Origin of the sequence: Tepidiforma thermophila, from assembly GCF_002563855.1 — a bacterium.
Classification (GTDB): domain Bacteria; phylum Chloroflexota; class Dehalococcoidia; order Tepidiformales; family Tepidiformaceae; genus Tepidiforma; species Tepidiforma thermophila.
This window is the reverse complement of the sequence record NZ_PDJQ01000001.1, coordinates 1,789,577-1,844,586: the sequence shown is the minus strand read 5'-3', so window position 1 is coordinate 1,844,586 and position 55,010 is coordinate 1,789,577. Positions and strand designations below refer to the sequence as shown.

Annotated in this window: 60 protein-coding genes, 1 tRNA gene and 1 pseudogene (2 of these 62 running past the window's edge); 33 read left to right on the top strand and 29 right to left on the bottom strand. The window is 66.9% G+C overall.

Annotated elements, in window-relative coordinates:
- The 3 genes from A9A59_RS08970 to A9A59_RS08960 all read right to left on the bottom strand — a co-directional run.
- A protein-coding gene (locus A9A59_RS08970; RefSeq protein ID WP_165772617.1) for a cytochrome c biogenesis CcdA family protein crosses the window boundary here: on the bottom strand, positions 1-678 show its 5' portion. It extends 336 nt beyond the left edge of the window; the window shows 678 of its 1,014 coding nt (coding positions 1-678); the start codon lies at positions 676-678; the stop codon falls past the left edge of the window.
- Positions 679-742: 64 nt separating this feature from the next.
- Positions 743-997, bottom strand: coding sequence for a hypothetical protein (locus A9A59_RS08965; RefSeq protein ID WP_098503946.1), 255 nt, complete (start codon positions 995-997; stop codon positions 743-745).
- 82 nt (positions 998-1,079) lie between these two features.
- Positions 1,080-1,156 (bottom strand) — tRNA-Glu (locus A9A59_RS08960).
- Positions 1,157-1,207: 51 nt separating this feature from the next.
- Here A9A59_RS08960 and A9A59_RS08955 point away from each other — a divergent pair.
- Together A9A59_RS08955 and A9A59_RS08950 are read left to right on the top strand one after the other, a co-directional pair.
- Positions 1,208-2,458 carry a hypothetical protein gene (locus A9A59_RS08955; protein WP_098503945.1) on the top strand — a complete coding sequence of 417 codons (1,251 nt, stop codon included), beginning with the start codon at positions 1,208-1,210 and terminating at the stop codon, positions 2,456-2,458.
- A gap of 38 nt (positions 2,459-2,496) precedes the next feature.
- Positions 2,497-3,456, top strand: coding sequence for a cyclase family protein (locus tag A9A59_RS08950; protein WP_165772616.1), 960 nt, complete (start codon positions 2,497-2,499; stop codon positions 3,454-3,456).
- A gap of 15 nt (positions 3,457-3,471) precedes the next feature.
- Here the strand turns inward: A9A59_RS08950 and A9A59_RS08945 are convergent, their stop codons facing one another.
- Together A9A59_RS08945 and A9A59_RS08940 are read right to left on the bottom strand one after the other, a co-directional pair.
- On the bottom strand, positions 3,472-4,098 hold the full coding sequence (locus tag A9A59_RS08945; protein ID WP_098503943.1) for a TetR/AcrR family transcriptional regulator: 627 nt from the start codon (positions 4,096-4,098) through the stop codon (positions 3,472-3,474).
- A gap of 101 nt (positions 4,099-4,199) precedes the next feature.
- Complete coding sequence (locus tag A9A59_RS08940) at positions 4,200-5,039, bottom strand: alpha/beta fold hydrolase (protein ID WP_098503942.1); 840 nt, start codon at positions 5,037-5,039, stop codon at positions 4,200-4,202.
- 89 nt (positions 5,040-5,128) lie between these two features.
- Between A9A59_RS08940 and A9A59_RS08935 the strand changes: the two genes are divergently transcribed.
- Entirely contained in the window at positions 5,129-7,888 is a 2,760-nt protein-coding gene (locus A9A59_RS08935; RefSeq protein WP_165772615.1) for a glycoside hydrolase family 38 N-terminal domain-containing protein, read from the top strand.
- A 35-nt stretch (positions 7,889-7,923) separates the two neighbouring features.
- Positions 7,924-9,531 (top strand): murein biosynthesis integral membrane protein MurJ, encoded by a 1,608-nt coding sequence (gene murJ / locus A9A59_RS08930; RefSeq protein WP_098503940.1) that lies wholly within the window; start codon positions 7,924-7,926, stop codon positions 9,529-9,531.
- Here the strand turns inward: murJ and A9A59_RS08925 are convergent.
- A complete protein-coding gene (locus tag A9A59_RS08925; protein ID WP_098503939.1) occupies positions 9,497-10,339 on the bottom strand; it encodes an enoyl-CoA hydratase-related protein in 843 nt (280 codons plus the stop codon). The genes murJ and A9A59_RS08925 overlap by 35 nt on opposite strands.
- A 120-nt stretch (positions 10,340-10,459) precedes the next feature.
- Here A9A59_RS08925 and A9A59_RS08920 point away from each other — a divergent pair, with 120 nt between their 5' ends.
- The 8 genes from A9A59_RS08920 to pheA all read left to right on the top strand — a co-directional run bounded on the left by A9A59_RS08920 (position 10,460) and on the right by pheA (position 15,925).
- Positions 10,460-11,497, top strand: coding sequence for an aspartate-semialdehyde dehydrogenase (locus A9A59_RS08920; protein WP_098503938.1), 1,038 nt, complete (start codon positions 10,460-10,462; stop codon positions 11,495-11,497).
- Between the two features lie 69 nt (positions 11,498-11,566).
- Positions 11,567-12,544 (top strand): SDR family NAD(P)-dependent oxidoreductase, encoded by a 978-nt coding sequence (locus tag A9A59_RS08915; RefSeq protein WP_098503937.1) that lies wholly within the window; start codon positions 11,567-11,569, stop codon positions 12,542-12,544.
- A gap of 517 nt (positions 12,545-13,061) precedes the next feature.
- Positions 13,062-13,277, top strand: coding sequence for an acyl-CoA carboxylase biotin carboxyl carrier protein subunit (locus A9A59_RS08910; protein WP_278286852.1), 216 nt, complete (start codon positions 13,062-13,064; stop codon positions 13,275-13,277).
- Positions 13,278-13,342: 65 nt separating this feature from the next.
- A complete protein-coding gene (locus tag A9A59_RS14115; RefSeq protein WP_165772614.1) occupies positions 13,343-13,510 on the top strand; it encodes a hypothetical protein in 168 nt (55 codons plus the stop codon).
- Between the two features lie 19 nt (positions 13,511-13,529).
- Positions 13,530-14,003 (top strand): universal stress protein, encoded by a 474-nt coding sequence (locus A9A59_RS08905; protein ID WP_341454957.1) that lies wholly within the window; start codon positions 13,530-13,532, stop codon positions 14,001-14,003.
- Complete coding sequence (locus A9A59_RS08900; RefSeq protein ID WP_098503935.1) at positions 14,000-14,413, top strand: potassium channel family protein; 414 nt, start codon at positions 14,000-14,002, stop codon at positions 14,411-14,413. The genes A9A59_RS08905 and A9A59_RS08900 overlap by 4 nt, the downstream gene beginning before the upstream one ends.
- Positions 14,414-14,416: 3 nt before the next feature.
- Positions 14,417-15,091, top strand: a complete 675-nt coding sequence (locus A9A59_RS08895) for a potassium channel family protein (protein WP_098503934.1) — start codon at positions 14,417-14,419, stop codon at positions 15,089-15,091.
- 12 nt (positions 15,092-15,103) lie between these two features.
- Positions 15,104-15,925: a prephenate dehydratase gene (gene pheA / locus A9A59_RS08890; RefSeq protein WP_098503933.1), complete on the top strand. Its 822-nt coding sequence runs from the start codon at positions 15,104-15,106 to the stop codon at positions 15,923-15,925.
- Between the two features lie 9 nt (positions 15,926-15,934).
- Here the strand turns inward: pheA and A9A59_RS13765 are convergent, their stop codons facing one another.
- The 4 genes from A9A59_RS13765 to A9A59_RS08875 form a co-directional block, all read right to left on the bottom strand.
- The gene (locus A9A59_RS13765; protein ID WP_133117578.1) at positions 15,935-16,381 is read right to left on the bottom strand and encodes a calcium-binding protein; all 447 of its coding nucleotides are present in this window, start codon (positions 16,379-16,381) and stop codon (positions 15,935-15,937) included.
- Positions 16,378-17,964, bottom strand: a complete 1,587-nt coding sequence (locus tag A9A59_RS08885) for a signal peptidase I (RefSeq protein ID WP_165772612.1) — start codon at positions 17,962-17,964, stop codon at positions 16,378-16,380. Before A9A59_RS08885 ends, A9A59_RS13765 begins: the two co-directional genes overlap by 4 nt.
- Positions 17,965-17,998: 34 nt before the next feature.
- Entirely contained in the window at positions 17,999-18,370 is a 372-nt protein-coding gene (locus A9A59_RS08880) for a hypothetical protein (RefSeq protein ID WP_098503931.1), read from the bottom strand.
- 92 nt (positions 18,371-18,462) lie between these two features.
- Positions 18,463-18,843: a hypothetical protein gene (locus A9A59_RS08875; protein ID WP_133117577.1), complete on the bottom strand. Its 381-nt coding sequence runs from the start codon at positions 18,841-18,843 to the stop codon at positions 18,463-18,465.
- Between the two features lie 268 nt (positions 18,844-19,111).
- Between A9A59_RS08875 and A9A59_RS08870 the strand changes: the two genes are divergently transcribed.
- Positions 19,112-19,423 (top strand): XdhC family protein, encoded by a 312-nt coding sequence (locus tag A9A59_RS08870; protein WP_278286850.1) that lies wholly within the window; start codon positions 19,112-19,114, stop codon positions 19,421-19,423.
- An 85-nt stretch (positions 19,424-19,508) separates the two neighbouring features.
- Positions 19,509-19,652 (top strand): annotated as a pseudogene (tatA, locus tag A9A59_RS14505) (twin-arginine translocase TatA/TatE family subunit); the annotation flags it as partial.
- Positions 19,653-19,852: 200 nt separating this feature from the next.
- Here tatA and A9A59_RS08860 read toward each other — a convergent pair.
- Positions 19,853-20,521, bottom strand: a complete 669-nt coding sequence (locus tag A9A59_RS08860) for an endonuclease III domain-containing protein (RefSeq protein WP_098503928.1) — start codon at positions 20,519-20,521, stop codon at positions 19,853-19,855.
- 2 nt (positions 20,522-20,523) lie between these two features.
- Positions 20,524-21,459, bottom strand: a complete 936-nt coding sequence (locus A9A59_RS08855) for a DMT family transporter (protein ID WP_098503927.1) — start codon at positions 21,457-21,459, stop codon at positions 20,524-20,526.
- A 140-nt stretch (positions 21,460-21,599) separates the two neighbouring features.
- Between A9A59_RS08855 and erpA the strand changes: the two genes are divergently transcribed.
- Positions 21,600-21,986: an iron-sulfur cluster insertion protein ErpA gene (gene erpA, locus A9A59_RS08850; protein ID WP_098503926.1), complete on the top strand. Its 387-nt coding sequence runs from the start codon at positions 21,600-21,602 to the stop codon at positions 21,984-21,986.
- Between the two features lie 97 nt (positions 21,987-22,083).
- On the opposite strand, the gene A9A59_RS08845 is transcribed toward erpA, so the two are convergent.
- On the bottom strand, positions 22,084-22,737 hold the full coding sequence (locus tag A9A59_RS08845; RefSeq protein WP_098503925.1) for a hypothetical protein: 654 nt from the start codon (positions 22,735-22,737) through the stop codon (positions 22,084-22,086).
- A 95-nt stretch (positions 22,738-22,832) separates the two neighbouring features.
- Between A9A59_RS08845 and A9A59_RS08840 the strand changes: the two genes are divergently transcribed.
- On the top strand, positions 22,833-23,141 hold the full coding sequence (locus tag A9A59_RS08840; protein WP_098503924.1) for a hypothetical protein: 309 nt from the start codon (positions 22,833-22,835) through the stop codon (positions 23,139-23,141).
- Positions 23,138-23,740, top strand: a complete 603-nt coding sequence (locus A9A59_RS08835) for a P-loop NTPase family protein (RefSeq protein ID WP_098503923.1) — start codon at positions 23,138-23,140, stop codon at positions 23,738-23,740. The genes A9A59_RS08840 and A9A59_RS08835 overlap by 4 nt, the downstream gene beginning before the upstream one ends.
- Here A9A59_RS08835 and A9A59_RS08830 read toward each other — a convergent pair.
- The 5 genes from A9A59_RS08830 to A9A59_RS08810 form a co-directional block, all read right to left on the bottom strand.
- Positions 23,727-24,536: an enoyl-CoA hydratase/isomerase family protein gene (locus A9A59_RS08830; RefSeq protein WP_098503922.1), complete on the bottom strand. Its 810-nt coding sequence runs from the start codon at positions 24,534-24,536 to the stop codon at positions 23,727-23,729. The two genes, A9A59_RS08835 and A9A59_RS08830, sit on opposite strands and share 14 nt — an antisense overlap.
- 78 nt (positions 24,537-24,614) lie before the next feature.
- On the bottom strand, positions 24,615-25,451 hold the full coding sequence (locus tag A9A59_RS08825; protein ID WP_165772611.1) for a M15 family metallopeptidase: 837 nt from the start codon (positions 25,449-25,451) through the stop codon (positions 24,615-24,617).
- An 89-nt stretch (positions 25,452-25,540) separates the two neighbouring features.
- Entirely contained in the window at positions 25,541-26,317 is a 777-nt protein-coding gene (locus A9A59_RS08820) for an alpha/beta fold hydrolase (protein WP_098503920.1), read from the bottom strand.
- Between the two features lie 3 nt (positions 26,318-26,320).
- The gene (locus A9A59_RS08815; protein ID WP_133117575.1) at positions 26,321-27,727 is read right to left on the bottom strand and encodes an alpha/beta fold hydrolase; all 1,407 of its coding nucleotides are present in this window, start codon (positions 27,725-27,727) and stop codon (positions 26,321-26,323) included.
- Between the two features lie 81 nt (positions 27,728-27,808).
- Complete coding sequence (locus A9A59_RS08810) at positions 27,809-28,447, bottom strand: transglycosylase SLT domain-containing protein (protein WP_106427072.1); 639 nt, start codon at positions 28,445-28,447, stop codon at positions 27,809-27,811.
- A gap of 91 nt (positions 28,448-28,538) precedes the next feature.
- On the opposite strand from A9A59_RS08810, the gene A9A59_RS08805 reads away from it, so the two are divergent.
- A complete protein-coding gene (locus A9A59_RS08805) occupies positions 28,539-29,048 on the top strand; it encodes a DinB family protein (protein ID WP_098503917.1) in 510 nt (169 codons plus the stop codon).
- Here the strand turns inward: A9A59_RS08805 and A9A59_RS08800 are convergent.
- The 6 genes from A9A59_RS08800 to A9A59_RS08775 form a co-directional block, all read right to left on the bottom strand.
- Positions 29,045-29,632: a CehA/McbA family metallohydrolase gene (locus tag A9A59_RS08800; protein ID WP_098503916.1), complete on the bottom strand. Its 588-nt coding sequence runs from the start codon at positions 29,630-29,632 to the stop codon at positions 29,045-29,047. The two genes, A9A59_RS08805 and A9A59_RS08800, sit on opposite strands and share 4 nt — an antisense overlap.
- A gap of 2 nt (positions 29,633-29,634) precedes the next feature.
- Complete coding sequence (locus A9A59_RS08795) at positions 29,635-30,534, bottom strand: LysR family transcriptional regulator (RefSeq protein WP_098503915.1); 900 nt, start codon at positions 30,532-30,534, stop codon at positions 29,635-29,637.
- A gap of 105 nt (positions 30,535-30,639) precedes the next feature.
- A complete protein-coding gene (locus A9A59_RS08790) occupies positions 30,640-31,173 on the bottom strand; it encodes a CBS domain-containing protein (RefSeq protein WP_098503914.1) in 534 nt (177 codons plus the stop codon).
- 92 nt (positions 31,174-31,265) lie between these two features.
- Positions 31,266-32,306 carry a 2-oxoacid:ferredoxin oxidoreductase subunit beta gene (locus tag A9A59_RS08785; protein ID WP_098504849.1) on the bottom strand — a complete coding sequence of 347 codons (1,041 nt, stop codon included), beginning with the start codon at positions 32,304-32,306 and terminating at the stop codon, positions 31,266-31,268.
- A 1-nt stretch (position 32,307) separates the two neighbouring features.
- A complete protein-coding gene (locus A9A59_RS08780) occupies positions 32,308-34,218 on the bottom strand; it encodes a 2-oxoacid:acceptor oxidoreductase subunit alpha (protein WP_098503913.1) in 1,911 nt (636 codons plus the stop codon).
- 12 nt (positions 34,219-34,230) lie between these two features.
- The gene (locus A9A59_RS08775) at positions 34,231-34,704 is read right to left on the bottom strand and encodes a CBS domain-containing protein (RefSeq protein WP_098503912.1); all 474 of its coding nucleotides are present in this window, start codon (positions 34,702-34,704) and stop codon (positions 34,231-34,233) included.
- Positions 34,705-34,968: 264 nt separating this feature from the next.
- Between A9A59_RS08775 and A9A59_RS08770 the strand changes: the two genes are divergently transcribed.
- From A9A59_RS08770 to A9A59_RS08750, 5 genes are all read left to right on the top strand, one after another.
- Positions 34,969-36,315 (top strand): HD-GYP domain-containing protein, encoded by a 1,347-nt coding sequence (locus A9A59_RS08770; RefSeq protein WP_098503911.1) that lies wholly within the window; start codon positions 34,969-34,971, stop codon positions 36,313-36,315.
- 132 nt (positions 36,316-36,447) lie between these two features.
- Positions 36,448-37,098, top strand: coding sequence for a cytidylate kinase-like family protein (locus A9A59_RS08765; protein ID WP_098503910.1), 651 nt, complete (start codon positions 36,448-36,450; stop codon positions 37,096-37,098).
- Positions 37,099-37,220: 122 nt separating this feature from the next.
- Entirely contained in the window at positions 37,221-37,616 is a 396-nt protein-coding gene (locus A9A59_RS08760; RefSeq protein ID WP_098503909.1) for a hypothetical protein, read from the top strand.
- 40 nt (positions 37,617-37,656) lie between these two features.
- Entirely contained in the window at positions 37,657-38,943 is a 1,287-nt protein-coding gene (locus A9A59_RS08755) for an alpha/beta fold hydrolase (protein WP_098503908.1), read from the top strand.
- Between the two features lie 155 nt (positions 38,944-39,098).
- The gene (locus tag A9A59_RS08750) at positions 39,099-40,628 is read left to right on the top strand and encodes a YifB family Mg chelatase-like AAA ATPase (protein WP_098503907.1); all 1,530 of its coding nucleotides are present in this window, start codon (positions 39,099-39,101) and stop codon (positions 40,626-40,628) included.
- Positions 40,629-40,981: 353 nt separating this feature from the next.
- Here the strand turns inward: A9A59_RS08750 and A9A59_RS08745 are convergent, their stop codons facing one another.
- Positions 40,982-43,246, bottom strand: coding sequence for a RelA/SpoT family protein (locus A9A59_RS08745; protein WP_098503906.1), 2,265 nt, complete (start codon positions 43,244-43,246; stop codon positions 40,982-40,984).
- A 76-nt stretch (positions 43,247-43,322) separates the two neighbouring features.
- Between A9A59_RS08745 and hisS the strand changes: the two genes are divergently transcribed.
- Positions 43,323-44,597, top strand: a complete 1,275-nt coding sequence (gene hisS / locus A9A59_RS08740) for a histidine--tRNA ligase (protein WP_165772610.1) — start codon at positions 43,323-43,325, stop codon at positions 44,595-44,597.
- A gap of 46 nt (positions 44,598-44,643) precedes the next feature.
- Positions 44,644-45,384, top strand: coding sequence for a DnaJ domain-containing protein (locus tag A9A59_RS08735; protein WP_098503905.1), 741 nt, complete (start codon positions 44,644-44,646; stop codon positions 45,382-45,384).
- Between the two features lie 293 nt (positions 45,385-45,677).
- Here the strand turns inward: A9A59_RS08735 and A9A59_RS08730 are convergent, their stop codons facing one another.
- Genes A9A59_RS08730 through fliM form a run of 3 tightly spaced genes read right to left on the bottom strand, consistent with a single transcriptional unit; the run spans position 45,678 to position 47,640 of the window.
- The gene (locus tag A9A59_RS08730; protein WP_098503904.1) at positions 45,678-46,199 is read right to left on the bottom strand and encodes a chemotaxis protein CheX; all 522 of its coding nucleotides are present in this window, start codon (positions 46,197-46,199) and stop codon (positions 45,678-45,680) included.
- A gap of 48 nt (positions 46,200-46,247) precedes the next feature.
- On the bottom strand, positions 46,248-46,598 hold the full coding sequence (locus tag A9A59_RS08725) for a hypothetical protein (protein ID WP_098503903.1): 351 nt from the start codon (positions 46,596-46,598) through the stop codon (positions 46,248-46,250).
- Complete coding sequence (fliM, locus tag A9A59_RS08720) at positions 46,591-47,640, bottom strand: flagellar motor switch protein FliM (protein WP_098503902.1); 1,050 nt, start codon at positions 47,638-47,640, stop codon at positions 46,591-46,593. The genes A9A59_RS08725 and fliM overlap by 8 nt, the downstream gene beginning before the upstream one ends.
- Positions 47,641-47,862: 222 nt before the next feature.
- Here fliM and A9A59_RS08715 point away from each other — a divergent pair, with 222 nt between their 5' ends.
- The 7 genes from A9A59_RS08715 (at position 47,863) to A9A59_RS08685 (ending at position 53,937) form a co-directional block, all read left to right on the top strand.
- Positions 47,863-48,363, top strand: a complete 501-nt coding sequence (locus tag A9A59_RS08715; protein WP_098503901.1) for a chemotaxis protein CheW — start codon at positions 47,863-47,865, stop codon at positions 48,361-48,363.
- A gap of 69 nt (positions 48,364-48,432) precedes the next feature.
- Positions 48,433-50,538 (top strand): chemotaxis protein CheA, encoded by a 2,106-nt coding sequence (locus A9A59_RS08710; RefSeq protein WP_098503900.1) that lies wholly within the window; start codon positions 48,433-48,435, stop codon positions 50,536-50,538.
- A gap of 40 nt (positions 50,539-50,578) precedes the next feature.
- Positions 50,579-51,172, top strand: a complete 594-nt coding sequence (locus tag A9A59_RS08705; protein WP_098503899.1) for a chemotaxis protein CheC — start codon at positions 50,579-50,581, stop codon at positions 51,170-51,172.
- Positions 51,169-51,675 (top strand): chemotaxis protein CheD, encoded by a 507-nt coding sequence (locus A9A59_RS08700; RefSeq protein ID WP_098503898.1) that lies wholly within the window; start codon positions 51,169-51,171, stop codon positions 51,673-51,675. The genes A9A59_RS08705 and A9A59_RS08700 overlap by 4 nt, the downstream gene beginning before the upstream one ends.
- Positions 51,676-51,685: 10 nt before the next feature.
- Positions 51,686-52,042, top strand: a complete 357-nt coding sequence (locus tag A9A59_RS08695) for a response regulator (protein WP_098503897.1) — start codon at positions 51,686-51,688, stop codon at positions 52,040-52,042.
- 15 nt (positions 52,043-52,057) lie between these two features.
- Positions 52,058-53,146: a protein-glutamate methylesterase/protein-glutamine glutaminase gene (locus A9A59_RS08690; protein WP_278286848.1), complete on the top strand. Its 1,089-nt coding sequence runs from the start codon at positions 52,058-52,060 to the stop codon at positions 53,144-53,146.
- Positions 53,143-53,937 (top strand): CheR family methyltransferase, encoded by a 795-nt coding sequence (locus A9A59_RS08685; RefSeq protein ID WP_098503896.1) that lies wholly within the window; start codon positions 53,143-53,145, stop codon positions 53,935-53,937. The genes A9A59_RS08690 and A9A59_RS08685 overlap by 4 nt, the downstream gene beginning before the upstream one ends.
- Here the strand turns inward: A9A59_RS08685 and A9A59_RS08680 are convergent.
- Entirely contained in the window at positions 53,897-54,754 is an 858-nt protein-coding gene (locus A9A59_RS08680) for a phosphatase PAP2 family protein (protein ID WP_133117574.1), read from the bottom strand. The genes A9A59_RS08685 and A9A59_RS08680 overlap by 41 nt on opposite strands.
- A gap of 200 nt (positions 54,755-54,954) precedes the next feature.
- On the opposite strand from A9A59_RS08680, the gene A9A59_RS08675 reads away from it, so the two are divergent.
- Positions 54,955-55,010, top strand: partial view of a lysylphosphatidylglycerol synthase transmembrane domain-containing protein gene (locus A9A59_RS08675; protein WP_165772609.1) — the start only. 958 nt of this gene lie beyond the right edge of the window; only the first 56 of its 1,014 coding nucleotides appear in the window; its start codon is at positions 54,955-54,957; its stop codon lies off the right edge, out of view.

The following is a 55,010-nucleotide window of genomic DNA, read 5'->3' as shown; positions in this document are numbered from 1 at the left end:
GCGGAGGTATCCCACGCCATGGTTGCGCGCAATCGGTACTTCGAAGGTCCGCTGGAACACCGAGAGCTGTACGTATCCGGCGAAGCGCAGCCACACTACCAGCAGGACCAGGCCCAGCGCTGCCAACCGCAGCCGGTCATTCTGCAGGTCGCCGAGGTCGGCGAGCAGGACGAATACCCCCGTGCAAAGCAGCAAGAGAAGCGCCGAGAGCAATGGCTCGGCCCTGCCGCGCGGAGGCACGACGAGGACGCCCATGAGGACGAGCATCGCACCGGCAATTTCCCCGAGCCGCTGCTGGTGGTCGACCAGCACGTACGAGCCGAACAGGCCGGCTGCCGCTCCGAGGGCGATGAAGACGATCGAGAGGCCAGTCACGAAGGCGACCGCGTGGGTGAACGTCACCCGGCGGCTGGCCACCACTCTCCCGTGTTCGATGCTCGCACCCGAGATCTGCGCGATGAATATCGGAACCAGCGGCAGCACGCAAGGCGACACGAACGAGAGCACACCGGCGGAGAATGCCAGGAGCGGGCCTCCGGGGCCGCGGAGGCTGAAACTGCCACTCGAGAGCGGACCGGCCGCAAAGAGGACCACCGGAATGGCTGCCAGGAGCGCCAGCAACAGGTAGCCGGTCGTCCGGTTCAGACGGGGGTGTGCGATGCTGCCCTCTCGTGCCATGCCACTACCCATTGTAGGGGCACGCCGCCCGCCGGCACCCGGGCGAAGGTCCCTGTCTTGACCATCACTTGAACGGGTTTCCACCCTCTGCTGGCTTGCCGCCGGGCTCAGCGAGCGGTGAATCCAGGCCGAGCAGTTTCCGGCGGGCCGCCTCCCAGCGCTCTTTCGCCCGCGCCTCGCGGCCAAGGAGTCCTTTCAGCTGGTCCGGACGGATGGGCTCGCCGTCGAGGAAGACGCGGTGGAGGTGGTCGAGCTGCTTCTGCCAGGCCGACCACGCCTCGCGGTAGGCCTCGATCGTCGCATCATCGGCGAAACGCATTGCGGGCCTCCGGGAACAGCTGCACGGGGCGATCGTAAGCGCGCGGGGCCCGGTTTTGACGCCGGGCCCCGCGATACTGTCGTGGTAGCGCATGCGGGATTCGAACCCGCGATCTCCGCCTTGAGAGGGCGGTGTCCTAGGCCACTAGACGAATGCGCCGTTTCATCGAGGATAGCCAACGTGCGACGATTCGGGCAAGGTTGGCCCCGGATGCTGCGCTGGTTTTCGCTTGTGGCCTTCGCTGCCGTCCTCGTTGCTGTTCCCGCCTGCGATCGCGGCAGCGGCGAAGGCGGGCCTGCAGCTGTGCCGCTCCCCCCGGCCTATGCGGAGATGCTGGCGCAGGTTGCGGCGGAACGGGGGCTTGCCCCGCCCTCGACCCTGCGTATCGGTGTTGTCTCGCGCGACCGGCTCGCCGACATCCTCGGCGGCGAGATCACCCGGGATGCGGCACGCATGGACCGGCTGACGACCGTCTACCGGCTGCTCGGCCTGCTGCCCGAGGGCATCGACTACGCCGCGGCCTCCCGTTCCGGGCTCGACGACGCCGTCGGCGCCTTCTACGTGCCCGGCAAACGCGAGGTCTGGCTCGTTCGCAACGGACCCCTGCCCGGTTCGCCGGCGGAGCTCGAGCCGTGGGAGCAGCGCCTCCTTGCGCACGAATTCGCCCACGCGATCCAGGACTACCATTTCGACATCCCGGCCCTGGAGCGAACCGCCCGGACGACCGACGCCTGGCTCGCCCTGCGGGCGCTCCTCGAAGGTGACGCTACCTGGACGGAGTCACGGTGGACGGCCACGGTGCTCCTGCCCCGCCTGGCCTCGGCAGCGGCGCTACAGCCCCCCGCAGCATCCGCAGCTCCGCCGCCCGCCATCGCCCGCGAGGTGAACTTCCAGTACGTGAACGGAACCGAATGGGTCGCACTGCTCCGGGGGAGCGGGCCTGCTGCCGTGGATCGCCTGCTTCGTGATGCGTCACCCCTCGCAACCGCCCTCGTGCTCCACCCGGACCTCCCCCGGACCGGCTGGACTCCGTCAGGCGCGGCGATCCCGCCGGGGGCACCGGCTGAAGGCTGGCAGGCGAACGATTCGGACTCCCTCGGCGAGTTCCTCCTTGCCAGCTACCTCCAGTCGGCGCTGCCCGCCCTGCCATCCTTCCAGGCTGCTGCAGGCTGGGCGGCGGATACCATCCAGTTGTACCGGACGGCTGACGGACGGCCCGCGATGGCGTGGCGCATCCGCTTCCAGGACGCGAAGGAAGCAGGCGAGTTCGCGTCCCGGCACCGCGAGCTCCTCGAACGGCGCGCAGACCGCCTAACCCAACGGCCGGGGATGCTGACGGCCGATCGGCGTGATAGCGTCACCGTGGTCCAGCTCGAACCCCAGGGCAATGAGGTTACCCTCATTTTCGCCGGGCAATCCGATGCGGCCGAGGCGCTTGCCCGCTACCTGCTCAACCGATGAGGTCGCCGCAACGACTGCGGCGCGTACAATCCGCGGCTATGGCAGACGACGATACACTTCCGACATTTGACCAGCTCCCGGCGGTCGAAGGCGCGCCGCCGAAGTCGGCCTGGTGGCTCTTCGGCAAAGATGACCAGGTCGGGCTCTTCAACCTCCAGACGCCGGAACGCATCGCGCGCGCGGCCCGGCTGGTCCAGCGCGGGGTTATGTTCCCGCTGAACTGGAACATGGAACTCCCGAACCCGCCGCTCTTCAACCGTGGAGCGGTCCGCCAGACCATCTTCGGCGGCGCCATCCACCACGACGACGTCCTCGACAACTTCTATCCCCAGGCAAGCAGCCAGTGGGACACGCTGGTTCATGTCGGGAACTCCCAGTACGGGTTCTACAACGGCATCCGCAAGGAGGAGGTCACCGGCCGCCCGGGCTCGAAGGGCGGCATCGACCACTGGGCCCGCCGGGGGATTGCTGGCCGCGCCGTTCTCCTCGACATCGGACGGTTCTTCGCCGCCCGCGGCGACGCGATCGACTTCGCCAGTGACCGGCGCTTCACGGTGGACGACCTGGAAGCGTGCCGGGCTGCCCAGGGCGTCACATTCGAAACCGGCGATGTGCTCCTGCTCCGGACCGGGTGGACCGAATGGTATGAGGGACTCGACGAGCGCGGCCGGGCAGCCCTGGCCAACATGGCCACCTTCCGGGCTCCCGGTATCGCGGCGGGCGAGGCGATGGCCCGGTACCTGTGGAACCTGCACATCTGCGCAATCGCCAGCGACCTTCCCTCGGTCGAAGCGTGGCCGCCGCGGCGGGAACACGGCGGCTTCCTCCACGAGCGGCTCCTCGGGATGTTCGGGATGGCCATCGGGGAGCTGTGGGACCTCTCGCGGCTGGCAGCCGATTGCGCCGCCGATGGGCGTTACGAAGCGTTCCTGGTCTCGGCGCCGCTCAACAAAACGGGCGGCATCGGGTCTCCGCCCAATGCCATCGCTCTGAAGTAGCGGGCAGCCGGACCGTCAGCCGTCGGCTTCCGCGAACTGTGGGAACCGGCGAGTGAGGTGGGAGACCAGGGCGTCCTCTGCGTTCCGCGCGGCAAGGTCGAGGTCGAACCCGTTGGGGTCGAGCAGCCACTGGAAGGCGATGCCGATAACTGTGCCGATGTGGTGAGCTGCCGCGGCCTCGGGGTCGATATCGAGCCGGAACGCGCCGATTCTCTGGCCATCGCGGATGGCGTTGGCAATACCGCGGCGGAAGTCCCGGTAAAGCTCGCGGAGGCGGTCGCCAAGGGCCCGTTCGGTCCGGGCACTGGCGGTGAAGTGCAGAAAAACGTCGTAGGTAAGCGATTCCTTCCGCGCCATCAGGATGGCGGTCCGGGTCACCATCCGCAGGCGATATACCGGGTCGAGCCCGGGTCCGATTGAGACGGCGACCGTATCGACAAACACTTCGCGGCAGCGCTCGAGGACGCCAGCAAGGAGGGCCGCTTTGTCGCCGAAGTGGTAGGAAACCAGCCCGCGGCTGACGCCGGCAGCCTTGCTGATTTCGTCAATCGAGGCCTCCTGCCACCCCTTCTCCCCCATCACCCGAACGGTTGCGTCGATAATCTGGCGGCGCCGCTCGGCTGTGACACTGGAACGTCCCATGGATTGGACTCCGAAAGCAGGTACGCGCTAGGGGCCGGTCGCGTCCTGCGTCACTCTACCATCTCGCTCGCCGCCTCGAAATTCCCGGGATTTCCGGCCGTTCAGCCGGCCGTTCGGCGGGCCGCCACGTCGCGCCCCTCCTCGACATCCTGGAGGAAGCGCAGCAGTTCCCTGGCGTAGGTGTGCGGGGCGACGGCCGGCAGCCCGTGCCCGGCGCCGCGGACCATCACCACGCGCGCGGCAGGCAGCTCATCGGCCATCACCTCTGCGGCGCAGCGAACCGGGTCGTCCTCGCCGTACGCAATCATCACCGGCATGGTCAGCCTGCTCCGCAGCACGGGAAGGAGGTCGGGACGCTCCTTGCGGACGCGGGCGCACCCCAGCCAGCCATCGGCCGAAAGGCGGGCATACCGCTCGCGGAGCCCCCGGGCAAGGAATGGGTCCGACACGTTGAGTGCGGCGCGCCGCCCCAGTTCGGCGGTTCCAAACTTCCGAACAATTTCGGTCGAGTCGTCGATCGCTCGTTCTCGCTGCCAGTACCGCTCGTCGTAGCGTGGATGGGCGTATGCCGCTCCCGCATCGCTCACGGCCAGCGCGGCGAGCCGCCCAGGCCAGGTAACCGCGACCTGGAGGGCGATCATCCCGCCAAAGCTGCAGCCGGCGAGGGCACAAACCTCGAGCTCGAGGTGGTCGAGTAGGGCGAGCACGTCCCCCGCCAGGGCATCCGCCGTGTAGGCCCCCGGGTCCTCGGGAGCGGCGCTCCGCCCGTGGCCGCGAAGGTCCGGCATGACGACGAAGTAGTGCCGCGCAAGCTCTTCGGCGACGGGGTGCCACATCCGCAGGTCGCTTGTGAAGCCATGCAGGAGGACCACCGCCGGCAGCTCCGGGTCGCCGGCGTTCTCGTATGCGAATTCGAGCGCGTCGCAGGTGAAGGTTGGCACTGGCTGATGGAACACTGCCGCACGTGCAGGTGCAAGCAGCAATGCCCTGCCCCGTACAATCGCCGGAACGGGGTCGAGGGAGGCTCGCCATGGAACGCACCGTCTACGTCGTCCCGCATACCCACTGGGACCGGGAGTGGTATCAGCCTCACGAGCTCTTTCGCTGGCGACTGGTCCAGATGGTCGACGAGCTTATCGACCACATGGAGCGGGACCCCGCGTTCCGCTGCTTCAACCTCGACGGCCAAAGCATCGTCATCGCCGACTACCTTGAGCTGCGACCCGAGAACGAGGGGCGGTTGCGCGCACTTATCGAGGCTGGCCGCATCGTCATCGGCCCGTGGTGGGTCCAGCCGGATGAGTTTCTCCCCTCAGCCGAGTCGCATATCCGCAGCTTCCAGCGCGGCATCCGCTTCGCTGAGCGGATGGGCGGCTGTCTCCGCGTCGGCCACTGTGCAGACCAGTTTGGACATATCGCCCAGATGCCGCAGATCATGCGGCAGCTCGGCCTCACCAGCGCCTGCCTCTGGCGGGGGGTGCCCGATAGCGTGCCGGGGTGGAGCTTCTGGTGGGAAGCACCGGATGGAACTCGCATCCCGGTTCTGTACCTCCGTAACAGCTACTCCAGCGGCTGGCGGCTGCCTGAACAGGTCGACGACTTTCTCGAGCGGGTTCGGCGGCAGGAGCGCGACCTCCGCGAGGGGCTGCCAGCCCTCCTGATGAACGGCACCGACCATTCCCGGATGGAGCCGCACGTCCCGGAGGTGCTGGCCGCTGCGGAGGGCCGCGGCTACCGTTTCGTCCTGGCGACCCTCGCCGATTATGAGCGTGCCGTGCTCGACGCCGGGATCGACGCCGTGGTGCTTCGCGGCGAACTTCGCTCGCCCGACCGTTCGAATGTCCTGGTCGGTGTGCTCTCCTCACGAATGTACTTGAAGCAGCGCGATTTCGAGGTGACGCGCGCCCTCGAGCGGTATGCCGAACCGCTCGAGCTGCTCGCCCGGCTCCATGGGGGTCCCGACGGCAGTCCTGCATTGCGGCACGCGTGGCGGCTGGAGCTCGAAAACACGCCCCACGACTCGATTTGCGGCTGCAGTGTGGACCAGGTCCACCGCGAGATGCTGCCCCGGTACGACCGGGCGGAGCAGCTCGCGGTGGAGGTCGCCCGCGAGGCTGCCGGGCACCTCCTGCGCCGAATCGAGGTCCCGCCGCAGGGCGGCCTCGGCGTATGGCGGCCGGTCGCGGGCGCCCCGTGCATCATCGAGGCGGACGTCCCTGCGGCGTGGGCCCAGTTCGATGCCCTGCGCCTCCCCGGCGGCACCGAGGTGCCCTTCGCGCTCGAACCCGCCGGCGGCGGAGACGTCCTTTTGCATGAGCAGGTAAGCCCGCGCGGGGCTCTGCGCCACCTGGACTTCCTCCGCGAGCAGCGGTACGACGTCCACGCGATCGAAGCCATGGCGTGGGAGCTCGATGCCCGCCACCTGCGCGTGACAACGACCGTCGGGCCGGACATCACCGTCGTTGATGAGGCGGAGGTGCGCGAGGCGGTTCGCCGGATTGCGGGCGAAGGGCTGGCCGACACCGCCGAGGTGATCGTTCGCACGAGCCCGCGCGCGCGACTTTCTGCAGTCCTCCCATCCGCTGCGGCGGCAGGGCTGGAGCTGGCGGTTCCCGTCAATTCGGCGATTCCCCGGCCGCGCAGAACGCCCTCGGCCCGGCGGCTCCGGAACGACCGGTTCGACCTCCGCCTGTACGGCGCGCGCCTGGCGGTGCACGACCGCGAAACCGACATGGTGCTCGACCCGGCGTGCATCGTTGTTTCCGAGGGGGACCGGGGAGATGAATACAACGCGGACATCCTCGACGACGCCGTTGAGGAGCCGGCAGCGGTAACGCTCGCGGGAACTATCAGCACCCCTGCCTGGCAGGAGCTCCGCTACACGCTCACGTTCGACCTGCCAGCGCGGCTGGGCCGGGGACGGAAGCGGCGTTCGCGCCGGGAGCGGGTCCTCCAGCCAATTGACGTTGCGGTCCGCCTCTGGCACGGCCTGCCCCTGGTGGAGCTCCGGCTCACGGTCGAGAACCGGGCTCGAGACCACCGCCTGCGTGCGCTGGTCCCTTTGCCGTTCGAGCCGGAGTACGCGGTCACCGACAACCACTTCCACGTCGCCGTTCGCGGCCTCGCGCCGGCGCCTTGGAACGGCGTGAGCGCGGAATTGCCGCCTACCACCTTTCCCCAGAAAACGTTCGCTGCCGCCGAGGGGAGCGGGCTCGGTGTGGCGGTGTTCAACCGCGGCCAGCCGGAGGGAGAATTCGTCAAGTGGAACGGCAGGAAAGCCCTCGCCCTGACCCTCTTGCGGTGCGTGGGTTGGTTGTCGCGGCCGGACCTCCGGACCCGGAGGGGCGGCGCCGGCCCAACGGTTGCTACGTTCGACAGCCAGTGCCCCGGGCGGCACTCCTTTGCGTTCGCAATTGCCCCGTACACAGGCGGATGGCACACCGCGGGTATTGACCGGCTCGCCCGCGCCTGGGCATTTCCCTCCATCGGCTGGGCCACCAACGGCCATGAGGGACCCCTGCCGCCATACCTCCCGCTTGTCGGCATCTCTGGCGATGCAACGCTCAGCGCAGCCCACCGCAGCGAGGAGACCGGCCAGCCCATCGTCCGGGTCTACGGCGGGCCGGCGGCAGGACCCGTGACCCTGGAGGCGCCAGCCCTCGCGGGGTGGCAGGCGGCACGGGTCGACCTGCTCGAACGGAACCCAACAGAGCTGAATGGACGAGACGGCCGCTGGCAGCTCGACCTTCGTCCGTGGGAGATTGCGACCATCGCTTTCCAGGAGGGCTGAACGCCCATTGCGTCCGCCCGCCGTAGCATGCGCCCATGTCTGAAGCACCCGGAGCCACCGGGTCCCCGCGTGCGGCCCTCGGGGGCGGGCTCGCCCTCGCCGCGGCCATTGTGGCGTTCGGCTTCGTGGGGTCGCGGCTGCTGGGCGTCGTTCGGACCATCGTCATCGCCAACGCGTTCGGCGCCTCGCCGGAACTCGATGCCTACAACGTCGCGTTCCGCATTCCGGACCTCATCTTCCAGGTACTGGCCGGGGCGACACTCGGCAGCGCCTTCATCCCCGTGTTCGCCAGGAAGTTCGAGCGGGAAGGCCCGCCGGCAGCCTGGCTGCTGGCCAGCCGCGTGCTCAATCTCGTCGTGCTCGCAACGGCCGCACTGTGCCTGGCGGCGTTCATGCTCGCACCCGTCCTCGTGCCTGCCATCGCCCCGGGGCTGGGCGACGACCTCGGGCGGTCGGAGAAGCTCACCGGACGGGCGGTAGAGCTGACCCGCATCATGCTCGCATCGACCCTGCTCTTCGCTGCGAGCGGGATGCTGACGGGCATGCTGAACGGGCGCGAGCGGTTCTTCCTGCCTGCGCTCGCACCGATGCTGTACAACCTCGGCATCATCTTCGGCGCGGTCGTCCTCGCCGACCGCTGGGGCGTCAATGGCCTTGCATTCGGCGTTGTCCTCGGCGCGGGGATGCACCTCGGGGTGCAGGTCCCGGGGGTCATTCGCGAGGGATTCCGCTACCGGCCGACCCTGGGGTGGGCCGACCCGGCTGTCCGGGAAGTGGGCCGGCTCATGGCGCCAAGAGTGGTGGGGCTGGCCGCCGCCCAGCTCAACTTCGTGGTGACGGGGTTCTTCGCATCGAAAGTCGGCGCCTCCGCCATCTCCAACATGACCTACGCATGGCTTCTTGCAGGATTGCCGCTCGCGCTCTTCGGCATGGCGCTCTCGACGGCGGTGTTCCCGCGGCTTGCCGGCCAGGTAGCCCGTGACGAACTCGATGCGTTGAACGAAACGGTCTCGCGCGTGTTGCGCCTGATTATGTTCCTCACCGTCCCTGCTGCCCTCGGCCTGGCCTTGCTGCGCGAACCGGCAGTGGTCACCCTCCTTGAGCGAGGAGCTTTCACCCGCAGCGACTCGCTGATGACAGCCGCAGCGCTGGGCTGGTACTGCCTGGGTATCGTTCCCCAGGCCGGTATCGAGATTCACAGCCGCGGCTTCTACGCCCTCGGTGATACCCGGACGCCGGTCGCCCTCGCCGTGCTCGCGGTTGCCGTCAACCTTGCGCTCGGCGCGCTGCTGTGGGATCCGTTCGGCGTCCGCGGCCTTGCGTTCGCTGTTGGAGCGGCGTCGTGGGTCGAGTGGCTGGCGCTGTATGCGCTCTTTGTCCGCCGCACTGGTTGGGGCCCGTGGCCGGAGCTGGCGGGCATCGCACGCATCGCCCTGGCCGGAGCCCTGATGGGCGCAGCCCTCGCCGTCGTCTCAACCGTTCTCCGGTACGACACATGGGTAAATGCCGCCGTGAGTTCCGTCGCGGGCACTGTCGTCGGCGCGCTCGCCTATGCAGCGGCGGCGAGAACACTGGGCGTCCCAGAGTTTGAGGAGGTCGTTGGCCGCCTTACGGCGCGGCTTCGCCGCCCGCACGCGGCGTGAGCCCCGGACGTTCGCCCCGCAGCCCTCGAAGGGCGAGTTCGACCCCGCCGAGCCGCCGGCCTCCGCGGGTCCGCGCCTCGCCGCGGTTTGCCATCATCACGAGGTAATCGGAGAGCCCGGCGTCGAGGAAGGCGGAGTAGCCCATCATGTCCTGCGCCCGGTTCGCGGCCGCCTTCGAGAGACGAACTACCACCGGGTTGTTCTCCGCAACACGCAGGGCATACCCGGTTGTTTCGCGTTCAAGGTCATCCGGATCGTAGACGCGGTTGACGAACCCGAGCTGCATCGCCTCCTCAGCCGTCAGGAACCGGCTCTCGAACATCAGCTCCTTCGCTTTGCGGACCCCAACGTCGTAGGGAAGGGAAAAGTACTCGAGCATGGCCGGCAGGAACAGGGCGTTGCGCGCTGCGAAGACAAGGTCGACGCAGGCCGCCATCATCCAGCCGGCGAAGATGCAGTAGCCCTCGACCATAGCGATCGTGGGCTTCGGGGCATTCCGCCACTTCACAAGCAGGTCGAGGTTGTAGTGCCGGAAGTTCTCATAAAACTCGATACCGGCGTCCGCGATGCCGCGCGCGGCACGATCAGCGGCCTGCTCGGGCGTTCCGAGGTCGTGCCCGCTCGAGAAGTTGCCGCCGGCGCCCCGCGTGATGATGACGCGAACTGCGGGGTCGGCCACCGCGAGGTCCATGGCGCGGTCGTACTCGTCGAGCAAGCGCCAGGACTGGGCATTGCGGTACTGGGGGCGATTGAAGGTGATCCAGGCGATCGGCCCATCCACCCGGTAGAGGAGGTCCTCGAACTCCATGGCTGCACTCCGCGGAAGGGTGGGGGAAGTGTACCGGCGCGGAAGCCGGGCGGTCGCGGGTTCACCGGTTCGGTGGGAGCACCTACCATGGCAGGATAGACTCAGCCCCCGGAGCTCTCGATGGAGGCCTATAACATCACCGTCGTCGGCGCGAGCGGCATCGTTGGCCAAGAATTCCTCAAGATTCTCGACGAGCGGCAGTTGCCCGTCGGGCGACTCCGCCTGCTGGCCACGGCCCGCTCGGCCGGTAAGGTTGTCCAGTTCCGCGGGCGCGAGATCGTCGTCGAGGAGACGACCGCCGAAAGCTTCGGCCCTGAGGACCACATCGTCTTCCTCTCGGCATCCGGTGCAGCATCGAAACAGTACGCACCGATCGCCGCTGCCAACGGGAGCTTCGTGATCGATGACTCGAGCGCGTTCCGGATGGACCCAAACGTGCCGCTCGTGATCCCGGAGATCAACCCGGAGGACCTCGAGTGGCACCGCGGGATTGTCAGTCAGCCGAACTGCACCACCACCCCCATGGTCCTCGCGCTGAACCCTATCCACCGGGTTAATCCGCTGAAGCGCGTCATCGTCAGCACCTACCAGGCCGTCGCGGGCGCCGGTGCTGCTGCAATTGAGGGTCTCCGCAGGGAGACCGAAGCCGCCCTCGCGGGGCGGCACGAGCCGAGCGGCACGCAGAAGCGAGAAATCGCCTTCAACGCCGTCCCGCAGATCGACCTGTTCGCCGACGACGGCTACACGAAGGAAGAGCTGAAGATGGCGAACGAGACGCGCAAGATCCTCCATGCCCCGGAGGTGCGGGTGAGCGCCACGTGTGTGCGCATTCCGACGTTCTTCGGGCACGCGATGAGCGTCTGGGCCGAGTTCGAACGGCCGATTTCGGCGGCAGAGGCGCGGGGGCTGATGGCGGCTGCACCTGGTATCGAGCTGATGGATGACCCGGCCGCTGAGCGATACCCCACGCCGATGGATGTCGCCGGGACGGACCGGGTGCTGGTCGGGCGTCTCCGGCCTGATCACTCCACCCCGGGCGGGATCACGTTCTGGACCGTCACGGACAGCATCCGAAAAGGGGCGGCTACCAACGTGGTGCAGATTATCGAGGAGGCCGCACGGCGCGGGCTGATTCGACCTCGCGCCGGGGTTCGGTAATTCCGGCCACGACTGCGCTATAGGCCGGCCCTCTGCCATAATGCGGACCAATACCTTCGGAGTTCGCACATGGCATTCACCGTCAACCCAGACAAGTTTCGTTTTCCCCCTGAGTTCTCGGCCGGGGTGAAGGGCAAGCGCGTCCTCATCTCCGGCGCCGGTAAGGATGGCGGCCTGGGCCAGTCGTTCGCCCTGGCCGCCGGCCTGAACGGAGCCGAGAGCGTCGCCGTCCACTTCCACTCGTCCTATGACGACGGCCTCGACCTGGTTGAATACCTGCGCAGCCAGGGCGTCAATGCGTTCCCGCTGCAGGCCGACGTCACGAACATGGGGGACCTGTGGGCGAGTCGAAGTTATGTCATTGAGAAAATGGGCGGCATCCCCAATCTCGTCATCTGCAACTCGGGGCTCACCGAGAAGGGCTACTCGTTCGGCCGCTCGCTCCGTGAGATCGAGGGGGAATCGATGGCAATGCGGCGCGCCCGGGTTCGCCAGGCGTTCATCAACAACCTCACCGAGACCCGCCTCGTGCTCGACACGAAGATCGATGGCTTCATGGCGATGACCCACCTCTGGTCCGGGGAGGCCGTGTATGCCAACGAGCCGATCGAGTTCGTGTACATCTCCTCGCGACAGGCCATCGACCCGGGCGTCAGCGTCCCCGGCTACGCCATCGCCAACTGGGCCGTGCTCCAGCTCCCGAAGGTGCTGCAGGTGAACCTTGGCCGCAGCGCGGAGCTGGTCTCTGCATTCTCGGTCCTCTATCCCTTCGTGCGCACGGGGATGACGAACGAATACGCGGAGAATCCGAAGGTCTTCGGACGGTGGCAGCCCCGCATGCTCGAGACCCACGAAGCCGCCGAAGGCTTCATGCAGCTGCTTTCGCAGCCGAAGGAGGTCACCAACCAGGGCATGTTCGAGGCGATCGTCGAGCCGCTCCCGGAGAAGGGCGAGAAGGCCGTGAAGTTCACCTGGAAGCAGGTCCGCTTCGACATCAAGGAAGAGCTCACTCCTTTCAGTGCCGAACGACCCCTCGAGTTTGTCTAGTCGACGGTAAATTTAGGCGCCTGCACGGGAAATTCTGTCGAGTTGCCATTCAACGGCCGCAGTCGGAAGTTCCGGATATCAAGAGTTTGTCAAGGGTTGGGTCAGACGTCATAAGTTGCTTGGTCCCCGGCGCTCCCGGCGATACAGTTCCCGCCAGTTGGAGGCGGGGTGGTCGGGAGCCGCCGCGCCAGCGCCCCCGGGGCTGACGCCCCGGACGGCGACGACAGCCCGGCTGTGAGTCACGGCTCCGGTACGGGCGGCCAGCCAGGTCGGGTAGGCGGTGCGCCTCCGGGCTGCACTGCACGAACCGCCCGGCGAATGGGCGCGATCATGCGCGCTGGGGTCCACCCGCAGCCCGCAACGGCCCCGATAGACGTCCTCCAACTTCAGCCAGGGGCCGCTTCCGCCTTCAGGGGCCGGGAGCGGCCCCTGCGCCGTTCCTCCGCCTGCGCCCGGTCGCGCGGTGCCGGCGCGCACAGTAGGATGCCGGCGCAAGCCCCGCGGAGGAATTCACCAGGTGCCGAACGAGCTGCACTCACCGATGACCGGAACGATTAAGGAGGTGCTTACCCGCCCGGGCGACCACATTGAACCCGGACGGGAGCTATTCGTTGTCGAATCCATGAAGATGGAACTGCCGATCGAGGCCGAGGTGGCCGGCACCGTCGCCGAAGTGCTGGTCAGCGCAGGTGAGCGGGTCGAACAGGGGCAGCCGCTGCTCAGGCTTGCGTAGCGGCGACATTCCCCCTTTCCGGGCCCGGGCGTAGCATGGGCGGAGAGGCTGCCCCGTCACGAGCCATGCGCACAGCGAATCTCATTTTCTCGGTCATCTCCATTGTTCTCGGCGTTGTGCTGATCCTCTTCCTCCTCACGCAGGCAGTAGAGTGGAATATCGGGATGGCCATCGGGGTCGTCCTCATTCTCAACGGGGCGGTGCGGTTATGGTTCGCGCAGGACGACCGCTGACGCCCGGGACCGGGCAGGAGTGACTCCGGTGGACAGCTGGCAGCGATTTCTCGTCCCTGTGAGCCTGGATCGTGTGAGCCTCGAAGCGGTCCACGTGGCCGGCGCCGTCGCGAAACCGCGGAGGGGAACGCTCCATCTTCTCCACGTGATCGAGGTTGGAAGGTCGCTGCCGCTCAATATCGAACTCGAGCACGAGAGCCGGCGGGCACAACAGGTGATCGAGCGGGCGCGCCTCGCTGCGGCCGATGCCGGCTGCAGCAACGTCCGCACGGCGGTCGTCCAGGCCCGGGAAGCGGGTCCGGCGATCCTCGAAGAAGCACGTACACACCACATCGACGTCATTGTTCTGGGGCTTCCGCCTTTCCAGGGCGAAGACCGGCCGTTCGCCATCGGGCCGACAGCGGAGTTCTTGCTCCGGCATGCGCCCTGCGAAGTCTGGCTCATCCGGCGGCCAATGCGAGACATCTCCCGAGGGGGTCACGAGGGACCATGAACGTGGTCATCATGGGGTGCGGCCGACTCGGCGCACGCATCGCTTCGATGCTCGAGCGGCAGGGGCACGCCGTCACCATCATCGACATCACCGAGACCGCATTCCGCCGCCTGCCCGAAGGTTTCGGGGGCCGGCGTATCGTGGGGAACGGGATGGACCAGAAAACATTGGAACGCGCCGGTATTGAGAACGCAGACGCCTTTTTCGCAGTGACGCAGGGGGACAATCGAAACTATTTCGCCAGCCAGGTTGCCCGCGAGATTTACGGCGTCAGGCGGGTCCTCTGCAGGGTCTACGACCCGGTGCGCGAGGGGATCTTCCGCGACCTCGGGCTCGAAACCTTCAGCCCGACCAGCTACGGGGCGCAGATTATGGTCGATATGCTTCTCAACGAGCCAACCCGGAGGTAGGCCGTGTACATCATCATCGGCGGCGGCGGCAAAGTCGGTTTTCACCTCGCGCAGGAGCTCATCCAGCAGGGGCACGAGGTCCTCGTGATCGAACGCGACCCGGCGCGGGTCTCCAATATCCGGGAGGAACTCGCCGGCAACATCCTCCTCGGCGACGCTTGCGAGGCCACCACGCTGGATACCGCCGGCATCGCCCGTGCAGACCTCGTTGCGGCGGTCACCGGCGACGACGAGGACAACCTGGTGATGTGCGATATCGCCCGCTACCGGGGCGTCAAGCGGACCATCGCCCGGATCAACAACCCCCGCAATGAGCTGATTTTTCGGAAGCGCGGCATCGAGACGACCATCTCGGCGACCCAGGCCGTGCTCGCTCAGATCGAGCAGGAACTCCCGACCCAGTCGATGATCCCGCTGCTGCAGCTGCACTCCGGGCTCGAGCTCATTGAGGTGAAGCTCCCCGAAACCTCGCCGGTGGTCGGCCGGTCGGTCCGCGAAATCCTGCTGCCGGCCGAGTCGCTCATTTCGCTGGTCGTGGACCCCGGCGGCGTGCCGCGGATGCCCAGCGGCGACACCCGCCTGCACGCCGGCGACGCGCTGGTGGTGGTAGCGCCCAAGGACAGCCTCGATATGCTCCGCGAGCAGCTCGTCGGTTCGACGCATGGCCTGGACACGTAGGGGGCAAAGCGGATGACGCGTATCGCCTACCTGGGTCCGCCGGGCACGTTCGGCGAGCTGGCCGCGATGCAGTACGACCCGACGGCCGAGCTGATGCCCTTCCCTTCACACGCAGCAGTCGCCGCGGCCGTGGAGTCGGGAATGGCCGACCTCGGCGTCGTCGCCATCGAAAACCTGATTAACGGCTCCGTACAGGAGACGCTCGACATCCTCATTCACGAAACCGACCTCCAGATCCAGGCGGAACTGGTCGTCCCGGTGCGCCACTACCTGGTGGCCAAGCCAGGTACACGCCCTGCCGACGTCCGCGTCATATACTCCCACCCCCAGGCGCTGGGCCAGTGCCGACGATTTCTCGAGCGCTGCTTCCCACGCGCCCAGGCCGAAGCAGCGCTGTCCACTACGGAAGCTGTTGAACTCGCCCTCCGGCGCGATGGCGACGCGGCGGCAATCGCGACCGAGCGCGCTGCCCAGCTCTTCAGCGCTGAAGTGCTCGCCCGCGACATCCAGGACTCCGAAAACAATGTCACACGGTTCCTCGTCCTGGGCCGGGGCCTGCCCCCACCAACGGGCCGGGACCGCACGTCGATCGCCTTCACGTTCCCTGAGGACCGGCCCGGCGCGCTTGCGAGCGTCCTGAACGCGTTCGCCGCAGCGAACATCAACTGCACGAAGATCGAGAGCCGCCCGACAAAGGCCACTTTCGGCGAGTACGTGTTCCTGATCGACTTTGAAGGACACCAGAAGGACCCCGCGGTCCGCGAGGTGCTCGACCGCATCCGGCCGCTCTGTGCAGAGTTCAAGGTGTTCGGGAGCTACCCCCGGGCGCTGTAGCGGGCGTGGCTACGGGATGTAGGTCTCGCAGCCCGTCGGGAACGCAGTTGTCGCAAGGCCACGGTAACAGATGTCGTTGCCTGGACCGCCCTGGAGGTTGACCGAGGAGCGGGGCCCCCCGATGAGCACGTCATTTCCGCCCTGCCCACGGAGCGTGGCATTGTTGGCACCGCCGACGATGCAATCGTTTCCGCCTCGCCCGGACAGTGTGGAGGGCGTACTCCCGCCGCCGAGCACGAGGTCATTGCCAGCGCCGCCGGTGCCACTGTAAACGATGGCTGTGAGGGTCAGGTGGGCACACTCTGGCGGAGTGAGTTGAGCTATCGTTAGCGCCACGTCCGAGATGCCGATGTTGGTTGAGGGCACCGTGTTGGTGGCGGCGGAGGCCGAAAACGCCGCCGCCAGCGTGATCGCACCTGCTGCTGCGGCACCTAACTGCAGGAGCCGGCCCATCATGCGGCGCGCTCCGTACCGTATTCCCCGGGGTCGAAGGCGAACCGGTAGACCACGCCGCCGTCCCGGACGTAGCAGACGTGCTGCCCGGGCCGGGCCTCCCGCAGGATGATACCGCCCGTCCTGGCAGCAAGCCGTTCGAGGTCTTCCATGGAGGCGACATCCACTACCGGAACGTCGCTGGGGGCAACCGGGCCGGTGACCCGAACCGGAACGGCATCCAAGGCATGGGCGTCGGAGGCTTCCGACCAGCCCCTGCGAGCGACCGCAATGAAGAGCGCACCCGCGCAGGCCACCATCACCGCAGCTCCGGCTACGCCGACAAGGCGCGCCGCGACAACGGGGACGCTGACGAAGAGGATGCGGACGGCATTGCCGACACGCTGCCGGTTCACGACGGTGCCCGTCGCAGCCGGGGCGATCGCAGCATCAGGCTTCGCGGTGTCGAGGCGCAGCTGGGTGCGGTCGAGCGCCATTGGAAGCGCCGCTTCGGGGAAGTCGGCCGTGAAGGGCGTCCCGCTCAGGTCACCTTCGACCTGCACCTTCGGGCGAATCGTCACGGTGTAGCGGTCGTTGCGGACGCCGGTTTGCACTTCGAGCGTCGCAATCTGCTCCTGCAGGTCGGCCAGGCGAAGGATGCCGTCCGTCCGGAACGCGGTGCCTGCAAACGAACCAGGTTCCCCGATCGGGATGGTGCGCTTCCAGCCGCTGATGTCTCCCAGTTCGGCCACCAGCTGGTAGGTTCCGGTGAGCTGCGCCGGCGACGGGGAGATGAACTCGTACGTGAAGGTGAAGGCGACCGTATCGCTCAGGCGGAGATAGACCGGCTCACCGGTCGTAGCTTTCCCGGCGTCGTACAGCCTGGCGTCGACCGCGGCGGCTTCATACGAAAACTGGCCGCGCTGGCTGTACGAGAACTCGGCTGTTACTTCGCGGTGCCCTGGCCGTGCGAAGGCTACCCATGCGAGCGCTGCGAACCCGATGGCAAGCGCGAGGAGCAAGGCAAGCGTGTCCTGCCAGTTCCGGTAGATCGGGGTCATTGGAGCACCTCCGTTTGTGCGTTGCCGGCCGGGGCGGACAGGAGCTGCAGCGCGCGACGCGCCGGCGCCCGCAAACACGCCGGCGAAGGCGATGAAGAGCACCAGGCCTGCCCACAGCGGCGACCTGAGGTGCCAGAGGAGACTCCCGGCGCCGGGAATGTGCAGCCAGAGTTTCCCGACAATGTCGTTGGCGGTTGGCCGGTACGAATCCTCGAAGTCGTTATGGTCGCCCTTCAGGATGAACCGCCCATCCTTCTCTTCGATGATGCGGTGGATGACGTGACCGACATCCGGGTGACGATAGGTGACAACATCGCCGGGAACGTACCTGTCGGCCGGGCGGACGATGGCCAGGTCGCCTCGGTGCATGCCGGGCTCCATCGAGTTTCCGTTCACAATCACGTACGACGCCTGGCCGCCAAGCTGGGGCGGGGCAAACAGGACCCATGCGCAGCCGACCGCGACGACCAGGAGGGCGACCGCGACTGCTGCGATAACACCCCGGCTTCGCGCACCATCGCACGGGAGGCCCGCAAGGTTGCCCACTGCTCCCCGGATCACCGCGCCGCCCTCGCGCACCCTACTGCGCCGCCACGACGCGCAGGCCAGTGACCGACGCCACCGTGGCCGAGGTCGTGCAGGTGATGCTCGAGCCCGTGGTGCAGGCTGCGCCCCAGGTCGCGCCCCCGTCGGTCGAGACGCGGACGGTACCCGTCGGCGGTACCGCGGGGGAAATCGTGAAGGTGACGGACGCGAGCTGCTGCGGGTTCGAAGCGTTGAGGTTGTAGTGGACGTTGGTCACCGTATAGCCGCTCACGGCTGCAGCACCGTCACCGGCTCGGGTTGCCGGGACCGTGTTTGCGGCGGCAAAGCCGTAGGACGCAGCTACAACTACGGCCAGTCCCGCGGCCAGGGCGAGGTGCCGCGGTACGAAGATCAGCAGGCGAGCCATATGTCCTCCCGGGGCCCATGGGCCCGGGGGCGTGTGCCCCCGGGCTCACGCCGTCGTCTTCCCGGCGTGACCGCGCCGGGGTTTGCGCGTCGCTACTGCGCAGCGACCACTCGCAGGCTGGTGAAGGCGGCGCCGATCGGCTGCGCCGTCGAGAACGTGCAGGTGATGGTCGAGCCGGTCGTGCAGCTCGAGGACCAGGTGGTGCCGCCGTCAAAGGACACGGCGGCGGTGCCGGTGGCCGGAACGGCTGGCGAAATGTCGAACGTAACCGAGTTCGCCGTGGCCGGGTTCGCCGGGTCCAGGTTGTAATGCACATTGCTGATGGTGTACCCGGAAACCGTGTTCGAACCGTCGCCGGCGTTCGTTGCGGGGACGGTATTCGTCGCCGCGAAGCCGAGAGCCGAAACGGCGACGATGGAGAAGACCGCTGCGGCAAGCAGCCGGCGCGGACTCCTCAAACTGCGAACAATCATGGACTCTCCTCCAGGTTGCTGGCGGGGCTTCCGCCGCGGATTCAGGCGCGAACGCCTTTCGCTGGAGGAATTCGTCCGGGTGGACGGGGCGTGAAAGAGCGCCCCTCGAGTCTATACGAGATTGTCTTAATCAACTTCGGGCAATGGCGATTCAGGTCCGCCCGCGGCTGCCGATATGGCATCGCCCTCCCGCCCTGGGGTTTACCCGCACGACCCCGTGATGCCGGTGCCGCTTGCGGCGCACCCCGCAAAAGCGCACGATCACCTCGTGGACGCAGCCATCTACCGGGAGCTCCAGCGTGCCCTTTCCGCCGGCGAGCCCGTCGCCCTGGCAACCGTTACCCGTGCCCGCGGCTCAACCCCCCGCAAGCCCGGCGCCAAGATGCTCATCCGGGCTGACGGCAGTTTTTTCGGCACCATCGGCGGCGGCTGCGGCGAAGCGGAGGTCTGGCAGGAGGCGATGGCCGCCCTTGAGGATGGGCGCCCGCGGAGTGTCGTGGTGGACCTCACCGAACCCACCGACGGTGACGACAAGATCTGCGGCGGTGTGATGGACGTATTCGTTGAACGGTTAGGGTAAGCACCAGGGCATTCGCCAGACCGTGGCGGCGTGGTAGCATCAAGGCAGCGGGCCAGCCAAGGTGACCCGCAGGAAGAAGGAAGGTATGTTCGGTTCCCTCGGAGCCCCGGAGCTCATCATCATTGCCCTCGTCATCGTCCTCATCTTCGGTGTCGGGAAGATCTCCGGGCTCGGGCGCGAGCTCGGCACGTCGATCAAGGAGTTCCGCCGTGCCGTCAAGGACGAGGATGCTGAGGCGCAGAAGCAGCCGCAGCAGCCGACCTACCAGCAGGTCACGCAGGCGCCTCCCCCACCCCCTCCCGTCGCCGCCCAGCCGCCTGCCTCGAGCCAGCAGCAGACCGGCGACTCCAGCAACCGCAACACCCCCAACCTGTTTTAAGCAGATTGTCCTGTTAGCATCGTGCGGCCTCCGGTCACACCCGGGGGCCGTTATGTTTTGGGGACAGAGCAGGCCCGTCGCAACAGGCACTCGCCGCACCGGGGGTTCCGCTTTCGGCAGAGGTGCTTGGCGTGGAGAACAATAAGCGCGTGCACCCTGGCGTACCATTCGGCCGACCCCTCGTCCGTCGCCACCGAAAGTGAAGAAACGAGCCAATCCTGCCAGGCACCGTACCCTTCGGCCGTCGGCCCCATGCCGAGCCGCCGAAAGAGGCGGGCCGTGTACGCATCCACGACCAGCGTCGGTTGCCGGGCGGCGTAGCACACGATGCAGTCGGCCGTCTCCGGTCCGATGCCCCAGGTTTGCAGCAGGCGCGAGCGGAGCTCGCCCGCGGGCAGGGCGAGCAGCCGGTCGAGCCCGCCTGCCCCTGCACAGGTCGCGAGGAAGGCCCGGAGCTTGCGGGCCTTCTGCCGGTACTGGCCGCTGGGCCGAATAAGTGACTGCAGTTCGGCATCGCTAAGGGCCGCCATGCGTTCCGGGTCAAGGGCGCCCGCGGCTCGCAGCTGCTCGAGCGCCCGTTCAACATTCGTCCAGGCCGTGTTCTGGACGAGGATGGCGCCCACGCAGACCTCGAACGGCGGCTTTTCCGGCCACCAGTGCCATTCCCGTTGGCCGTGCATCGCTTCGAGCTCGGCGATGATCTCGGGCACAGTCAGCATGGTCAGCGGGGCATCCCGGGGCCTTCGGGGCCCGGCAGGCGGGCAGCGCGTTCGGTGACCCAGGTGCGGAACGTCACTGCCCCGATGATGATCGCGCCGCCGAGCACCGCCCACCACCCGGGAGTTTCGCCAAGGACGAGAAACACCCAGACGGGGTTCAGGACCGGCTCCAGCATCCCGATAAGCGACGCCTCGAGGGCGGGGACGGTCCGCATGGCGTACCCAAACAGCAGGTAAGCGAGGCCGATCTGGACGACGCCAAGGAAGGCCAGCCCGGCCAGATCGCCCGGACTCGGGGCGAACTGCGCAGTGCCGCCGCGGACGAGGTTAACGGGCACCAGGGCCGCAACCAGCAGGAGGTTGCCCAGCAGCATCGCGAGAGGGCGCGTCTCCTGCGTACACCCCGGCGCACGGAGGAGCATGAACATCGCCGCCAGCGTGACCCCGGAGGCTGCAGCAAGGAGATTGCCGCCGAGGGCATCGCCTTCGAACCTGCCGACGAAGAAGAGACTCATGCCTCCGAATGCGATGACGACGGCTGCGACGTCGAGCCGGGTGACCCGCTCACGGAGCAAGAGCGGGCCAGCGAACAGCAGGTACACCGGAGCCGTGTACTGGAGGAAGATGGCATTTGCGGCCGTCGTGAGCTTCGTCGCAGCCACGAACATGACCAGGGTGAGCGCGTACGTTACGGCGATCGCCCACGTGAGCCGGCTCACCTGCCGCGGCCATACCGGCCGCGGACGGACAAGTGCGATGATGGTGAGGGCGGCGAATCCGGAGCGCCACATGGTGACCCCGAGTGCATCGAGCGTGACCCACTTGATAAAGAGCCCTCCGGTGCTCCACAGGACGGCCGCGCCGAGCACGGCAAGGAGGCCGCGGTGGCGCGGGCTCAACCCCAGTTCGCCCAGGGCACGCGCAACAGCGGCGTCCACGCGTGCAGTGTGCGGCGGGCAGCGTCGTGGCGCAAAAAAAGCGAACTGCGTGGACGCGCCCCTGTGAAATGGCTATCATCTTCATAGTGCAGCGGGTGGGACCAGAGCCCCGCGTCTGCCACCACGCAGGAGGATGTGCGATGTCTGTGGAACCCGGCGCGTCGGTCGCGCTCGTCAACATCACGGAGCGGGCAGCTGAGAAGGCCCGCGCGCTCCTCGAAGCCCGGGAGCTGCCGAATGGCGCGCTGCGCGTCTTTGTCGCCGGCGGCGGCTGCTCCGGCTACCAGTACGGCATGGCGCTTGCACGGTCGTCCGAGGAGGATGACATCGTCATCGAGCAGTACGGCGTCCGCATCCTGGTAGACCCGGAGAGCGCCCGCTACCTCGAGGGCGCCGAGATTGATTATGTTGATGACATCATGAAGAGCGGCTTCAGCATCTACAACCCGAACGCCGTCAAGAGCTGCGCATGCGGTTCGAGCTTCCAGACGGCGGACGGCAGCGGCCAGCCGCGCGCCTGCTGCTAGGACAGCCATCCCGGAACGGACGAGAAGAGAGGGAAGCCCATGGGCTCCCCTCTCTCGTTTTTCAGCACCCCCTTGGGCCTGTAGGTGAACGGCTCTCCTACATCAGCCGCCGCATCAGGTGAGTTTCGGTGGTCAGGAACACCATCGAGGCTCGAGTGGCCGCACGGAGGCGGGCAAACTCGGCATCGGTCACAGCCATCTCATCAAATTTTTCCAGCTCGGCGAGCGAGTCGAACTCCGCCACGATGGCAACGCCGCTCGTGTGGCCGGTCATCGCGCTCCAGACACTCGTGGTCGCATCAATCCCGCGCTGCTTCTGGTAGTCGAGCGCCTGGGAGACCGACAACACGAAGTCCCGGTGCTGGCCCGGCTTGACTTCGCCGGTGAGCACCCGCATGAACTTCCGAGGGGCTGTCGCCTCTTCCGAGGTCATCAGGCCTTCAGAGTGGTAGGCCAGCCGGTGGATCGAGACCTTCACGTCGTCGTAGACCATGTGCTGGCGCACGCCACGCCGGACCTGTGCGAACCGGGCATCTTCAGTGGCCATGTCAGTCCAGCGCTCAAGGTCCTCAAGCGTGTTGAAATCGGCAGCGATGAGAACGCCGTTATTGCGTCCTGTCATTGACCCCCAGACTGCCGTCCGCGCCCGGATGCCGCGCTCGACCTGGAAGTCGGTCGCGACGCGCATGGCGTCGAGGAATTCCCGCGTCTTTCCCTGGGCGACGATGCCCGAGAGGATGCGTCGATACATGCTTCACCCCGGTTCGCGCCGCTTCTGCGGCCGGCCCGGGGGAAGTCTACCAGAGGGCCCGGGTTGGGGCCGCCGGGCGGCTATAATCTCCGCCGATGGCACTGTACGTTGCGTTCTTCCGTTTCAAGCCGGGCACGAACGTCCTGCAGGGGCTCGAAGCGTTCGAGCGGCGCAAAACGTTCCGGCATCCGCGGCAGGCCAGGGTGCTTGCCGAGCTGTGGGTGAACGCTCCTGAAGGGCTACCGCAGGTCGTCCTTGCCTGGGAAGCCGACGATGAAGGACCGGGGGACTACTACGAAGCCGCCTGGGGCGACCTCTTCGACATCACCATCGCCCCGGCGACCCTGCCCGTGAGCGAACTGCCGGCTGACCTGCCGGAATCGCTGCGGCAGCAACTCAAGTGACGGACGGGACACCTGCGGCCGGGCGCCTCGGCAGCCGGATCGTCGTCGTTGGTCCGAGCTGCTCCGGGAAATCGACGCTCGGGGCTATACTGGCCGACCGGCTCGGTCTGCCCTTCATCGAACTGGACGCGCTCTACTGGCGGGAGAACTGGACGCGGCCGACCGACGAAGAGTTCTGTGCCCTTCTTCGCGGTGCACATAGCGGCGACGGCTGGGTGAGCGCAGGCAACTACCTCCGACAGACCGTTCACATCACCTGGCCGTTGGCCGACACGATTCTCTGGCTGGATGTTGGGGTGGCGACGACCTCCTGGCGGGTGCTGCGCCGCTCCTGGCGCCGATGGCGCTCGAACGAGCTGCTCTGGGGCGTCTGCCGGGAGAACTTCTGGCGGCAACTCGCCTTCTGGGACCCCAACCTGTCGCTCATCCGGTACAACATATCGCGCCGCGCCCAGTGTCGGGAGCTATTTGAACAGGCAGCACGAGAAGCCGAAGCCGCAAGAAAACGCTTCCTGCGGCTTCGTTCCCGCGGCGATATCGCGCGGCTGCTTGCCTCAGTGGGCGGACAGGGCCGGACCGAGGCGCCTACCGGCCCTTGAAGACCGGCTCCCGGCGCTCGGCAAAGGCAGCCAGGCCCTCCTTGAAGTCCTCGCTCTGGAAGAGCGGCAGCAGCTGGAGATAGATGTGGTCGACAGCCGCTTCGAACGTCTCCTCCATCCCGAGCCGCATCATGCGCTTGGTGGCCTGGACGCTCAGCGGCGCGTTGTTCGCGATCTTGGTCGCCCATGCCCGGGCTTCGGTCATGAGCTGGTCATGGGGTACGACCTTGTTGACCAGCCCAAGCTCGAGCGAACGCTGGGCATCGAGGACATCGCCGAGGAAGGCGACCTCCGCGGCGCGGGCCCACCCAAGCAGGCGCGGCAGGTACCAGCACCCGCCGCTCTCGGGCAGCACGCCGCGCTTCGCGAAGACGGCTCCCATCTTGGCGTGCTCGCTGGCGATGCGGATGTCGCAGCCGAGGGCGAGGTCCATACCGTAGCCCGCGGCGGCGCCGTTGAGGGCGCAGATCATCGGCTTGTCCATGCGGTTGATGACGATAGGCGGCGAATTATGGAGGTCGAACAGCTGATATCCGCCGCGGCCAGGCTGGAGCGAGCCGTCGCCGCCCGACATCTGGTCCTTCAGGTCGAGGCCTGCGCAAAAGCCGCGTCCGGCGCCGGTCAGGATGACACAGCGGACGTCGCGGTCGATGTTGGCTTCCTGGAGTGTCTTTGAAAGCGCACTGAGCATCGGACCGCTGATCGCGTTGAGGCGGTCGGGGCGGTTGAGCGTGATGGTCAGGATGTAGTCCGAGTGTTCGACAAGCAGCTCGGGGGTTGGCGACGGCGAAACCACGGTGGGACTCCTGCAGGGGCGTTGATCAGGTTGCCCCGGGAGTGTGGCATCGGCGGCGCGGCCCGGCAAGCGCCGGGGTCAGCGCTGGAGCAAATACTCCCGAAGCGTCAGGCCTGAACGGTGGACCTCCGCCGCCACATCGCGACCGACATAGCGGATGTGCCAGGGCTCATAGGCATACCCGGTGATGTGCTCCTTGCCTGCCGGGTAGCTGATGATGAAGCCGAATTTCCAGGCGTTCTCCTGGAGCCAGGCTGCCTCGGGCGTTCCGGCAAAGTTCTCCAGGAAGAGCCCGCGCGCCCCAACATCAGCCGTCGTCCCGAGCTGGTGTTCGGAGTGGCCGGGCCGCGCGCTCGTGCGGTCGGCGTACTCCTGTCCGTACAGCTGCACCCACGAGTTGTAGGTTTGGGCCTGGGTGGCGTAGCTGCGATAGCTGCTGTTCACCGCGAGGCTGTAGCCGTCCCGCCGCGCGGCGTCGAACAGTTCGAGCAGGGCATCGAGCGCCTCACGCCGAAGATACTGGGCGCCGCCGAAGGAAATCTCCGCCGGCAGCCGCTCGAGGTCGGGCGGCTCACAGTCGGCGGGGAGACGGTGCTGCTTGTCGAGCGGGGCGAGGATGTCCCCGCAAGCAACGACGATCGCTCCGTCGGCATTCGGCGTGGGCGAAGGTGTCTGCCTGGCAGGCGGCTCGGTCGGCGTGGGCGAACTCCAGGCAGCCGCCGGTGTCGTCGCCGGTTCTGTCGCCGGCCCGGCCGGCTCGGCCGGCGGCGGACTGCCGTTTCCCCGGCTCGCACCATCAGCCGCAACCGTCACAAGGATGACGATGCTGAGCATGACCGCGACCACTGACGCGATGAAGACGGGCTGCCAGTTGAACGCCTCGCGCCGCTCCCCGACCGCCCGTGCGCGACGCACCCGGGTCCGTTTCCGTGCGCCGGTGTCTGCCATCCTGCCTACCTTATCGCTGCCCGCCGCAGCGGCCCAGCGCCGGGCATCCGTCCGGGCTACCGGATTCTCGGGTCGGACGCGACATCATTGAGGAATGCACGGAGCAGCGCGCTGGTTACCGCGGGCTGTTCGAGCTGGAAGAAGTGCCCGGCGCCGGCAATGGGCTCCTGCCGGACGAACTTTGTGACCGAACGGAGCCACGCCGGATCGCCGAGCGGCCGTTCGGCCCAGATGGCCATGAGCGGCTTCTGGTCCGCTTTCCGGACCAGTTCAGGCAGCGACGCCAGGACGTCCGGCGCATCTTCGAGCATGCCGGCGGCCACCTCCGCCGGGCACTGGTACATCACGTCATCCACGTAGGCCCGGGCCTCGGGGGTCGATTCAGCCGTAAAGAACGTCTCAATGAGCGGTCGCAAGCCTTCTTTTGTTCCGAGTTCGCGAATGCGCTGGACCAGGGGATTGGCGCCGGAGCCGTCCGCGCGCGGGGCAGAAATCGGGGAGTCGCCGGTCACGATGCCGATGACGCGGTCCGGCCGGAGGTCGTTGACGACCAGCGCCGTGATTCCGCCGAGGCTGTGGCCGATGAGGACGGCCGGGCCAACTTCGAGGTCATCGAGCAACTCAGCGATGTCGGCGGCAGCCTGCCGGATGCCGAAGGGGGGAACGGCCGGCGTCGCTCCCCGGCCGCGCAGGTCGACAGCGATGCAGCGGTGGTCACGTGAGAGGTCGGCAATCTGCGGGTCCCACGCGCGGCGGTCGCAGCAGAGGCCATGGATGAACAGCAGCGGCGGGCCGCCCCTGCCGGTATCGGCGTACGCCAGGATGCCCGCCATGGCCTAGCGGAACCACCCGCGGCGGCTGCGGCTGGAGCGGCCAGGCAGGAGCCAGAGAAGTCGCTGCGCGCGGCCGGTCTTCCGCCGCCGGCGGGCGACGGACTCAACCCGGTGCGCAGCCTCCCGGACAAGTTCGGGTGCGTGGCGCCCGGTTTCTCCCAGGGCGGCGAGCAGTTCTCCGGCCGCGGCACGGGCTCGCGAGAGGTCGGCGTCGTCGATGGTGCGGCGGGCGCTCCGGGCGCCGCGGGCGCTGATCTCCGCAAGCCGGGCGACCGTTTCCGCAGCCCGCTCCCGCGCAAGTTCGAGGTCCACAGGTGGGATTGGTGGCGCGGCCTCGCGAACCGTCCCGAATGCTCGCTTCGTGGCCGGCCTGCGCCGTTCCCGGCGGGCTTCAGTGCCTTTCCGGATGAGGAACCCGAGCCCGGCCAAGGCGATCACGGCACCGGCGCCGGCAAGCACCAGCGTCATCGTGCCGGGACCGCGGCGCCGGGCCGTCGTCTGCTCCTCGACCAGCTGCTGGAGGGCCGGCGGCTCCGTGGCCGCCTTCGGCGGGAACTCACCGCGCTGGACCTCGCCAAGAAAGCTGGCGACCGCTTCGGTAAAGGCGTCGGGGTTATCGCCCGGGACGCTGTGGCCGGCACCGGGAATGGTGACGAGCCGGGCGGCCGGCATCTCCTGGACGCACCGCTCCGCAACCTCGGCGGACAGTACGTCGCTTTCGGCCCCGCGAACCAGCAGCGTCGGGATGGTGATGTTCCGGAACAGCTGCCACATCTCGTCGTTGCTGAGCCGCCAGCCGACCGTGATCCCGCTGTCCGGCTGGCGGAATCGCCGGTCGAACTTCCACGTCCACTTGCCGCCCTCGGTCGGCTTCAGCCGGTGGCGCATCCGCTCCCGGATGTTCTCGAGGGTGCGCCGCGGATTGAAGCGGTGCGCCATCTGCACAAACTCTTCAAATTCCAGCTCATCCGGGCCCCGGGTAAAGCGGACGATGTTGTCAACACCTTCTTTTGAAGACTCGGGGCCCACATCGACGAGCACCAGTGCCGTGACGTGCCCGGGGTAGGTGTTCACATATGAAACGGCGTTGAGCCCTCCCATGGAGTGCCCGATGAGAATGAACCTGTCGAGGCCCAGCGCCTTCCGGAAGCCTTCGAGGTCTTCGACAAACGCCTCGCGTGAGTAATCTCCGCTTTCCGACCAGTCGCTGTCGCCGTGACCGCGCTGGTCGAGCGCCAGGAGCCAGTACCGGTCCTGCATGCGCTCGGCGAACTCGTCGAACATGTGCCCGGAGACGCCGAAACCGTGCAGCATAACGATCGGGGGCGCGGACGGATTCCCCCACTCCTGGTAGGCCAGCTTCAGGCCGTTCACCGTTACCGAGCGTTCAACGTACCCGGCCGTAACCACAGCTCACCTCCCGTGTGGGCGCGCAGGGGGATACCCCTTCAGCCGATGATACCACCGGGGCGGGCGGCTGACCGTTCGAAATCAGGCAAGTGGCGGCAGGCCCTGTTGAGCAAGCAGCCGGTTCAAGGTGCGAACCAGCGCGTCGCCCTGGTGGGCAAACCCGCCGCCCGGGTTGAAGGTATCGTCGTACGCGGCGCGGACCAGGTATTCGCCCGAATACCCGGCCTGCTCGAGCTTCCGCCACGAGGCAGCCAGTCCGCGGGCCGCGCGGTCAGCGTTCGCCTCGGGGTCGAAGCGGAGGTCGCCCATCTCATGGCCGTACCCTTGGTCGTGGAGCTGGAAGAGGCCGACGGAGTGACCGCCGTCGCCGATCGCATCTGGCCGGCCGCCACTCTCGATGAGCATCACCGCTTTCAGGAAGAGCGGGGGAACCCCGTATTTCTGCCCCAGCCGGTTCAGCAGGCCGTCCCAGCGGTCGGGGTCGCCCGCGGGCTCGCGCGAGACGACCGGGGTGTGCGGCTCGGGAGCTGGCCGGCCCGCGGCCGGGGATTTGCCAGCGGCGCGCGCAGGTTGCAGACCGGGAGCGCCTGCCGGCGCGGAGGCATGGCGGAGCGCAGCGGCGAATCCTCCCTCGCGGAGGGAGCGCGCGTGCAGTCCCGCCTCAGCGAGTGACACATGGAGAGGTGACGGAGCACCGGCCGCCAGCGGGTCGATCGCCATACCACGATGGTAGTACCCTCGACATGCCCGGCGGCCGCGGGGGCTTCCCCGATTCGCCCCGCTGAAATTCCCTGAATCCGAAGGTGCTCCCGTGGAACGACGCATCCCCGACCCGACCCTGATGGCCCGGCTCCAGCTCAGCGTCAAGGGCGTCGACTGGGCGGCCGGGCTGGTGCGCCGGTGGCAGCATGACACCCCGCCTGGCGGGGGGTGGACACCCCACCAGCACGTGGCGCACCTCCTGGCCGCCGAGCAGAACGTCTTCCACGTGCGGGTCCCGCGCATCCTTGCCGAGGACCGGCCGGTGTTCGAAAGCTGGGACCAGACAGCCCACATGGAGCGGGAGTACCGCCCCGAGGGCGACATCGAGGAGCTCGCCGAAGCGTTCATGCGGGCCCGCGAGCAGACCGTCGGCTACTTCAAGGACCTCACCCCCGATCAGTGGACCCGGACTGCGGTCTGGCCGGGCGGCGTCGGCGAGGTAGACCTCGCATGGGTTGCCGAGCGGGCGCTCGCACACGCGCTCGAGCACTTCGTCGCCCTGCTCAACCTCCACCAGGAATTTGACCGCCACCACGCCCGGACGTGGCTCAGCGGCTAACCAAGCAGCAGGGCTTCGTACGCACCGGAGCGAAGCGCCTCCAGCAGGTCGGCGTCGGAGGTGAGCCGGCCAGCGAAGCGCGTCGCAGCCCGCCCGACCTCGTCTGCGGTGTGCGCATCTGAGCCGCCGATGCCGGGCAGCCTGAATCCCTTCGCGAGGCCGGCGGCGGCGATGTTCTGGAGGCGTGAATCTGAACCGTTCACCGATTCGACGGAGACGAAGTACTCCACCGTCTCCCGGGTGACACGGAGCAACCCGTCTCGAGCAGGGTGAGCAAGATAGAGCAGCGCTCCACACTGCTCCGCGACGGCGGCAACCTCCCGCGCCGAGGCAGAGAAGGCCGTAGACGGGAGACCAAATGCCAGGATGTGGCCGAGGTCAGTAGTCAGCTCAACCGCATGGAAGACTGCAATCGGCGCCGCAGCCCGGAGGGCCTCCAGCTCGTCGTGGGCCCAGGACCGGTCGTGTTCCGTCAGGCAGATGCCATCGAGTCCCCGCTCCGCTGCCAGGTAGGCCAGCTCGATCGGTTCGAGGGCGCTGCAGGCAGAGCGCGGCCGGGTGTGGCAGTGAAGGTCGACCAGCATCGTCAGCGCGGCAGGCGCACGCCGTAGATTTCGCCCAGCAGGTCGAGGAACCCGGCCATCGGCCCGGACTGGGGCTTGTTTCGGCGATACATGACAGCGATATCGCGCTGCACCGGCTCCGCGGATTCGATGTGCACCTTATGGAGCGTCCCGAGACGAATTTCGCGCTCGACGGAGACCTCAGGGAGCAGGGCGATGCCAAGGTTGGCTTCAACCATCTTCTTCGTCGCTTCGATGGAGTCGAGCTGCATCTGCTGATGCGGGACCACGCCGAGGTCCCGGAAGAGGCCCATGATCATTCCGTAGTAGCCGGAGTCGCGGTCGAACAGGATGAGGGAGTCCTCCGCGAGGTCTTCCACCCGCACGGAGCCTTTTTTCGCGTACCGGTGCTGAGCCGAGACGACGAGGACCAGCTCATCCCGGTAGAGCACGACAGTGCGGACATCAGGGTGGTTGATCGGCCGGCCGAGGCCCACCTGCACGTCGTCGTCGAGAACCATCTGGAGGACCTCGTCGCTGTGGCCGGTGCGCACGAGGACATCGACGCCGGGATGCGTGTCGCAGAAGACCTTGAGGAGCCGCGGGAGGACGTAGGTACCGACGGCAGGCGCCGTGCCGATGAGCAGGCGCCCTGCCGTGCCGTCGCGGGTGCCCTCGAGCATCATGAGTCCGTCGTTGAGGGTCCGCATTACCCGCTGAGCATAGGGGAGGAAGGCTCGGCCGGCGTCAGTGAGCTTTACGCCGCGGCCCATGCGCTCAAACAGCGGCTGTCCAACCTCCCGCTCGAGCGCCTGGATGCGGTTGCTGAGCGACGGCTGCGCGACATTCAGCAGCTCAGCGGCCCGGCTGAAGCTGCCGCAATCTGCCGCTGTAATGAACGCTTCGAGCTGGGCGAGTTCCATATGACTCGTCCCCCATCGATAGGGTGAGGCTATGGTTCGAGCATACGCCCCTGCTCAGCCATAAGCCAGCGCCATAATTCCATCGACCGACCGGAACGTTACGCGTCAGTCGAAGTAGCGGCCCATCACCCAGTTCAGGACGTCCCGGCCCGTGAGCATGCCGATGACCGTGTCGCCGCGCACGATGGGAATGTGGCGAAAGCCGCCGACGCCCATTTTGTTCAGTGCGTAGGCCATCATGTCGTCCTCTCGCAGGACGACCGGGTCGGGCGTCATGACGTCGGAGACTGGGCGGTCGAGCACGGAGGGGTCGGGGGCCACCTTCCTGAGCACGTCACGGTCGGTGAAGATGCCGGCGATCGACAGGCCGTTCATGACAACGACGGCGCCGGCCCGTTCGCGCTGCATAAGCTGCACGGCCTCGCGGACGGTGGCGGTCGCCTGGACAAGCAATGCCTTGCTCCAGCGGACAGCCCCGATTGGGAGCGACAGGTCGGACTCCTTGAGCACCTGCGCGCCTTCCGGCACGTCGATGCTGCTGAGGTCACTGAGGCAGCGCTCGCAGGTATCGGCGCCTTCGATGTTCTCAGCGCCGCAGCTCGGGCAGACGATGACATTCGCCGGTTCTCCGGGCATCATTCACGCCTCCTTCGCCTGACCCTATAACACGCGTCGGGGCCGAGCTCGGCCCCGACGATAGCAGATTACCCCGGCTGGCGTTACAGAACGACCTACTCCACGACCCAGGTTTCCCCGGCCCGGAGTACGGCCTCCAGCGAGCCCTTGCCCTTCGCCATCGCCTCCTCGACCTGCTGCTGGACGAGCTGGTCGAAGGTGGGTGCATCGACGTCGCGGAAGACACCGATTGGCACCGGGAAGTCGGGGTAGTCCATGCCGACGAGGATGTTGGCCAGCGTGATGTTCTCGGTGTGAGCGTCGTGAACAAGCAGGCCCTCATCGGTCGTTGCATTCTCGACGATTTCGGGCGTGAACCCGTTCAGCCGAATGCCGTGTTGGTTCTCCTTCCCGAAGCGGAGGGGTTTGCCGTGCTCGAGGTAAATCATCCGATCGGCCCGTACTTCTTTTTCGGCAAAGGCCGCGAAGGCCCCGTCGTTGAAGATGTTGCAGTTCTGGTAGACCTCGACGAACGAGACGCCGCGGTGCTTCGCTGCGCGGTAGAGCATTTCCTCGAGATGCCGGGTATCCCGATCGACGGACCGGGCCACGAAGGTAGCGCCGGCCGCGAGTGCAATGCGAATAGGGTTGAGCGGGCGCTCGGTGGTGCCGTACGGCGACGACTTCGTGATCTTCCCGAATTCGGACGTCGGGGAGTATTGCCCTTTTGTCAGCCCATAAATGCGGTTGTTGAAGAGGATGATGTTGAGGTCCACGTTCCGCCGCATCGCGTGGAGCAGGTGGTTGCCGCCGATGCTCAAGCCATCGCCGTCGCCGGTGATGACGAAAACGGTCAGCTCGGGCCGCGCCGTCTTCAGGCCCGTCGCGATGGTCGGGGCGCGGCCGTGGATGCTGTGGAAACCGTACGTATTGACGTAGTACGGGAACCGGCTGGAGCAGCCAATCCCGCTGATGAAGACGATCTGCTCCCGCGGGATACCAAGCTCGGGGAGCATTTTTTGCATCTGGGCGAGGATTGAGTAGTCGCCGCAGCCGGGACACCAGCGCACTTCCTGGTCGGTGACGAAATCCTTGCGGGTCAGGACCGGGAGGTCGGGCGAAATCAGGCCGTCGTTGGGAGCGGTTGGTGCGGTCATGTCAGCCTCCACTTACCCCGGCACTGCGGGTGAACTCGAGAACATATTCGTCGCGCAGGCCGAGCACTTCGTCGATTTTGCCTTCGATTTCGGCGATTTTGAACGGCTGACCTGAGATTTTGTTGAAGGGGATGGCGTCAACCAGGTAGCGCCCCCGGATGAGGAGCGCGAGCTGCCCGGTGTTCAGCTCGGGGATGAGCACCTTTCGGTAGCGCTTGAGCACATCGCCGAGGTTGCCCGGGAAGGGATTGAGATACCGAAGGTGTGCCGAGGCGACGCTGAGGCCGCGCTTGCGGGCGTTGTCGCACGCGCTGGTGATTGAGCCGTACGTGCCGCCCCACCCGAGCACGAGCAGGTCGCCCTCCTCGGGGCCGGTCACCTCCAGCGGCGGGATATCCTGCACGATGCGCTCGACCTTGCCCTTGCGGGCGAGCGTCATTTCATGGTGGTTGCGGGGGTCGTAGCTGATGTCGCCCGTTTCCCCGGATTTTTCAAGGCCGCCAATACGGTGCTCGAGTCCACGCTGGCCGGGGACGGCCCACGGCCGGGCGAGGGTCTTCGGATCGCGCAGGTACGGATTGAACTTCCCGTCCTGCGGTTCGGCATAGTGCCATTCGATTTTCGGCAGCTCAGAGATATCGGGGATGCGCCACGGCTCCGAGCCGTTGCCGAGGTACCCGTCGCTCAGGAACACGACCGGCACCATGTACTTCAGCGCGATCCGGAAGGCCTCAATCGCCATGTAGAAGCAGTCCGAGGGCGTGCAGGGCGCGACGATTGCCACGTAGCTGTCACCGTTGCGGCCGAACATCGCCTGGAGCAGGTCGGCCTGCTCGGTCTTGGTCGGCATACCCGTGGACGGACCGGCCCGCTGAACATCAATGACGACAATCGGGAGCTCGGTCATGACAGCGAGATTGAGCGCTTCGCTCTTGAGGGCGAGGCCGGGGCCGCTCGTACCCGTCAGCCCGAGGTGCCCGCCGTAGGCCGCGCCGATGGCCGCGCCGATGGCGGCAATCTCGTCCTCGGCCTGGAACGTCTTGATGCCAAAGTTCTTCAGCTTGGAGAGCTCGTGGAGGATGTCGCTGGCCGGGGTGATCGGATAGCTCGCATAGAAGAGCGGCAGACCGCTCAGGACTGAAGCCGCGACAAACCCGAGGGCTGTAGCTTCGTTCCCGCTGATGTGCCGGTAAACGCCGGGCGGGACCTTGGCGGGAGGTACGCGGTACTGGACGCGGAACAGTTCGGTTGTCTCGCCGAAGTTATATCCGGCCCGGAGCGCGCGCAGGTTTGCTTCGAGGATATCGGGACGCCGCTTGAACTGTTCGGTCGCCCACTTGATGGTGGTATCCAGTGTGCGGCCGTACAGCCAGAGGACGAGCCCAAGCGCGTAGAAGTTGCGGCAACGGAACTTGTCCTTGGCGCTCAGCGGCAGTCCCTCGAGCGCCAGTTCGTTCTGCCGTGTGATCGAGATCGGGACGACCTGGTAGCCGTTGAGCGAGCCGTCCTCAAGCGGGTTCGTTTCGTAGGCCGCCTTCTTGAGGTTCGTCGGCTCGAACTCGTCCTTGTCCACAATGAGAAGGCCGCCAGGCTTCAGGTCGCCGAGGTTCGTTTTGAGGGCGGCCGGGTTCATCGCGACGAGAACGTCGGGGCGGTCACCCGGGGTGTAAATTTCGGTGCTTGCGAACGAGATCTGGAAGCCGGAGACGCCGGGGAGGGAGCCGGCGGGAGCACGGATCTCCGCCGGAAAGTCGGGAAGGGTTGCGAGGTCGTTTCCGAAGACGGCCGCGGTCCGGGTGAACTGGGTGCCGGTCAGCTGCATGCCGTCGCCGGAGTCGCCGGCGAAGCGGATGGTGACACGTTCGAGCTCTTCAATCTGGTGTTCGGGCTTGAGCTGCGCTTCAGTAGTCATGGGTCTCTGCTTCTATCCACCCTCTGGTTGCTCCATCACCTGGTGAGGGCGAGGAGGCAGGTTCAGGACGTCTTCGGGGTATGCCTCGGCGAGGTCTCGCAGGAGGTCGCCCAGCCGCAGCACCCCCACAACCCAGTTGCCTTCCACCACAGGCAGATTCCGGTAGTGGTGCTGCTGCATCAGGGCGATTGCTTCGGCCACCGTCCCTGTGGAGGCAATCACCCGGGGCTGCTTCGTGAGCACCGAAGCACTGAGCGGCTGGTCCCAGTCGAACCCATCCACCATGCATTTCGTAAGGACGTCGCGTTCCGTGAAGATCCCCTGGAGTTGACCCTGCTCCACAGCGAGGACGCAGGACGTCCCCAGTCGGTTCATGGTCTCGACGGCCTTCCGGACGGGAATGAATGGCGAAACGGTGGCTGGCTCGCTGAGGGTCAGCTCGGAGAGGCGTTGGTTGACGAACCGGCTGAGCCGGGTGCGATCCATCTGCGCTGTCGTTCGCCTGGATAGGTTTGTGCGGACCGGCGGACGCGAAGGCACACCGTGCGCGTTACTTCAAGTCTACGCGCTTTCGCAAACGCGTGCAGAGCAAGCCCCCGCGCGATTCCAGGGCGGCGAACGTCGGCACCCCCGATAGCCCGTACGACTCTTCCCTATTTCTCCGGGACGTCACCGGGCCGTCCCTGCAGCGCCCCGTTCCCGGGGCCGATATTCCGAATACGCCCTGCTACCTGCGGGACACGGGGAATCATGGCTTCCAAAGCGCAGATCCAGACGGTCAAGGCGGACTTTCTCGATCCGTCGCTCTACGAAGACACCGGCCTCTCCGGGGTCCCCCGGCTCAGCCGGGGGACCATTCTTGGAGCCCTCAGCCGCGCGTTCGACCTGGCCGAGGGGAGGAAGCCGGGGCACGCCCAGCGGGTCGCCTACATCGGCGTCTACCTCGCCAGCGACCTCGGGCTCGAACCGGCGCGCATCGAGGAGGTGTATTTCGGCTGCCTGCTCCACGACGTCGGGATGTCGGTGCTCGACCCGGTCAGCATTCAGGCTGCGCCGGTGGCGACGCGCTGGGCGCGGAATGGCCGGAGCAGCGCCGAGGTGCTCGTGCGGCCGTCGAGCGGCGGCTGGTCCGAGATTATTGAGACAATCGCCAGGCACTGCGAAACGGGAGCAGCCGTGGCGCGCCGCATGGGCTTCTCGGAGCCCGTCGCCGCGGCCGTGCTCGGTCACCACGATTGCTGGGACGGCTCCGGCAGGCCAGGGGCGCTCCGGGGCGATGCCGCACCGCTGGTCAGCCGAATCGTCGCCCTGGCCGACCGCTTCGAGACGCTGCTTGACGGCGATGCGCCGCCGCTCGCGCTCCGCAGGAGCGGCCCGGCGCTCGTGCGCGACATGGCCGGGCGGGAACTCGACCCGGAGCTGGCCCACCGCATGGCCGAGCTGGCCACCCGGGACGACTTCTGGATGGGACTGTACGACAACGATCTCGGCGCCGGGTTGATGGCGCTGAACTACGGCGGTGTGCTCGGGCGCGATGAGCTGTTCGAATTCCTGGGCGTCCTGAGCGACGTTGTGGATGTGCGAAATGGGCGGGAAGAGGGGTCGGGGCGGCGGATCGCGGACATGGCCCGGCGGGTCGCGCTTCACTGCGACATGACCGAGCGCCGCGCCGACCTCGTGAAGGTGGCCACCCTGCTCCACGACATTGGGACGCTCGGGGTGCCGGCACGGTACCTGCGGAAGCCAGATATCCTCAGCATCGATGAGATGTCAGCTGTCCAGATGCACCCCATCTATGCCCGGGACATTCTCGGGGAAATCCCCGGGCTCGGCGCCGCAGCCTGGTGGGTCGGCTGCCACCATGAACGCGTCGACGGTAAGGGCTACCCGGGCATGCTGGAGGGAAGCGAGGTGCCGGTCGAAGCCCAGATTATCGGCATGTGCGAAACCTTCGATGCCCTGACCAACGACCGCCCATACCGCCGCGCCCTCCCGCGTTCCGAGGCGTTTGAAATCATGCGCGGACTCGCCGGCAACCGTTTCGACTCCTACCTCCTCGCCCGCTTCGAAAGCGTGGCGGGGCCGTTCGACGCCTGAGACGGGCGCCAACCCGTCCGCAGGGGCACCTCCCGCAGCAAGGGGGCCGGCCAAGGCGGCCCCCTTTGCACGTTCGGGGCAACGGCGCCGCGCTACAATGGCCCGCCACGACCACCTCGCGGGGGTTCGTCGATGTCGACACGCGTCGTTTCTATCTCGCGGCAGGTTGGGACTGCGGGCGAAGAGGTCGCGCAGGCAGTTGCCAGCCGCCTGGGCTTCCGATATGTCGACTACCAGGTCATCCAGGAAGCGGCGGCTGAGGCTGGCGTCTCACCGGAGACCGTCTCTGAGGCGGAACACAGCCCCTCCCTCCTCACGCGCATCCTCGAGGCGCTCGCCCGCAACCCGGCGATGCCTGCCGCCGGCTGGGCTGACCCGGTTCCGCTGGCCACGAGCCCGCTCTACACCTCCGCAGACTACCGCCGCTTCCTGGAGGACGTGATTCGCGACCTCGCCGAGCGCGGCAGCTGCGTGATCGTCGGCCACGCTGCGCAGGTCATCCTTCGCGAACGGCCAGATACCGTCAGGGTCCTGGTGACGGGCTCGCCCAAATTCCGCGCACGGCGCATCATGGCGGGCATGGGCGTCGACGAAAAGGAGGCGCTCAAAATCATCGAAAGGACCGATACTGAGCGGCTCGACTACTTCCGCCGCTTCTACGACACGGGATGGTTGACTCCGAGCACCTACGACCTCTGCATCAGCACCGACCGCATCTCGCCGGGGCAGGCAGCCGACATCATCTTGCAGTTTGCCTCGCTGCCGCGATTGTCATTTTCCTGAGTCTCGGGCTCGCGGCAGGATGCGGCGGCAAGGAGGATGCGCCTTCGCCGCCGGTCACCTCCGCTGCTGAGCTCATCCCCGACCTTACCGATGCCGGCTTCCGGGCAGATACCAAAGGGAAGTTGCCCTCGCTGACACCGGAACAGGACGCGTACCTCGCCGTCTTCGCCGGCAGCAAGCCGGGCGTTTCGAGCGTGCGGGTCGAGGTGAACCTCCTGCCAAGTGCCGAGACGGCGTCGACGCAATTCGCGGCCATCGCCGATGCGCTCCGGAATCCCCCTCCCGACCTCTTCGGGCCGGGCACCACGCAGGCCGACGGGACCCCGGTCTACATCGCGGATGGCGTACGAAGTTATGTAACCGCCAGGCCGGACGGACAGGGGAACCTCGTGTATACGGATGCGTATCGCATGGGGAGGGTGATTGCGATCGTGTATACCCTCGGGAACGATGCCGAGGCCGTGGCGGCGGTGCGCAAGATGGTAGCCGAACGGATCGCCGCTCGCGCTCCCCGCTGAGGGTAGCTGCCTCGCGGGCCGCTCCGGTAGGATGCGGCGCATGACCCAGCCCCTCGAAGCGCGTGGACGCCGCCTTCCATTCGCCTTCACCGCGCTGGACCCGCGCATTCGCCGCGACGTCGTCTACCTCGAAGCCAGCGATACCGCGCAGACGTTCGGCATCCTCTACCGCCCGCCCGACCGCGACCCGCGCACGGTCGTCTACCTGATGCATCCGCGCGGGGAGTTCACCCGTCACTACGTTGTACCGGGGCTGACTGCGCGGGGCTATGCGGTGTTCGGCCAGAACAGCCGCTACCTGAACAACGACACTGACATGGTCCACGAGCGCATCCTGCTCGATATCGCTGCGGGGATGCGCTGGCTTCGCGGGCAGGGCTTTGAGCGGGTCGTCCTGCTCGGGAACTCCGGGGGCGGGTCGCTCCTCGCCTTTTACCAGTCGCAGGCATCGCGCCCGTCCGCAGCGCGCCTGTCGTCGACACCCTCGGGAGAACCAATTGACCTGGCGTCCGAGCAGATGCCGCCCGGCGACCTGTACATCGCCGTCGCCGCGCACCTCGGCGAGGGCCGGTTCATGCTCAACGTGCTTGACCCCAGCGTCACCAACGAGTCCGACCCTGCGAGCTACGACCCTCGCTGGGACATGTACAACCCCGACAACGGGTACCGGCCCTTTCCCGAACCGAGCAGCTACGACCCCACATGGCTGGCGGAATACCGCAAGCAGCAGCGCGAGCGCAGCCTGCGCCTCGACGCCATCGCGCGCGAGTACCTCGCCGAGCATGCTTACTTCCGCGGCGAACTGCGTTCCGACCGCTACGCGGCACTTCCCGCGGCCACGCGCAGCCTGATTGTGCGGCGTGCCCGACTCGGCCGCTACATGGTCATCTACCGGACGCTGGCGAACCCCGCGTACCTCGACCCATCCATCGACCCGAGCCGGCGACCCCTCGGGAGCATCTTTTCCCCCGGCGACCCCATTATCGGCAACTACGGGTACGGCGGACTTGCGCGCGTGATGACGCCGCGGGGATGGCTCAGCACCTGGAGCGGCACCAGCTCGCAGGCCGACCTGCCCGAGACTATCGCCCACGTGAAGATCCCGACCCTCATTGTGTTCGCAGACGGCGATTGCGACATTTTCCCTTCCGAACAGCGGGAGATCTTCGAAAAGTCGGGCGCCACGGACAAAGCCCTCGTCACGCTCGAGTGGGCCGACCACTATCTCAACCCGGTCGGCGAAGAGGGCCGCGGGCAGGCTGACCCGCGCGAGCGCCTCATTGACCTCATCGTGCCGTGGATCGAGGAGCGCATCGGAGAACCATGAAGCAGCGGCCAGGGGCCGTAGCGGCCGCCGCTGGTAGCCTGGGCAGAAACAAGCCGTCCCCCGCAAGTGGGTGCCCACGAACCGGCCGCCCTCGCGACCCCGGGGAGAGCCCGGGGGGTTGACCACACGGCGAATCAGGGGCCTACAATCCGCCGATGCTCGCCCGCGTCCTGAGCTGTGCGGTCGTCGGGCTCGAAGGCGAGCTCGTCCAGGTCGAGATTGACATTACGCGCGCCCAGCTCCCGGCAGTGACCGTCGTCGGGCTGCCGGACACCGCGGTCCAGGAGTCGCGCGAACGGGTCCGGGCCGCTATCCGGAACAGCGGGCTCGCCTGGCCGGCCAACAATCGCATCACCGTCAATCTCGCACCGGCGGACCTTCGCAAGGAGGGGCCCGCCTATGACCTCCCCATTGCCATCGGCATCCTGCTCGCCTCCGGCCAGGTTGAAGGCACCGTAACCGACGCCGTCTTCATCGGCGAGCTGGCGCTCACCGGCGACGTACGCCCCGTCCGCGGCGTGCTCCCCATGGCGATGACGGCGGCCGCGCATGGGGTCCGCCGGGCATTCGTCCCCGCCGCCAATGGCGCTGAGGCGGCGTTGGTCAGCGGCCTCACTGTGTATCCCGTGGATTCGCTCGCGAGCGTCGTCGCTCACCTGAACGGAACCGTACCGTTGCCGGTGTGCACGGCCCCGCCCCCGGCTGCCATCGATGACCCGGCCTGGGTCGCAACCGACTTTGCCGACATCGTTGGGCAGGAGCATGTCAAGCGGGCGCTCGAGGTTGCGGCAGCTGGTGGCCACAACGTCGTCATGAAGGGTCCTCCGGGCAGCGGGAAGACGCTGCTTGCCCGGGCCGTCCCCGGGATCCTCCCGCCGCTGACTACCGGCGAAGCGATGGAGGTGACGCGCATCTACAGCGTCGCGGGACTGCTGAGTCCAGGCACTGGGCTCGTGACCGCCAGGCCGTTCCGTGCGCCACACCACACTATCTCGAACGCCGGGCTGATCGGCGGGGGGTCGATCCCCCGCCCGGGCGAAATCACCCTCGCCCACCGCGGCGTGCTCTTCCTCGACGAGCTGCTCGAGTTCGACCCGCACGTGCTCGAAATGCTGCGCCAGCCGCTCGAAGACAAAACGGTCACCATCGCCCGGGCAAAGCAGGCGGTGACCTTCCCTGCGAGCTTCATGCTGTGCGCTGCCCTGAATCCGTGCCCGTGCGGCTACCTTGGCGACCCCGAGCGTGCCTGCACCTGCCCGCCAACCGTGGTGAGCCGCTACCAGCGCCGGCTGAGCGGCCCGCTGATGGACCGGATCGACCTCTTCGTCGATGTCCCGCGGGTGCCGTTCGAGAAACTGAGCGCCGCCACGCGTGGAGAGCCTTCAGCTGCGGTGCGCGAACGGGTGACCGCGGCGCGGCAGGTCCAGGCGCGGCGTTTTGCCGGAACGCGGACCGCCACCAACGGCGAAATGACGGCGGCCCAGGTGCGGGATTTCGCCCAGTCGGAGATGGAGCCAGCCGCTGCCGACCTGGTGAAGCGTGCCGTCGAGCGGCTGAACCTGTCGGCCCGGGCATTCCACCGGGTCCTGAAGGTGGCGCGGACGATTGCCGACCTCGCCGGTTCCCCGACAATCACGGCGGCGCACATGGCCGAGAGCATCCAGTATCGGGCGCGGATGGACTGACCAGGCCGGGCGCAACACCCGGAACCAAGGGATTTGGAGGCGAGGGCGACAGGCCGTGACGACTTTCGAACATATGTGTTGACAGTAGTACATGTGTTCGTCTACGCTGCCGACCAGCTTTCGAACGGATGTGCGCATCATGGTCAATCCCGCCCTCACCATCCTTGTCGACCTCATCCTGGTCGGCAGCGCGCTCGCCATCGCGGCCTCGATGATGGCCGAGGCATGGGGCGAACGCCGTCCTCATGTTGGGGTGGGAGGCACCAGTCGCCCCACCGTAGCCTGCAAGAAAAGGGCTTCAGCCAGGACGTCCAGGACCCGATACGCCGTCGGTCGAGGTCGCGCAGCCTGAATCAGGGCGCCGTCCGACGCAGCGGGACGGTCTGCTCGTCGGGCAGCGGTTTTCGCCGCCGCTCCTGCACCCGCTCAACGGACCGCACGCCGCGGATAATTTCAATCCGCGACAGCAGTCGCGAAAGCTGTTCGATGCCAGTGGTTTCGAGTGTGGTCGTGATGGTGACCGAGCCGTCGCCGTTCTCGATGGTTCGAACACCGACCATGTTGACCTTCTCGTCGGTCACGACCGTCGTGATGTCCCGGAGGAGGCCGACCCGGTCCCACGCCTCTATCCGCACCGACACCGGGTAGGTCCGGGTAACTGTGCCCCACTCGACCTCGACGATCCGTTCGCGTTCGGCTTCGTTGAGGACATTGAGACAGTCGGCCCGGTGGACACTGACGCCTCGGGAGCGGGTGACATACCCGATGATCTGGTCGCCCGGGACCGGATTGCAGCAGCGGGCCATGGTGGTGAGCAGGTTGCCCACCCCAAGGACGCGCATTCCGGGGCCTCCGAGCTTGGCCGGTTCCTGCTTCTGCGGGAGCTCAGGCGGGGTCTCTGCCTCCGCCTCCTCCCGCTCGATGACGGCCGCGACCTTGCGGGCGATGCTGTTGGTGCTGATGCCCCCGTAGCCGATCGCTGCGAGGAAGTCTTCCCAGCTGGTGTAGTTGAAAAGAGATAAGAGCTGTTCCTGCCGCTCCGAAACGTCCCAACCAAGCCGTTTGAGCTCTTTCTCGAGCATCTCCCGGCCGCGCTCGATGTTCTCGGCCCGCTCCTGTTTCCGGAACCACTGCCGGATCTTCTCCCGCGAGTGGGCCGTGCGGATGTAGCCGAGATTTTGATTGAGCCAGTCGCGAGAGGGCCCCTTGCTGGTCCGGCTCCGCAGAATTTCGACGACGTCGCCGGTTTTCAGCGGTGAGTTGAGCGGCACCATTCGGCCATTCACCTTCGCGCCTACCGTCTGGTGCCCGAGGTCGGTGTGGATGCGATAGGCAAAGTCCAGAGGGGTTGCCCCGGCCGGGAGGTCCAGCACATCGCCCTTCGGCGTGTACACGAACACCTGGTCGTGAAAGATGTCGGTTTTGACCGATTCCACAAATTCGTCGGCGCCGGCCAGGTCGCGCTGCCATTCGATGAGTTGCCGCAGCCAGGCGATACGCTCCTCGTCGCGGCCTGCCTGCCTCCCGCCCTCCTTATACCGCCAGTGGGCGGCGACGCCGTATTCGGCAACCCGGTGCATCTCCCAGGTCCGAATCTGGATCTCGAGCGGCCGGCCGCCTGGCCCCACTACGGTGGTGTGGAGCGACTGGTACATCGAGTCCTTCGGGTTCCCGATGTAGTCGTCGAACTGTCCGGGAATGGGCCGCCAGAGGGCGTGGATCACGCCCAGGGCGTGGTAACACTCGGAGACGGTATCGACGAAGACCCGCATGGCCAGGAGGTCGTAGATCTGGTCGAAGCTCTTCGACTGGGCCGAGTAGCGGCGCATCTTCTGGTAGATGCTGTAGATATGCTTCGCCCGCCCGGTGACCTCCGCCTTGATGCCGGCCGCTTCGAGGTGCTCCTTCAGGATGGCTGAGGCTTCCGCGATGACCCGCTCGCGGGTGACGCGCTTCGAAGCGAGCAGCTCCGCAATCTCCCGGTACTTCTCGGGCTCCAGGTAGCGGAAGGCAAGATCTTCGAGCTCCCACTTAATCTGCCAGACGCCGAGCCGGCTCGCGAGCGGCGCGAAAATCTCCTGCGTTTCGAGGGCGATGCGCCGCTGCTTTTCGGGCGGAAACGCCCAGAGCGTCCGCATGTTGTGCAGGCGGTCGCACAGCTTGATGAGGACGACGCTTAGGTCCTCAGCCATGGCGAGGAACATCTTGCGCAGGTTTTGGGCCTGCGTTGTCCCCCGCATGGGATCGAGCTCGGCAACGTTCATCGGGAGCTTGTCGAGCTTGGTCAGGGCGTCGACGAGCTTCGCGACGCGCGGCCCGAACCGTTCCGCAATTTCCTCGTTCCGAACGCCGCAGTCCTCCTGGACATCGTGCAGGAGGGCAGCTGCGATAGCGAGGTGATCGAGTTCGAGGTTGGCGACGAGTTCGGCGACTGCGACCGGGTGCGTTATGTAGGGGTCGCCGGTCTTCCGGAACTGCCCTTCATGATGGCGGGCTGCAAATTCGAAGGCGTCGCGGATGATGTCGAGGCGCTCAGCCGGGAGGTACTTGCCCGCGCGCTCCAGCAGGGCGTCAATCGTGACGCTGGCTACGGCGGGCTCTCCTTGGCTGACGGACATTGGCAGCAGCCTCTTTGCCGGGGGAAACCTTCTTCTTATCCTAGCATGCATTCAGCGCCCCACGTCAGGACATCCCATGACCCGATTCCAGGCTCCCCGCGGCACGCAGGACGTCCTGCCCGCGATGCAGCCCTACTGGCAGGCCGTCCTTGATGCGGTCCGCGAAGTCACCCGGCTCCACGGCTTCCAGCGCATCGATACCCCCGTATTCGAAGATGCGCGCGTTTTCGAGAAGGGGAGCGGCGACTCGACCGACATCGTCGAAAAGGAGATGTACGTCTTCGAAGACCGGGGCGGCGACCGCCTTGCCCTGACACCGGAGGGAACCCCGGCAATCGTCCGCGCCTACCTCGAGCACGGAATGGCAAGCTGGCCGCAGCCCGTGCGCCTTTACACCACCCACCCGATGTTCCGGTACGACCGGCCGCAGAAGGGCCGCTACCGCCAGCACACGCAGTTTGATAGCGAGGTGCTGGGCTCCAGCGACCCGCTCGTCGATGCTGAGGTCATCACGATGCTCTGGCGGCTGTACGGCATGCTCGGAATCCGGAACATTACCGTGCGCCTCGGTTCGCTCGATGACCTCGAACCCCGGCGCGCCTACATTCGTGACCTGAAGGAGTATTACCGGCCCCACCTCGCGAGCCTTTCCGAGGACAGCCAGCGGCGATTCGAGCGCAACCCGCTCCGCCTGCTCGACAGCAAGGATGAACGCGACCTCCCGTTCAAGGAGGGCGCTCCCAAGCTTATCGACCGGCTCAGCCCCGCGGCCCGCGAGCACCACGAGGCCGTGATGGCCGCGCTGAGGGCGGCAAACGTGAAGTTCCTGGTCGACCCGCTGCTGGTCCGCGGGCTGGACTACTACAACCGCACCGTCTTTGAAGTGGTGCCCGACGACGACGAGCGGGCACAGGGGACCATCGGCGGCGGGGGCCGCTACGATGGGCTGGTCGAGCTGCTCGGCGGCCCGCCGACGCCGGGCATCGGCTTTGGGACAGGCATTGAGCGCATCATCCTCGAGATGCAGAAGAACGGCATTACCTTCGAGCCATCCCCCGCAGCCGAGGCGTTCATCGTGCACCGGGGCGAGGGCACCGCGACCGCGGCAATCCAGCTGGCGACGGCACTGCGCGACCTCGGGGTGGCAACGGTGGTCGGCGAGGGCGACCGGTCGTTTAAGGCGCAGTTGCGGTCGGCGAACGCGGCCGGCGCCCGGATTGCCCTCATCCTCGGCGAAGATGAGCTGGCGAATGGGGTCGTGCTGCTGAAGCCGCTCGCGGGTGAGGGCGAGCAGGAGCCGCAGCCGCTCGCAGCCGCGCCCGCAGAGGTTGCCCGCCGCCTGCGCGGGTAGCCCCTGGTTCCGTTCCCCTTTACGTTCCAGCGGCTACGATCATCGAATGCCGGCACAGGAGTCTCCGCCTGAGCGCGACCTGTATGAGGTGCTCGAGGTTTCGCCGAACGCCAGCCAGGAGGTCATCGAGGCGGCCTATCGGAGCCTCTCGGCTCGGTACGGTGCGGACCCCGACCCGAGAATCCGCGAGCGGCGCCGCGAACTCGATGCGGCGTGGGCTGTCCTGGGAGACCCCCGGAGGCGGGCCGAGTACGACGCCGGCCGCCGCGGCGCCCCTGCGGCGACCGTGGTCGCCGACGCGCCGCCGCCGGGCACGGTTGTCGTGTGCCCGCGCGATCCCGGGGTCGAAACTGCCCTGCGCTGCAGCCGCTGCGGAACCCCCATCTGCCCCCGCTGCCTTGTGCAGACGCCCGTCGGCGCGCGTTGCCGGGATTGCGCCCGGATCGCCAGGAACCCGATTTACACGCTCACTGCTGGCGGGATGGTTCGGGCGGCAGCGGCCTCGCTCATCGGCGGAGTTGTGATGGGGCTCGCCTGGGGCCTCATTCTCCTGCCGTTTACGTTCGGATTCTTTGCGATCTTCGTCGGCGCTGGGCTGGGGTATGCCTTCACACGGGTGCTCGAGGTTGCCACCGGACGGAAGCGGGGCCCCGCGGTCGTTGCCTTCGCTATCGCCGGCATTGTCATCGCCTGGGGCGTGATGGCGCTGCTGGTTCCGCAGGTTTGGCTGTACGGGGTGCTCCCTGCGGGAATTGGCGCCTACCTGGCCTATATGAACCTGCGCTGAATGGGGGGCCGCTACCGGACGACGAAGCTCATCGCGCCGATGAAGCCGAAGCTGATGAGCCCGACAACGAGGATGCCGAGCAGGTCCCGCCGCACGTAGCCGTAATCGCGGTTCACATGATGGAGCGGTCGACCGACCGGTGCACGCCGACTTGGGGCCGCCTGAGGGGCTGCCCGGACTGGGGTCGGACGGGGCAGCGAGGCGGCAGGGACATCAATCCGGCGTCGGCGGCGCGGGCGATCGCTGGTCACAGGGCGATGCTACCGCCCGGGCATCCAACGCTCCAGCCGGGCTCAGACTTCCTTAATGGCGATGTCGATGGTGAACTCGCCGAACGAAACGACGAGCGGCACGACCAGGCGAGTGAGGTTCAGCGTTGCAATGCTGCTGCCCTTGCCGAGCAGGAGGACCGGCGGCGACATATCGCTCGGGAACCCGTTCCGCTCGAGCGCAATGCTCGCCTGGCCGGTAATCATGTTCGCCAGCTCAGCAATGGCGCTTTGCGGAAGCGAGTCGAATTGCTGAACCTGTTCACCGATCATCCGCGAGGCAAACTGCATCGCGGTGGCCTCCGTCATCGAATAGATGACGAGTCCTGCAACCCCGCCCGTAATGGCGATGAGCACGGAGACGTCGTTCGTCGTCTGGGGGGAGCGGACCCGATGGAGCTGGCCGCGGGTCACCTTTTCGCCGCACTCCTGCTGGATGACGCGGGCTGCTGCCTCGACGAACGGGGCAACGAGTTCGATGCGCGCTTTGTCGCCTGCTTCTGCGGCGGCCTGCGCGGCTTCGGCAACGGTGATACGGGCGTGCATGGAATCCTCCTGTTAGACGAGGGATGGCGTTGCAGTCGGCCGCCGCGCTCACCCGACCTGCAACGTGCGGCCGAGGTCGCAGGCGTAGGCGCCGAAGTCGTCGATATCGCGAGAGGTGATTGTTACCGTGGACGGAAGCATCCCGTACTCCTCGAGCCGCATGGCCAGCTCCCATCGTGCCCAGGTCTTCAGAAGCGTGGCCTTCTCGACGGGTGCGAACCGCGCACGTGTCATCTGCTGGACGAGCTTCCGGTGCGCGTCCTGTGAGATCAGCACGGTGACGGTCGACATCCCGGCACGGCCGCCATCGACCTTGAAGACGAGACGGTGGAACCCGGTCCCGCCGTTCATAATCTCCGACGACATGAGGACCGCGCGGATGGGAATCGTGCTAGCCATTGGCGCCATCCCCAAAGGGTCTCACCCATCCATCATCGTCAACGAGTCCCGTCACCTGTAGCGCGAGTTTTCGGCCACGTGTGCCCGGGATGCCAGCGAAGCGCTCGCAGTTGCCGACCATCACCCTGAGCGGATCCTCGACCTCCTGGTCGAGGACGATGATGTCTCCCGGTTCCAGCCGGGCGAGGTCGACTGCCGGTACCCGCGCTCCGCCGAGAATCGCCCGGACCAACACGTTCATCGGGAGGACCTGCTCCTCGCGGACTCGCTCCTCTTCCTTCGCGCGCCGGGACGGCCGGTTATCGAACAGGCTCTGTCCGGTCAGTTTCGGCAGGATTTGCTCGAGGATCGTGAGCGGGAAACAGAGGGAAATGCCGCCTGTTTGTTCCGCCAGCCGGATTTCATACCAGGCAGTGATAACGAACTCCGAGGGCGGGATGGCGTGCATCACCTGCGGGCCAAGGGCGAGTTCGGATACGTCGGGAGTCAGCTCGACGATGCGCGCCCAGGGCTCGATCAGCGAGCGCGCCACGTCCATGCCGATATGGCGGATGAGCGCGATCTCGATATCCGTGAGGTCGCGATTCAGGACCCGCGGTGCGCCCTTTCCTTTGCCGCCGAGGAGGCGGTCGATGATCCCAAAGGCCACATCCAGGCCGAAGGCGGTTACCGCGTACCCTTGCAGCGGGGACATATCGATGATGATGACCACCGACTGGGTGCCAAGCTGGCTGACGTACTCCTCGTAGATGCCGCGTTCGAGCGCGCTGAGCCGCGACTCGACCGGGGCCCGGAGGCGTGCCGAGAAGTTCGCGGCCATGGAGCTGGCCACACCCTGCTGAATGATCTGCAGTCCGCGGAGCTGCTCCTTCGACAGCTTTTCGGGATGGCGGAAATCGTACGGCTTGACGCGGCGCCCGCCGGAGTCCTTCCGGGCAGGGGGCGGGATCGCGACGATGGTGTCAGCGTCGAGCTGGCTGACATCGGCGCTGAGGAGCGCATCAATCTCGCGCTGGGTGAGGACGGCGTTCTCCGATGCCATTGGCAGCCTGCCTCCTCCAGCAGTGTCCCTGTATCGACTATCGGCACGAAATCCGCGGATTCCCTACCCCACAGGTGAAGAATCCCCCACGGCCGCGGGACGGGTTAGGGGAGATCCGGGGGCGCATTGGGGGAAGGTTCGGATGCCCGGGGGGACCGGAACGTTCGTAGCTTTCTGTAGCGCCCCGGTGCACAGCGCCGGGATTCTCATGGAGGTTTTCTCATGGCCAGGCCCGAAACTGCCGCTGATTCGACTGGGCTTCCCGCCAGCGAAGAGCACGTCGTGATCTTCAAGCTCGCCGAAGAGTACTACGCCCTCGATATCCAGGCCGTCCAGGAGATTGTGCGGATGCAGACCATCACCGCGATCCCGGGCGCCGATTACTGGGTGGAGGGGATTACCAACCTGCGCGGCCGAGTCGTGCCGGTCGTCGACCTCCGGAAGCGGTGCGGCGTGCCTGCCGGCGAATACACGCCGGAAACCCGCATCGTCGTCGTCAATAGCGCCAACGGGATGGTCGGCCTCATCGTCGACGCGGTGAGCGAGGTGATGCGCATTCCCGGTGACCAGATCGAGCCCCCTAGCGCAATCGTTGCCGGCGTCGACAACGTCTACCTCCGAGGGATTGCCAAGCTCGAGGACCGCCTGGTGTCGTTGATCGACCTGGACGGCGTATTGCCGGCCGCGGTGGAAGAGTACGCGGACCTCTCCCGCGCCGCCTGACGGGCTGCCCGGCGGACCGGGCGTACCGACCCTTCCCCGTGACCTTTCTCCGTGTAGGAGCGCCGCCGCATGCCCAACTCAAAAGGTACTCCCCTCCAGTTCGACCTCGATGACGACGACCTGAAGCTCTTCCTGGAAGAAGCTGAGGAGCAGATTGAGCTGCTCGACCAGTCGCTCGTCCAGCTCGAGGGTGAGCCCGACCCGGCGCTCGTGCAGCGCATCTTCCGGGCTGCCCATACGCTCAAAGGCTCCAGCGCCACCATCGGACACAAGAAGATGGCTTCGCTGACCCATGCGATGGAGACGGTCCTGGACGCCGTCCGGCAGGGCCGGCGTGCACCCACGTCGGACGTCGTTGACGCACTGCTCGCCGGGCTCGACGCGCTCCGTGTGCTGGCCAACGAGGTCGTCACCCGCGTCGACTCGGGCGTCGAAACGGAACGGCTTGAAGCCGACCTGATGGCCGTGCTCGATGGCGAGGCGCCTGCCCTGGCCCCCGCCGATGTGGCTGCTCCGCCGGTTTACCGTGTCCCGGCAGGCGTGCTCGAGCCGTTTTGGGAGGACATTGAGCAGGGCCACGGCATCTCGTTTGTCGATGTGACCATCGCCAGCGACTGTCAGCTCCCATCGATCCGCTGCTACCAGGTGCTCCAGGAGATGGAGAGCATCGGCAAAGTCGCTGTCTGCTGGCCGGACCGTGATGTGATCGAGTCCGGAGGCGGCGAGTACCAGATGGCCGCGCTGCTCGTCACCCGCCACACCGACGAGCAAATTTCTGCAGCACTGAAAGCTGTCAGCGACGTCGCCGAGGTTCGCTGCAAGCCGGTGCCACCCGGTGAGGCGGCCGGCACAATCGAAGGCTTCAGGCACGAGCCGCAGCAGCTGCCGGAGCGGCGAGCGGAGACGGCTGTTCAGCGTCATGACTCCATCGCAGACGGGCCGCGACCGGCCGCCGGCCGAAAGGCCTCCCAATCTGTCCGTATTGACGTCGAACGCCTTGACGGGCTCATGAACCTCGTCGGAGAGCTGGTCATCGACCGTACCCGGCTACAGCAGGTGCGCGAACAGCTGAGCGGCGTCCTCCGCGATTCGAACCTCAGCGAGCTAATGGACAACTTCGAGGAGACCACCGCCCACCTGGCCCGCGTCACCGATGAGCTGCAGGACCAGATCATGCGGAGCCGAATGCTCCCGGTGCGGTCGGTGCTGTCCCGGCTCCCGCGGCTGGTACGGGACGTTGCGGTGAAGTGCGGGAAGAAGGTGGACCTGCTGACCGCCGGCGAGGAGACCGAACTGGACCGCTCGGTGATTGAGGAGATTTCCGACCCGCTGGTCCACATCCTCCGCAACGCTGTCGACCACGGCATCGAGTCGCCCGAGGAGCGCCGGGCTGCCGGCAAGCCGGAGACCGGGACAATTTCGGTTACTGCCTGGAACCAGGAGACCTACATCTACCTTTCGGTTCGCGACGACGGCCGCGGGATCGATACGGCCGCGCTGCGCAGAAAAGTCGTCGAGAAGGGGCTGATGAGCCGAGAGGCCGCCGAGGCGGCGCCCGACGACCAGGTCGTCCAGTGGATTTTCATGCCGGGCCTCTCGACCGCGAAGGAAATCACGGACGTCTCGGGCCGTGGTGTCGGCATGGACATCGTCCGCACGAACATTGAGCGCCTGAACGGCCAGATTACCGTCAGCAGCACGCCCGGCAAGGGCACCGAGGTCATCATCCAGCTGCCGCTGACGCTGGCGACGACGAAGGCGCTCATGGTGTCGGCCAACGGGACCGTGTACGCGATCCCGCTTGTCTCGGTCACCGAGGCGCTGTCGGACCGGGGGGCCGACGTCCACACGGTCGGCGGGCGGAAGATGCTGCGGCTCCGCCAGCGCCTCCTGCCGATGATCGACCTGGCCGCCGCGCTGGGCGACCACCGGCCGCGGGTGCTGCCGACCGACGGCTACTTCGTCGTGGCCGCTCGCCACGGCGACCGCCAGGCCGCGTTCATCGTCGACCGGCTGCTCGGCGAGCAGGACGTGGTCGTGAAGTCGCTGGGCGACATGCTCGGAGCCAGGAAAGGGCTGACCGGCGCCACGATCCTTGGCGACGGAACGCTCGGCCTCATCGTTGATATCGCCAGCCTCGTCAACGAACAGGCTGCCATGGCCGTCCCGGCATGACGGTTGCCCGTGCCGACATTCATACCAGAGGGAGGAACCTGTGGCCGTCGATGACCTGATACCAACGCTGACGCTGGTCGCAGCCGATGGGGCGACCCGCGCGGGCCGAGGCCTGAGCGGACTGATGGGCCAGGAGATCGCCATCCACGTGCCAAACATCCGGGTCGGCACCAAGGATGATGCCTGCGACGCGGTGGGCGGGGAGGATGCGGTCGTCCTCGGCTCGTACCTGTCAATTTCCGGGGACATCACCGGGCACGTCATGCTCCTGTTTCCAGAGCCGCGCGCCCTTGAATGCGTCGACTTGATGGTGGGCAACCCGCCCGGGACAACCAGCGAGCCGGATGAGATGTCCTGCTCGGCGATTGCGGAGCTGGGGAACATCGTCGGCTCGGCGTTTGTCAATGCCCTGGCCGACCGGCTCAATCTTATCCTGCACCCCAGCCCGCCGCAGGTCATTCACGATATGGCCATCGCGCTCGTGGAGACGGTTTACGCGGAAGTCCTCTCGCAGGGGGGCGACGTGGTCATGATGGACGCCGTCTTCGAGGACCAGAAGGGTCAGACTGCCGGGCTCCTGATCGTGGCACCCGACCCTGCCTCACTGGGGGCGCTTGAGAGGGTAGCAGCATGACAGCGGTCACTGCCGAAGCCCGAAGAGTCTCGGTGGGCATCGGGCAACTGGCTGTCAGCCGCGACCCGAACGACATCCTCGTTGCCTATGGCCTGGGCTCCTGCGTCGGCATCAGCTGCTACGACCCGGAAGCGAAGGTCGCAGCCCTGGCGCATATTCTTTTGCCCTCTTCGGACGGCAAACGGGTAGACGACCGGGAGCCAGCCAGGTTCGCGGACACCGGCGTGGACCTCCTGCTCCAGCGGCTCATTGAGTCTGGAGCCGTAAAGCGGCGGCTGGTCGTCAAGGTTGCAGGCGGAGCTGCGGTGCTCGGCGCCGCCAACGCAGAGAAATTCAAGATCGGCGTCCGGAATGCCGAAGCCATAACCGAACGGCTGAAGCACCACGGCATCCGCGTGGTCGCGGCGGACCTCGGAGGCACGAAAGGCCGCACGATGGAGGTCCACGTCGCCACCGGCAAAACCTTCGTCCGAACGGCCGCTTCACAGGCCAGCGAATTGTAGGAGACAAGCGATGGCAACCATTCTCGTTGTCGACGATGCCGCCTTCATGCGCATGAGGATGTCGAAGATCCTCACGGAGGCCGGGTACGAAGTTATCCAGGCGGAGAACGGGCTGGAGGCGCTCGAGAAGTACCAGGCGGTGAAGCCCGACGCTGTCCTGATGGACATCACCATGCCGGAGATGGACGGCCTGACGGCGCTCAAAGAGATTCGGAAGGTCGACCCGAACGCAAAGGTCGCAATGGTGACGGCGCTTGGTCAGCAGCAGATCGTGCTGGAGGCCGTTAAGAACGGGGCGAAGGACTTCCTTGTGAAGCCGGCGGAGGCCGACCGCGTCCTTGCCGCCGTCTCAAAGCTCTGCAACTAACCGGGAGGGTCGGCCGTGGCATTCCCTGCACCATCCCCCGCGCGGCCCATTCGCGTCCTGATCGTGGACGACTCAGCGTTCATGCGCCGGGCCATCGAGCGGCTGCTGACGGCGCACCCGGGCGTCCAGGTCGTGGGACACGCCACGGACGGGCTCGATGCAGTCAAGAAGGCGCTCGAACTCCGGCCCGACGTCATCACGATGGACGTCGAAATGCCGCGGATGGATGGTGTGTCAGCAGTCCGGGAGATCATGCAGGCCGTCCCGACGCCGATTGTGATGGTCTCGACCCTGACCCACGAAGGGACAGAGACCGCGATTCGCGCGCTGGAGGCCGGCGCGGTCGAGTGTGTCGGGAAGCCTTCCGGTCTTAGCGCCGACCTGGTGAATGTCGGGGAGAAGCTGTTCGAAGCAGTGCAGCGCGCGAGCCATGCGCGCGTCCTCAAGCGCAGACTGGCACCTGCAGCTCCTGCCGCTGCTCCCTTCCGTCCACCAGTCCGGCTGCCCGTGGCGGCCGGTCAGACCCCCGCGAACTACGTGGTGGTGATCGGCTCCTCCACCGGCGGACCGCCGGCGCTCACCCAGGTCATCCCCAATCTCCCGGCGGGGCTGAACGCCGCAGTTATCGTTGTGCAGCATATGCCGCCCGGCTTTACCGGCGCCCTCGCGCGGCGGCTGGACGGGATGTCTCCTCTCCCGGTTGCGGAAGCACAGCAGGGCGACCAGCTCGTCCACGGGAAGGTGTTCGTGGCTCCGGGCGACTACCACCTGCTGGTAGGCCGCGACCGCCGGGTTCGGCTGGACCAGGGCCCGACGGTCCACGGCGTACGCCCGAGCGTCGATGTCACCCTGTTCTCGGTGGCGGAGGTGTTCGGTGGCTCGGTGAGCGTCGCGATCCTCACCGGCATGGGCCGCGACGGCGCCGACGGGGCAGCCCGGGTGGAGGCAGCCGGTGGGCACGTCTTCGCGCAGGACGAAGCGACCAGCGTCGTATACGGGATGCCGCGCGTCACGTTTGAGCGGACGCGCCATGCGCGCCAGCTGCCGCTCGATCGTATCGCGCAGGCGCTCGCGGCCAGCGTGCCGGGGAGGCAGGCATCATGAAGGAGATTGAGCACGACCCCCAGTGGCTCTCGTTCCGACGGGCGCTCGAGGCAGCTATCGGCGTCCCGCTGGGCCAGTACAAAGAGCCACAGATGAAGCGGAGACTGGCTTCGCTCATGACCCGGCGCGGCATCACGTCGTGGAGCGCCTTCGCGCGCGCCATTGGGAACGACCCGAAGCTGCTCGACGAAGTCCGGGACACGCTCACCATCAACGTCAGCGAGTTCTTCCGCCAGCCCGAACGGTTCCGCGAGCTCGAGACGAAATGGTTCCCCCAGCTCCTCCGCGAACGGCGCACCCTCAAGATCTGGAGCGCGGGGTGCTCGATCGGCTGCGAACCGTATACGGTCGCGATGATCCTTGACCGGATGGACTCTGCCGGCCGTCACAGCATCCTCGCGACCGACGTCGACATGCCCATCCTCTCCCGCGCGAAAGACGGCTCCGGCTACCTCCCGTCGGAAGTGCGTTCGGTGCCCCCCGAATACCTCAAGAAGTACTTCATCCAGGAGGACGGCACGTACCGGGTGGTGGACGCCATCCGGCGCAAGGTCACCTTCCGCCGGCATGACCTGCTGAAAGACCCGTACCCATCCGACCTCGACCTCATCCTCTGCCGGAACGTCGTCATCTATTTCACTGACGAAGCGAAACAACACATCTACGCGGGATTCAGCAGGGCGCTGCGGCCGGGAGGCGTGCTGTTCGTCGGTGGGAGCGAGATGATTATGCGGTCAGGCGATATCGGGCTCAGGACAGCCGGCGTGAACCTGTATCAGCGGGCAGCCTAGGCGGCTCGATCAGCTCGGGCGCGAACCGTACTGCCGCCAGCCACGCGGCGACCGCGCAGGCCATGCCGGCGAGCAGGTCGGCCACATAGTGCTCGCCGAGGTAGACGAGCGAGACTGCCATAACCGCGCAGTACGCAAGCAGGAGCGGTGCGAACCGCGGCAGGTGGCGCCGTCCCCAGAGGTACATGGCGAATGTCACCGCCATGTGAATTGACGGCATGGCAGCCACAGAATTCGGCTCGCCGAGCGCGGCATACAGCGACGAGTACGCGCTGCCATGAATGGAGCCTCCGACGTAGTCCATGATCCGCCGGACGCCGGCCAGCTCCCCAACCTCGGACGCAAACCACGGCGGCGCCGTCGGCACAACGAAAAACAAGATGAGACCCAGCCACATCGTCCCGACGGTGAGCAGCGCGAAGCGCGGGAAGTGGCGCCGCTGAAGGACGAAGACGCCGACGGCCAGCGCGTGGGGCGCCACGAAGAACGACCAGTGCGTCGCCACGGCGAGGTAGTCCAGGAGGCCGATGTCGCGCGGGTCAAAGAAGCGGTGCTGCAGCCAGAGGGTCGGGTCCGTGCCGAAAAAGAGCCAGCGGTCGAACGAGATGGGGTAGGCGACCCGCACGGGAGCGCCGGCTTCATCTGCGTAAGCGCGGAGGAGAGTGTAAACGAAGATACCGGCGACGTAGATGAACCACCAGCGCCGAACCCGTCGCTGCCGCGCTTCAGGCAGCCAGAGGGCAAATGCAAGGCCCACGAGCAGAAAGCCGAACCAGGTATGGTCCTGCCAGGTACGCGTGGCGACGGTCCCGGTCATCGCGAGCAGAACGGCGGCCTGTGCGGCCAGCAGAACCCGGCCTGAGCGAGTCGCGGGCAGCTCGGGCAGGGGCGGTAGCTTCAGGCGGCCCCACCGGGCAGTCCCGCGAGATTCAGCAACGACCGACACGCCTACCAGCGTAGCCCGCGGTTTTCCCCAGCGGAAGGGTTGTGGCACGCTGTATTCGAAGGGAAAGGGCAGTGGTACGCTCGCTCGCCAGCTCGGCGCCCGGTTTCGCCGTCACCGCCATCTCGGT

Coding starts and splice junctions, on each gene's coding strand:
- A9A59_RS08965 (WP_098503946.1), bottom strand. CDS start 997: ATGCGTTTCGCCGATGATGCGACGATCGAGGCCTACCGCGAGGCGTGG.
- A9A59_RS08955 (WP_098503945.1), top strand. CDS start 1,208: ATGCTGCGCTGGTTTTCGCTTGTGGCCTTCGCTGCCGTCCTCGTTGCT.
- A9A59_RS08950 (WP_165772616.1), top strand. CDS start 2,497: ATGGCAGACGACGATACACTTCCGACATTTGACCAGCTCCCGGCGGTC.
- A9A59_RS08945 (WP_098503943.1), bottom strand. CDS start 4,098: ATGGGACGTTCCAGTGTCACAGCCGAGCGGCGCCGCCAGATTATCGAC.
- A9A59_RS08935 (WP_165772615.1), top strand. CDS start 5,129: ATGGAACGCACCGTCTACGTCGTCCCGCATACCCACTGGGACCGGGAG.
- murJ (WP_098503940.1), top strand. CDS start 7,924: ATGTCTGAAGCACCCGGAGCCACCGGGTCCCCGCGTGCGGCCCTCGGG.
- A9A59_RS08925 (WP_098503939.1), bottom strand. CDS start 10,339: ATGGAGTTCGAGGACCTCCTCTACCGGGTGGATGGGCCGATCGCCTGG.
- A9A59_RS08920 (WP_098503938.1), top strand. CDS start 10,460: ATGGAGGCCTATAACATCACCGTCGTCGGCGCGAGCGGCATCGTTGGC.
- A9A59_RS08915 (WP_098503937.1), top strand. CDS start 11,567: ATGGCATTCACCGTCAACCCAGACAAGTTTCGTTTTCCCCCTGAGTTC.
- A9A59_RS14115 (WP_165772614.1), top strand. CDS start 13,343: ATGCGCACAGCGAATCTCATTTTCTCGGTCATCTCCATTGTTCTCGGC.
- A9A59_RS08900 (WP_098503935.1), top strand. CDS start 14,000: ATGAACGTGGTCATCATGGGGTGCGGCCGACTCGGCGCACGCATCGCT.
- pheA (WP_098503933.1), top strand. CDS start 15,104: ATGACGCGTATCGCCTACCTGGGTCCGCCGGGCACGTTCGGCGAGCTG.
- A9A59_RS13765 (WP_133117578.1), bottom strand. CDS start 16,381: ATGATGGGCCGGCTCCTGCAGTTAGGTGCCGCAGCAGCAGGTGCGATC.
- A9A59_RS08880 (WP_098503931.1), bottom strand. CDS start 18,370: ATGGCTCGCCTGCTGATCTTCGTACCGCGGCACCTCGCCCTGGCCGCG.
- A9A59_RS08875 (WP_133117577.1), bottom strand. CDS start 18,843: ATGATTGTTCGCAGTTTGAGGAGTCCGCGCCGGCTGCTTGCCGCAGCG.
- A9A59_RS08860 (WP_098503928.1), bottom strand. CDS start 20,521: ATGCTGACTGTGCCCGAGATCATCGCCGAGCTCGAAGCGATGCACGGC.
- erpA (WP_098503926.1), top strand. CDS start 21,600: ATGTCTGTGGAACCCGGCGCGTCGGTCGCGCTCGTCAACATCACGGAG.
- A9A59_RS08845 (WP_098503925.1), bottom strand. CDS start 22,737: ATGTATCGACGCATCCTCTCGGGCATCGTCGCCCAGGGAAAGACGCGG.
- A9A59_RS08840 (WP_098503924.1), top strand. CDS start 22,833: ATGGCACTGTACGTTGCGTTCTTCCGTTTCAAGCCGGGCACGAACGTC.
- A9A59_RS08820 (WP_098503920.1), bottom strand. CDS start 26,317: ATGGCGGGCATCCTGGCGTACGCCGATACCGGCAGGGGCGGCCCGCCG.
- A9A59_RS08810 (WP_106427072.1), bottom strand. CDS start 28,447: ATGGCGATCGACCCGCTGGCGGCCGGTGCTCCGTCACCTCTCCATGTG.
- A9A59_RS08800 (WP_098503916.1), bottom strand. CDS start 29,632: ATGCTGGTCGACCTTCACTGCCACACCCGGCCGCGCTCTGCCTGCAGC.
- A9A59_RS08795 (WP_098503915.1), bottom strand. CDS start 30,534: ATGGAACTCGCCCAGCTCGAAGCGTTCATTACAGCGGCAGATTGCGGC.
- A9A59_RS08790 (WP_098503914.1), bottom strand. CDS start 31,173: ATGATGCCCGGAGAACCGGCGAATGTCATCGTCTGCCCGAGCTGCGGC.
- A9A59_RS08785 (WP_098504849.1), bottom strand. CDS start 32,306: ATGACCGCACCAACCGCTCCCAACGACGGCCTGATTTCGCCCGACCTC.
- A9A59_RS08780 (WP_098503913.1), bottom strand. CDS start 34,218: ATGACTACTGAAGCGCAGCTCAAGCCCGAACACCAGATTGAAGAGCTC.
- A9A59_RS08775 (WP_098503912.1), bottom strand. CDS start 34,704: ATGGATCGCACCCGGCTCAGCCGGTTCGTCAACCAACGCCTCTCCGAG.
- A9A59_RS08770 (WP_098503911.1), top strand. CDS start 34,969: ATGGCTTCCAAAGCGCAGATCCAGACGGTCAAGGCGGACTTTCTCGAT.
- A9A59_RS08765 (WP_098503910.1), top strand. CDS start 36,448: ATGTCGACACGCGTCGTTTCTATCTCGCGGCAGGTTGGGACTGCGGGC.
- A9A59_RS08755 (WP_098503908.1), top strand. CDS start 37,657: ATGACCCAGCCCCTCGAAGCGCGTGGACGCCGCCTTCCATTCGCCTTC.
- A9A59_RS08750 (WP_098503907.1), top strand. CDS start 39,099: ATGCTCGCCCGCGTCCTGAGCTGTGCGGTCGTCGGGCTCGAAGGCGAG.
- A9A59_RS08745 (WP_098503906.1), bottom strand. CDS start 43,246: ATGTCCGTCAGCCAAGGAGAGCCCGCCGTAGCCAGCGTCACGATTGAC.
- hisS (WP_165772610.1), top strand. CDS start 43,323: ATGACCCGATTCCAGGCTCCCCGCGGCACGCAGGACGTCCTGCCCGCG.
- A9A59_RS08735 (WP_098503905.1), top strand. CDS start 44,644: ATGCCGGCACAGGAGTCTCCGCCTGAGCGCGACCTGTATGAGGTGCTC.
- A9A59_RS08730 (WP_098503904.1), bottom strand. CDS start 46,199: ATGCACGCCCGTATCACCGTTGCCGAAGCCGCGCAGGCCGCCGCAGAA.
- A9A59_RS08725 (WP_098503903.1), bottom strand. CDS start 46,598: ATGGCTAGCACGATTCCCATCCGCGCGGTCCTCATGTCGTCGGAGATT.
- fliM (WP_098503902.1), bottom strand. CDS start 47,640: ATGGCATCGGAGAACGCCGTCCTCACCCAGCGCGAGATTGATGCGCTC.
- A9A59_RS08715 (WP_098503901.1), top strand. CDS start 47,863: ATGGCCAGGCCCGAAACTGCCGCTGATTCGACTGGGCTTCCCGCCAGC.
- A9A59_RS08710 (WP_098503900.1), top strand. CDS start 48,433: ATGCCCAACTCAAAAGGTACTCCCCTCCAGTTCGACCTCGATGACGAC.
- A9A59_RS08700 (WP_098503898.1), top strand. CDS start 51,169: ATGACAGCGGTCACTGCCGAAGCCCGAAGAGTCTCGGTGGGCATCGGG.
- A9A59_RS08695 (WP_098503897.1), top strand. CDS start 51,686: ATGGCAACCATTCTCGTTGTCGACGATGCCGCCTTCATGCGCATGAGG.
- A9A59_RS08685 (WP_098503896.1), top strand. CDS start 53,143: ATGAAGGAGATTGAGCACGACCCCCAGTGGCTCTCGTTCCGACGGGCG.
- A9A59_RS08680 (WP_133117574.1), bottom strand. CDS start 54,754: ATGACCGGGACCGTCGCCACGCGTACCTGGCAGGACCATACCTGGTTC.